Below are 57,071 nucleotides of genomic sequence, written 5' to 3'. Positions count from 1 at the left end.
ATCTCGTAAACCTGCGGTCATTGCTGATTTAGCGTTCAATGGTCGGAGTTTAGCCGCTGCTTACCTAGGAGAGGGGGCTGTGCAAACGGTGAAGGTTGATCCTCGCTTTCCCAATCGCCAAACGACGGTGCTCGATCAGGGGCGACAGTTAGTGTCGACCATTAGCGATCGCACCACTGAATTCGATGCTAAGAACGACACCTGGGTTGCTAGCGAACTTTTTCAGCAAGAGTTTCGCAGCAGCTCCCAAATTTATCTCAACCAAGTCGAAAATACGACTTCCTATCGCTACATCAACACGAGTCCGGCCCAAATTGATGCGGATCAAGTCACGGCTATCTACTTATCCCCTCAGGATCCAAACTATTTTCAAGCTTTGAATCAACCGGTTGCTCTCTATCGCTATCATCTAGTGCTGGTAGCCGAGTAATCCAGCCCCATTGTGAGGGTCTAATCGACGCTGATAAAAGAGTGGTGGCGGAGATAGTGAGTGGATCCAGTCATGTTCTGTAAAGCAATGCTAGGATCTAAGCTAATGTAGGGAAATCTATGTCTAGTGCATAGTGCAGTAACGCCGCTCAGGCCGTGAACATGACTGGCTCAATTAAGTCGTAAACTACCGCAATGTGGCCATGACAATTTCTGAAGAAAAAACAACGACAGCGCTGGCAACGTCTTCTTCTGAAGATCAGGCGACAATAGAACAGCCTGTGAATACGGATGCGTTAGTCGCTGCCTCTGCGAATGAAGCAGTCGATTTCGACACTCTGAACAAGATCAGAGATTTGCTGTTCGGTCAGCAGGTGCAAAGACAAGAACAGCGCTTGCAACAGCTAGAAAATCAGCTCAATCGCGAATGCGCAGATATTCGCGAGCAGTTCCATCAGAATCTTCAATCTTTAGAAACGTCTATCCGCCAAGATTTACAGGCTCTAACCCAAACGCTGCAAGACAATCATGATTCCCAAACTGCAGCGGTATCTGACCTTAATAAAAAGTATCAACAAGGGATATCTGCTGTCGAAGCTCAGCTTGAGCAGCTAGGGGAAGATGTAGAGCAGGGACACTCCACAATGATTGCTACCCTAGAAGAAAAACTGACATCCTTAAGCGGCAACTTTGATGATAAGCATGCCGAGCTTAGAGCCTTGTTGGAACGTGAAGTGCAAGCACTCAATTCGGCTGATGATAGTGATCGAGCTAACTTAGCTAATCTCTTTAGCGAGCTAGCGCTGAATATTCGCGCTAACTCCTAGGCTTCAATGCATACCAGTGTTCACTCGTGGCAAAATTTGCATCATTAGCGAGTCACATTGGATTGGGCTATGCGCAATAAAACTTCAAGCCGATTACCATCATGACCTTTACTATGGCAATATCTACAGCGATAGTAGATTGCTTGAGATATTGCCGGATCAAATCATTGCAGCCTGATGTTTCATGAGTGACTTATCTTCTAACGTAAATCGTGGGAACTCTCACCCTAAAGAGATATCCCAGGCTAGTGAGTTGAATGAGCTCAGAAACTTACTGATTGGCCCTGATCTAAAAGATCAGTTTGAGAACACCAAACTCCGCTCGGAAGATGTCAGTCGAGTGTTGCCCCAAGCGATTCAACTGACCCTAGAGACAGGGGACAAAACGGTCTCTAAAGCGGTGGTGCCTACGGTAGAACAGGCGATTAAATCTTCGGTTAATACCGATCAAAATATTTTGTCTGAGGCCCTTTTTCCCATCATGGGTCCGGCGATACGAAAAGCGATCGCAGTGGCCATACAGAATTTAACCGACTCCCTGAACCAGGGGCTCGAACATAGCCTTTCTCCCCAAAGCTTAGGTTGGCGGTTTGAGGCCTGGCGTACAGGCAAATCTTTTGCGGAAGTGCTATTGTTGCGCACCCTGGTCTATCAGGTCGAACAGGTTTTTCTGATTCACAAAAACTCGGGCTTGGTGCTGCAGCATCTGGCAGCACCAACGGCTGCAGCTCAAGATGCAGACTTGGTCTCTGCTATGTTTACGGCGATTCAAGACTTTGTTCGTGACTCTTTTAGTGTGAGTGACGATACCTTAGGCAGTCTGCAGGTAGGAGAGTTAACGATTTGGGTCAATGAAGGTCCCCAAGCTATTATTGCCTGCGTTATTCGGGGAAATCCTCCTGGAAAACTGCGGCAAACGATGGAAAATGCCTTAGAACGAATTCATCTAGTCCAAGAAAGCCAGCTGCACGAGTTTCAAGGAGATAGCAGTGCCTTTGAACCCAGCCAGCCTTATCTAGAAGAATGTTTGCAGTCCCAATATCAAACGAAACAGAAAAAATCGTCTCCCTTGAAGTGGATTGGTGGAGCAGCAGGGATTCTCATTCTGGGATTAGGGGCATGGGGCATGTGGTCTAACCATGAGCGTAATCAAGTACGGAGCTTTGTCGATCAACTGAATCAAGAGTCTGGCATCGTCGTGATGCAAACTGCCAAAAAAGACGGCAAATATGTGATATCCGGCTTGAAAGATCCTCTAGCATCTGAGCCAACCGACCTGATCTCAACCACCGAACTCGATCCAGACAAGATTGATTTTCATTGGGAGCCCTATCTATCCTTCGATACTGCATTTGTGAAATCCAGAGTGAAATCGCTGCTGCAGCCTCCTGAAACAGTTGCCCTAGACGTCGATGCCAATGGCGCTGTTGAAGCGACGGGGACAGCCCCTCAAGCCTGGATAACCCAGGCGAATCAGTTAGCCGTGCGACTGCCTAATGTCACCCGCTTCAATACCCAAGAGGTCATTCCAGTTGAAGCGGGAGTACTGACCAGTATTAAGACCAAAATTGAGGCTCAAACCCTCTTATTTACCCAAAATGCTCAGTTGGTGCCTAAGCAAGATGCCAAATTGAAAATTCTGGTGGCAGAAATTAAAAAATTGACTAAAACAGCAAAAACCATTAACCAAACCGTTGCTGTTTTGGTTGAAGGACATACCGATACCAGTGGGTCTGAATTGATTAATCTTTATGTACGGGAGACCCGTGCTAAAGCCATCATTTCTTTGCTATCCAAGCAGGGAATTGAGAAAAGTCAGTTACAGGCAGTGAGTATTGAGCCTCCTGAAGTCGCAAATTCAGAATCGGCTAAGATCTCTAAATCCAATCGCAAGGTCACGTTTAAAGTTATTTTTGTTAATCCATCGGACGCTGATTAATAGCTTATGCTCCAAAAAAAGATTTGTATGGTCGGTGCGTTTGCGACTGGGAAAACGAGCCTTGTCGCTCGATATGTTCAAGGCATTTATTCTGATAAATATCAAACGACTGTTGGCGTCAAAATCGATAAAAAAAGCGTAACCGTTGCGGATCAAGACTTAAATTTAATCCTATGGGACATTCATGGTGAAGATGAATTCCAAAAAATTAGAATGTCTTACTTGCGAGGATCCGCCGCCTATATTTTGGTGGTGGATGGTACTCGGCGAGATACATTAGGAACAGTCTTCCAATTACAAACCAAAGTGGAAGACACCATTGGCAAAGTGCCATTTATTACGATTTTCAATAAGTATGATCTAAGCCAAGACTGGGAAATCGGAGAGGAAGATCTCGAAGAATTATCCCAGCGGCAATGGACATACTGTTTGGGGAGTGCAAGGACTGGATTGGGGGTAGAAGAGTGCTTTATAAAATTGGCGCAAATGATGATTTAGTTACCCATGTTAAATCTCCCACAACCGATTGTGACATTTCTTTGTTCTACAGTCGTTCGAGATCGCTTTCCAGCTTATCTACAAGTCACTAAAACTGGCAAATTACTGGCTTTTGGTGGTGCTTGCGAGCGGTATGGTTTGGCTCTTTTAGAGCTAAACCAGTCTATTGATGATCAAATTTTCTTTTTGGCAGGCTTATTGCCGTTGCAAGAAGCGGCCATGCATATTCCATTTATGCAGCTAGACGAAGATGTTATTGCTGAAGTGCATCTCTTTGTCGACAACCAGCATGATTGGGTCATCCTATTTGATGCGACTTCTGAAAATGAAGAGCATGTTCTCATTCAACAAAAAGTCAATGACCTTAGTCTATTGAGGCGAAAACATGCTCGCTCTCTAGGCCACTTAATACAGTCAGAGATCGTGGCCGAAAACTTCCTTGATATTCGGCCTGCAGGGGAGCAAAAATCTCTCAGTATTCTAGTTGTGAAATGTTGTAATATTGAGGGTCTTGATGATAATATTGCTGCTTCGAACCCGCTGAAAATATTGGATGCATACTTGTCAGCAATTTCACCCTCCATTCTGGATGAAGGCGGTTTGATTCATCAAAGTATTGGTAATTCTATTGTGGCTGTGTTTGGAGTGTTGCCGTCTACCCGTAGCTCCTCGATGCAGGCGATAGACGCGAGTGTGCGTATCCTCCAATTATTTGAAGATCGTCAACCCCCCATTGGCCCATCGGCCCAATGTGCCCTAGTGGTGACGACAGGGATTGTCACGATCGGCCTGCTGCAAGTCGGATTTGGCAAAACCTTAACGGTGATGGGACAGCCTATGGATGTTGCTGTGAATTTAAATGAAAATTCTGAAAGTAAGACCTTGATCATCGACAAACTGACCTTTGATGGGCTAGATAAAAGGCAGAAGTCTTTTCGACCGGCATCTCTTGCTGGGAATTCTATGACTGACGCCCCTAGCTTATATTCTTATCACCCAATGCAATGACGGCATCGCTTCCTGCAAATGTACTCTCTGCTTTAGATATTTTGATTTTAGAGCGGGTTGATGAGCATTCCTTAACAATTGTAGGAACGGCGCCTTCTTGGTTTACCCAGCTCTATCCTCAAGTTCAACTCACCGTAGATATGGCTTGGATTGAAAAGACCTTGCCTTTTCTAGCTAATTTTCTAGTAGATGCGGTGGAGTTTTGGCATGACAATCAGCCAGGGCAGTATAAGTCGGGCATGTGGTGTGAAGCCGATCGCCAAGATCAGGAGATTCATTTGGAGGCGGCAGCCCTAAATTTGGGATCTCAGAAAATTCTCCTCGTTAAGGCTGCAGAGGGAGAATATATTGAACTCCTATCCTTTATTCAAAAAGCACGGGAAAGCACTTTAGATTTTATTGAAGAGCGCAAACAAACCAGCGAAAGCATTCTCAAAACGACGTTTTATGATGCCTTGACGGGACTGCCGAATCAAACCTATTTTCTGATTCAGTTGGCCCATGCTTTTGAACGATCTAAGCGCAAAAAAAGCTATCATTTTGCGCTCTTAATCGTCAATATTGACCGTTTTCAAAGTATTAATGACAGTTTTGGCCGTTTGGCCGGTGATCAGCTCCTTATTTCCATTGCTTGGCGCCTGAAAAATTGCTTGGGTGAATTTGATGTCTTTGCCCGGTTGAGTGGCGATGAATTCATTATTCTGTTGGATGAAATTGATGCGACGAGCACAGCAATATTGGCTGCCAACCAAATTTCGGCAGAGTTTCAAACCCCTTTTCGGTTGAGTGGGCAAGAGTTATTTATTACGGCCAGTGTCGGGATTGCCTTAACTCTGATGGAGTATGACCGGGCTGAAGATTTACTGCGCGATGCTAATACAGCGGTCAGTTCTGCCAAAGGGCTGGGGCGAGCTAATTATGTGGTGTTTGATCCCACCATGCATGCGCGAGCGGTTCGACTGTTGCAGCTGGAAAATGATCTGAAGCGGGCACTGCGTGAGCAAGAACTGAACTTGTTTTTTCAGCCGATTGTGTGTTTAGCCGATCAAAGAATTATTGGATTTGAGGCCTTAGTCCGATGGATGCATCCCAAGATGGGCATGGTTCCTCCTTTAGAGTTTATTCCGATTGCCGAAGAAACGGGCCTGATTTTTGAGATCGATCAGTGGATGTTAAAAGAGGCCTGTTTCCGCATTCAGCAGTGGCGCAGATTTACCGAAGAACCTCTATCGATTAGTGTCAATTTTTCGGCTAAGCAATTCGATCAGCCGGATTTAGCATCTCAAGTCAGGCAAGTGTTGCTGGAAACTCGTATTTCTCCGCAACAACTCATGATTGAAATTACTGAGAGTGTGCTGTTTAGTCGGGACCAAGCGGCGATCGATACCCTCCATCAGCTTAAAAATATGGGCGTCAGCCTCTGTATTGATGATTTTGGAACAGGCTATGCGTCGCTGCAGTATTTGCAGCGATTGCCGGTGGATACTTTGAAGATTGATCGGTCCTTTATTAAACGGATGGATGTGGATAATCTCGATCTGGTGCGCTCCATTATTGAGTTAGCCCATGACCTGGGGTTAAATGTGACGGCTGAAGGAGTTGAAACCCCTGTACAGCGACGCTTTTTACTGGATATGGGATGCCAAGAAGCTCAGGGGCATTTATTCTCTAAACCGGTCGATGGTCAAGTGGCAGTGGAGCTGCTGCAAGAAAAGATGACTAACGGTCTGAAAGATTGGTGAAAGAGTTGGCAAAGGGGATAGATCTCGCTACTCTCTTAGACAGCGGTTGATCGCCCCTATAACGTTTGAGTGACCTGTTATGAAACCAGTTGATGGGCTCTATCAGCACTCTGCTGCCTTGCCTTACCTCATTCAGCCGGATGGTTTGAAGGTGGTCTTAATTACATCCCGTAAGCGAGGTCGATGGATTATTCCTAAAGGAGAAATTGAACCGGATCTAACGGCCTGGGATTCGGCAGCAAAAGAGGCATGGGAAGAAGCGGGGATTGAAGGTTTGATTGCCACAGAACCGCTCGGCACCTATGCTCATCAAAAATGGGGAAGTACCTGTACTGTGCAGGTGTTTCCTTTGGTGGTGACCCAGCTTCATGGCCGATGGCAAGAAGACCATGAGCGGGAAAGGCGGGTGGTCTCTGTCGCTAAAGCGTATAAATTGGTTGAGATGAAGTCATTGCGGAAGATGTTGGGAAAGTTTGAAAAATGGCTCAATCTATAGCCTTTCACCTTCTTCCACCGAGACAATTTTCCATTGGCCATTGATACGCTCCCAAGAGGTGGTTTCACGGCGGCGGAATACCCCTCGTAGTAAGCCTGGCCAATTGGACCATTTTACCGTTTCGATGTGAGAGACAATGGCTTGATCCGCCGTGGGCATTTGTAAATCAGTAATTTCGTAAGAGAGTTTCCATTTTTGTCTGGCTGGTTTTTTGGAGAAAAACGCTGAAGCTCCAGCAACCCGATCGTTGTAGTTTTGGACCAATCCAGTATGCTGCCTGTAGCGAAAGCGTTCCTTATCGATCGGCATATAGTTAAATAGCCGAGCGGCATCCCGCGTTTCGATTAAAGGGGCCATCGCTGCATAATGCTGATCTAGAAAAGCGCGAAAGGTTTGTTCTGCTCCACTTGCGGAGGCTACAGGGGCTGAAGATGGGGGAGATGAAGCCGCCAGAGGAGTTGGTTTAAGGGCCAGGGGTGTAAGGTCCAGAATCGTATTGATGGGTACGCCTAAGTTCAAGCCTGCCTTGACAGCTACTCCTTGCACGCGTTCACCCTCTGCTAAGCCGTGAATGCCAATCACTTGTCCAGTTTCACTAAGAATAGGGCCACCACTCATGCCCGGTTGGGTGACGTTGTCGTAAATTAGACCGTATCCCCGTTGGTATTGACCCTTGCCAGTGATTGCCCCCTTAGTAATGGTGAAAGTAGGTGAAGTAATGGCTTGGCCGGGTAATGGGAATCCAGCGATGTAAATCGTATCCGTTTCGGTGATGGATTCCGAGTTACCCAGGGTGGCGACCGGATAGTTGCGATCACTATCGAATCGAATCAGGGCTAAATCGACCCCTGATAGGTACAAGATAGCCTGAGTATTAACGGCATGAGATTGGCCATCGGCAGTGATCACATCCGCCTCTTCCCCCGCACCAGTAGACTCTATGACATGCTTAGCCGTGAGTACGTAGTAGCTGCTGCCTTCCTGCTTGATCAAGACCCCTGACCCGGAACTGCTTTGGGGGGAAACCAAGACCGTTACGGCTTTGGCAATATCTCGTACCTGTCGTCCAGTTTGGCCATAGGCCTGGTGCGGCCACAGTAGTGTCAATGCTATGCCACCTGCCATTTGTAACAGGCGGCGACGGGGTAATTTCAGGTGGGTCATCATCAAACGTTATCGAGGGAGGTGAAGAGAGACAGGCTGGGGGGATGGCGTCTGGGGCTTGGATTTAAACTGATGCATCACGGTCATGATTAAGGGAATCGTGAACAGCACAAATAAGCCAATCGCAGCCCATTGGAAAATAGCAGGACGACGACGACCTTTGGTTGGAAATTCGCAACTGAGGCAAATTTCTGCTTCAGTACTATTTAAAGCACCACAAACTTGACAGGGTTCTAAGGCCATGGCGAAACACCCATAGATGTTTTTCTCATCTTAGTCTAGACAGATTTGCGGGTTGAATAGACTGGAACGATGAGATCTCTAGATCAAATCTTGCCTCTAAACAAGCTATGCCTTAAGAAATATGGGCCACGATCTCTTCTTGCTTGTACCTGACTTTAGGGAGAGCGGTATATTTATCTTCAGCATGACGATATCCCACAGGACAGGCTAGGACTGTGCGGTATTCAGTCTCAGTAAGGCCTAGGGCTTCATCATATTTGGCAGGAATAATGCCTTCCATGGGGCAAGTATCAATACCCAGTACTGCGGCGCTGGTCATTAATTGGCCTAAAGCAATATAGACTTGCCGGGTTGCCCAATTATCCGCATCGAAGTCAGGGTTATTGGGATTGGCTAAAAAGTTTTTGATGACGTTGGCAAATCCTGTTAAGGTTTCCGCCTCAACTTGGCGAACTTCCGCTGTTCTGTGGATGTAGCGATCCACATCGTCTGCATTGGCTGATTTTTTAATGGCGAGCACAACTAGGTGGGACGCATCAACCACTTGAGTCTGGCCAAAAGAATATTCCACTAGCTGCTGGCGGATTTGCGGGTTGTGGACCACAAAAAATTTCCAGGGTTGTAGTCCAAATGAAGAAGGGGTGAGGACCAAACTTTGCTCGAGGGCATCCCAAGTGGCTGCGGGTATTTGTTGGGCTGGGTCAAATTGTTTGGTGGCGTAGCGCCATTTCAGTTGGTGAAGGAGCTGTTCTGGGGTAAGGATGGAATCACTCATAAAAAAATAGGTTAGAGATGGGTAGACGCCAAGAGCATTACATAGTTGTACGCTGTGAAAAGTTTGCTCATCATTCAGAGCGCGCTGAGAGCCTTTACAGGCGAGAAATATCTAGGCTATGTTTGAATGTATCTCATGTCAACACTCCTTCTATACAGGGCGTTATGGCGCCTGACAGGCACAAGCTGTATCGTGATTTTTACGCTGGACAGGTTGCATTCGCTAACCCTCATCAGTCGATATTTTAGATCTAGGATGCGTCAGCTGATGAAACCTGTCCAGGATGCTGCTTCAGGCGGGTATTGATGTTGCCTTAGTAGGCATCAATCCATAGGACAATCCACTGATTACCCCATTACCCAATTGACCAGGGTTCGCACGGCAAAACCCGTAGCACCCACATTGAGATAGCCATTTTCTTTCTCAGTCCAGACTGGGCCTGCTACATCTAAGTGCGCCCAAGGGGTGTTCTCAATATATTGTTTGAGGAATAGAGCCGCTGTAATTGAGCCACCGGGACGAGGACCCGTGTTTTTCATATCGGCGATGGGAGATTTTAGTCCCTCAAAGTACTTTTCCTCTAGGGGCATTCGCCAAAACTTCTCTCCTGCCTGGTCAGATGCTTGGGTCAGCTCTTCTGCCAAGCTGTCTTCTGGGGTCCACATGCCGGCAATGTCATGGCCTAAGGCGACGATACAGGCTCCGGTCAAGGTGGCCAAGTCAACGATGGCATCGACGCCTTGTTTTTCGGCAAAGACCAAGGCATCGGCTAGGGTGAGCCGTCCTTCAGCATCTGTATTGTTGATCTCGATGGTTTTGCCATTGGATGCCGTCAAAATATCGCCGGGACGGAGGGCATGACCACTAATCATGTTTTCGGCAGCTGCGACGATGAAATGAACTTCAACATCGGGTTTTAGTTGGCCAATCGCTTTGGCAGCTCCCAACGTAGCACCAGAACCCGCCATATCCATTTTCATAGTTTCAATGCCGCTGCCCCCGACCTTGAGATTGAGGCCGCCGGAGTCAAAGGTGACGCCTTTACCCACAATTGCCAGCTTGCGGCGAGGGGTACCACTGGGCTTGTAGGTCAGGTGGATGAATTTGGGCGGCAAGTCAGAAGCGAGAGAAACACCCAGAAAAGCTCCCATGCCCTGAGCTTCGCATTCTTCTCGTTCTAAAACCTCTAGGGTCAGGCCGTGGTCGGCGGCGATTTGGGCTGCGGTTTCTGCTAAAGCACTGGGGGTGACGACATTGGCTGGGGCTGCCACGAGTTCACGGGTCAGCAGGACCCCTGTACAAATCTGCTGGGCTGTCTCAATGGCGGCAGCTTGATTGGCCAAACCTAACAGGTTGATGTCGTGAGGGTATTCCCCAGACTTTTGGGCTTCTGGATCAGACTTAAAGCGAATATCTTGATGCAACGCAAGTTCAATGCCTTCTGCCGTGGCTTGGGTCGAGGCTGCAGCATCGTCGTTCCAAAGGGGTAACTGCAAGCCTGCAGAGGCCGCTTTTTGCTTTTGGGCTGCTTTGGCAAAGGTGGCGGCGGCTTGGCGAAGACTATCTAATGTGAACGTTTCTTGGGAGCCAAGGCCAATGAGCATGACTTTGCGGATAGAGCCTTTTCCTGCAATTCGGGTCCAGGGCTGTTCCCCAGCCTTGCCTTGAAATTCAGTTTCACTCACTAGATCTTGTAGGACGTCCCTGAGGGGTTGGTTTAGCTGAGTTAAATAAGCCTCTATTGTTGTGGAATCTTCAAAAAAACCAATGCCTAAATAATCGCCTGACCAGTCTGCAGCTACTGTATCAATTGCCTGAATCTTCATCCTCAACCCATATCCTTCAACGCTGAATGTTCAAACCGTAAGTGGTTGACTTTGCGAGATTTTCCTCCCAAAAGCCAAGCCGTAGTTCTGATCATAGCAATCAGTTCCGTCGAGAACACATGTCTGTCTGGCTAGATAGATAAGCAGCTCGGAAGGATGTTGCATCACCCGTCTGAATTGATTGGAGTTTTGGGTTCCCCCAAGCCTGACTGGGCTGAGAAGACTGCCCTAAGATTTTTTGAGGGCAGTCATTTTAGGGAATTCTCCTGGCAGACTTCTAGTCGCCGAGATACAGGCCATTGCTATAGATCGCTTTAAGAATGGGAAGGAGCGACGAGGGATGCAGCAGGTCGTTCCACAGCATTTTCTTCAGAATCTGCAGGTAAAGCGCTAGCGGGGATAAGCTGAACGGCACAGGCCTTCAGCTCTGGTTCTAGAGAGATGGGACAGGCTTCAGGATGGGTTAAGGCATTCACCTCAGCATGTTTGGCCCATAAAGCTCCCCAATGCATGGGAATGAAGACGGTGCCAGGGGCAATGGCTTTGGTAATTTTGGTGGGAACGCGAGCAAAGCCACGACGCGATCGCACTTCCAATACTTCCCCCTCCTGAATGCCAATACGGGCGGCATCCCGAGGATGGATCTCAACGAAGGGATTGGGATACATCCCCGCCACCTTCTCAATCCGTCCCGTGCGGCTTTGGGTATGCCAATGACCGTAGAGGCGGCCCGTCGTTAGTACAAAAGGATAATCAGGGTCGGGGGGTTCAGCCAATCCTTTGGCATGAAAGGATGAGAACCGGGCCCGGCCATCTTCTGTGGGAAATCGATGATTGGTATAGAGTCGTTTGCCGGTTGCGGTGGCATCGATGGTATCGCCTAGGGCACAGGCGGGAAAGGGCCATTGAATGGGGCCATTTTTCAGGAGATCATGGCTGAGGCCGCTCATATCGCAGATGCGATCGCGGGTTAGTTTCACAAACTCGGTATACACCTCTGCAGAATTGGCAAAGGCAAACTCCCGCTCAAACCCTAAGCGACGTCCGACTTCAGCAAAAATGTCCCAATCAGCTCGGGCTTCTCCTACGGGCTCTCGAAAAGTAGGACAATAGGTGACTACGCGTTCGGAATTCGTCATGATGCCCGTTTTCTCGCTCCACTGGGCTGCCGGTAGCAACACATGGGCATAATCGGCCATTTCTGTGGGATAGTAAGCATCCTGACAGATCGTAAACCGAGATTTCAATAACGCCGCTTTGGTGCGTTTAATATCTGGCATACTAACAGCGGGATTGGTTGCAGCTACCCAGAAAAAACCGACGCTTTGGTTTTCTAGACCTAGAATCATATCCCAAGCTGTTAAACCGGGCTGAGGAGAAATACTACCTTCTGGTAGTTGCCAGGCTTTTTCTACATCCTGACGATGCTGAGGATTCTTGACGACCCGGTACCCGGGCAGAATATGAGATAATCCACCGGCTTCACGGCCTCCCATGGCATTCGGCTGCCCGGTTAAAGAAAAAGGGCCTGAACCAGGTTTACCGATGGTGCCCGTCATCAAATGCAAATTAATGATGGTGCGGCACTTGGCCGTTCCTTCCGTTGATTGATTGACTCCCATGGACCACAGGGATAGTACCCGCTGGGATTCGCTCCAGTATTGGGCTGCTTTTTCGAGTTCATCAACACGAATGCCACAGTCTCGGGCAACTAATTCCGGTGGATATTGACTGATAACACTAGCAAAACTGGCGAAACCAGAAGTACATTCATCAATAAATAGGGAGTCAAACTTCCCCCAACGCATCAGCAAGTGGGCAATGCCGTTGAGCAAATTAATATCTGTGCCAGGCTTAATGGCCAGATGCAGATCGGCTTTCTCTGCTGTTTTGGTACGTCTAGGGTCAACCACAATCATTTTGACGTGGCGGTTTTTCTTGTGATGCTTGAGCAACCGATTAAAAACGATAGGATGACATTCTGCTGTATTAGTCCCGATTAAAAAAGCACAGTCCGTCAGCTCCAAGTCGTCATAGCAAGGAGGTGGGCCATCAGAGCCAAAACTTTGGATATACCCTGCCACTGCAGAAGACATGCAAAGACGAGAATTGGCATCAAAATTATTAGTGCCTAGACAACCTTTCAATAACTTTTGAGCGATGTAATAATCTTCAGTTTGAAACTGCCCGGAGCCGTACATGCAGATGGCGTCTGGACCTTGGTTGGTATGAACGGTTTTCAGTTCACTCACCACCCGCTCTAAAGCTTCGTCCCATGTGACCTGCCGAAACGGTTGGTCTAGAGAATCCCGCATCATCGGGTAGCGCAGCCGATCTTTATCTAATGCGCCGGCAACCGTTGCTCCTTTGACACAAACTTGGCCCTTGCTGGAAGGGTGGGCTTGATCGCCTCGCACTCGCCAGATGGGGGTTCCCGCGCTATCTCGATTGACAGGCTTACCTGGCAAAGCCGGAGGCAGTACTTCTAATCCACAGCCGACACCACAGTAAGGACATAAAGTTTTGACAGGTTCAGTCATAACTGTTTTGTATTAATCAAGGATCAGAGAAAAAAATCGAAATAGCAATCCAACATCATTATCATCAACATTTCAGGCAAAAATTGTAAGATTAGCTACGGTTCCTGATCTGAGTAATGCGTTCTCAACATTGTTTGTATGCACTTTAATCATGCCCCTGTAAATGCACTAATTTTGCAATAAAGCCCATGTGATCGGTCTTCAAGCCTGGAGACCGTGTTGTGGAGTTAGAAAAACTATCCCAAAGATTAGAGCAGGTAAAAAAATTAGGGAACGAAAATTTTTCGTTCCCTAGGTCATCAACTTCTATCTATTCTGAGGAGGCGTTTAGAACTTAAATGTCGTCCGAATAACACCGACTAAGATGTCACTGTTGGCGGAGTTACCTTCAGGATTAATGAGATAAATCACGCCAGGCGTAATGGTGATGAAGTCATTAACAGGGAAGGAATATAAAGCTTCCAAATGGAAGGTTTGATCGGGGTTCTCCCTAGCAGCGACATCATTATTAATTACTGTTGGCGGTACTCCAACAATTAAGCCACCGGTGGCTCCTTCCATCCCGAGATCAGGAAAGGCAAAGTTAATGGCAGCATTGATAATGTCTGCTTTATTGGTGGTATTGTCTTCGCGGGCAATCGTATAGCCAAACCAACCGCCGACAGCGACCCAATCTGCTAATTTGAGGGTTCCTTCAAAGCCGAAGGAATCACCAGTAATATTATTAGCACCGCCAAAAGGATTATTGGAAAAGACGGTTCCTGTGCCAAACCTCATTAAGCCATCAGGGGCTTCATTACGGACATAGGTTAAGCCAACCTGAGATCCTTCTGTGGGTTTAATGCTGAGTTGAGCTAAAGCGCTATAGGTCCCACCAAATAACCCACCTTCATTTTCGCCATTGGCCAAGGCCGTGGTTGTTGCTTGGTTAGCACGACCCGCTAAGTAGCCTAAGTCAAGGCGAAAATCATTTTCCTTGTTGAACATGTAAGAGGTGCCGACGCCCGCAACATTGGGAATAGCAACCGTACCAATTCGATAGATGGGGTTGCGCTCACCAAAGAATGAGAGGGCACCTTTACCGCCACCAAATCCTTCAAAGTAAGGGTTGACGGTGGTGGCGTAGTAATGGTGGAAGGCCGCATTGGCAAAGACCGTAACATTGAGTTTGTCACCAATGGGGAATTTGTAGTCTAAGCGATCGAGGATAACGCTGTTGTTGGTGTTGCCGGTGTCAAAGGCAACCCGAGTTTGCAGAGTCCCTGTATTGTCAATAATTCCAGGGATAGCACCGTCGCTAAAGTTGACAGGACGATTAGAAGTTTGTAGTCGGGTATATAACCGATCTTTACCGGTAAAGCTGGTGATGAAATTTAAACGGGTTCTCTGGTTTAGAGAGACTCGCCCACTAATATCAGCACCAGTAGTGGCGTTATCGCCAGCAACACCACTGAAAGCAAAAATAGCTTCCCCGTTTAATTTAGTGGTGGTAGAGAATTGTTGGGATTCTACGGTTGCGACTCTCGCTTCTAAACCATCGACGCGGCCTCTAAGGGTAGCGAGTTCAGCGGCAAATTCATCTTGCAACGCTTTGAGGGCATCCAAATCTTCTTTCGTGGCAAACCGATTGCTCAAGTTATCTAAGCAAGCATTGACCAACGCCGCAGCTTCACGTCGCGACATGGCTCGACTGGGACGAAATGTACCGTTGGGGTAACCAGCCACACATCCATAGCGTTCCACCAAAGACTGAATGGCTTGGAAAGCCCAGTCATCAGGCTGTACATCAGACAGTTGGGAGACAGACGTTACCTGACCAAGAGAGGCGTCAGAGGCATGCAAACTCGGATCCGAAGGAAAATACGGATCGTTTTGATTGCCAGCGATGTCTGCAATAGAAGTAGGGGGACTGGCTAGAGTGGGTGTTTCCACTGCTTGCGCGAGTTCCAGGGCCTCATCTACAGACGGTAGTGCTGTAGGGATGACCTCCTCACTGGGAGTGATGTCCAATTGTTTAGCCGTAACATCAAGATTAGATGTCTCGGGTGCTGCTTGGGCAGGAATGCAATTGACCATTGCAATTCCTAAAACGCTGGTATTAAAAAGTAGCCGATACCAGGACAAACGTTTTGACATGTTGTTTCAGTAACCTCACACCGAATTATTGAGCGGAACTTGAAGAATATTAATTAAGTTCAGCGTCCGCTAAGTGTAATGAATACCTCTATCCCGATTTGTATCTCTTCGAACAAATAAGGATAAAGATATGAATAATTCGCACAAATTATATGCATTTTTCGCATATAAAAAATGGACATATTTATAAATCTTGAGGTAAAGATAACAATCTTTCTCTAAAAATAATTGATGTCTAAATTATGAGTCTATTGAGTTACTATCAGCCTTTAGTTCAATGAATGAACATGATTTTTGCCAACAAAAAACGAGAGATTTGTAGATTGTACAAATCTCTCGTTTTTGCCAAGAGTAACCTAAATTTTGATATCCGTTAAAGATGGATATCTATCTATGGAGTAGTTGGATATTTGATCCCTACAGGGCTATTAGTTGATGTTTCTTCCCCTTCATGACTTTCAGCAAAAGAGCCTTGAGGCTCTTCTAGGAAAAAGATACAGAGGAAAGCGACAATCAAACCGGTAGTTCCTAGAACCTGGAAAAAGCTAGAGTTCACAGCAGCCATATTGGGAGTTGCACCAGCTCCATCTACGAACAGCAGGCGAGTGGTGAGGTAGGCAACAGCGCCAACATTACCGTAAGCGCCGACGTTGCCAGCGATTTGACCCGTGACTCTGCGCTTAACTAAAGGCACAATCGCGAAGGTAGATCCTTCGGAGGCTTGGACGAAGAAGGAACAGGCCATTGTCAATAGTACGGCTGCGGGTAGCCACCAATTGCTGGTGACTTGGCTCATGAGTAGATAACCAATGCCCATGCCGCCCGTGAGAATAACCATCGTCCACTTTCGGCTACCCATTTTGTCAGAGATAATACCGCCACCAGGTCGGGAAACCAAGTTCATAAAGGCATAGCTAGAAGCAATAATACCGGCCATGGCTTTGTCGAGGCCAAAGGTTCCTTCAAAGAAAGCAGGGAGCATAGTTACAACAGCTAGTTCAGAACCAAAATTAACAATGTAAGTCAGTTCTAAGATGGCAACTTGCTTAAACTTATAGCGGTCTTCAGGAGCATAGCGCTTCCGGCCTGAGAGCAAGTCTTTATTGGCACTCCAGCAGTTGTAAGACTGGAAAGCATAGAGACCAAAGAGAGCTACCCAGGTAATGTACATGGCGGATGGGGTCAAGAAATTGACTTTATTTAATCGCCAAGCCAGCACCATCAAAATGGCAGTTAAAGGAATGTTCATCACCATCAGGAAGTAGAAGTCTCTGACAGAAGTGACTTCTAGACCTCGAGCACTTTTAGGACGTTGATAAACTTTTCCAGGAGGGGTATTTTGGACATTGGCATAGTAGATGAAGCCATAAATCGCAGCGATGATACCCGAGCCGCCAATGGCTGCTCTCCAGTTCAACACTGAGCTAGAGAAAGATAAACCCAAAACAGTAAAGGTTTGAGCTTCGCCAAAGTTGAAAGCACCTGGAATGAAGCTTAAGGCAGTTGCAACCAGAACCATGGTAAAGGCGGAGAAGGCAGAACCAAAGTTACCCCATCCTCCATAAATGCCTTCTGCTGTTCCCACTTCTTTGGGGGGAAACCACTCGGCAGTCATGCGGATGCCAATCACAAATCCTGCCCCCACAATACCCATGAGCAATCGGCCAATCACCAATTGAGTAAAGCCTTGGGCGGTAGCAAAAATTAAACAAGGAATGGCTGCATACATTAACAGCAGAGAGTAGGTCAAACGCGGTCCATAACGGTCTAACACCATGCCAATGATGATGCGGGCAGGGACCGTGAGGGCAACATTACATAGACCAATGGTTCCAAGCTGTGGCTTTGTGAGCCCAAATTCTTGGCCAATCGTGGTAGCAAAAGGTGGGAAGTTAAACCAGACCACGAAGGACAGGAAAAACGCAAACCAAGTCATGTGTAGGATTTTGTAGCGGCCCTTAAACGACCACATTTCTGTCAACATGCATTCTTCTCCAAAACAGGAATGAAAAAACTAAATCAGCTAAAAACGACGCGATAAGCCAAAAACAAACTTAAACTAGGCATCCAAGACTACTTTGCCGACTGGGTAGGCAATACAGGTCAAGATATGCCCTGATGCGGCATCATCTTCTCCTAAGCCGTCTGGATCGGCTTCGTATCGGAATTCACCCTCAACGAGCTTGGCGACGCAGGTGCCACAACTGCCAGACTGGCAACTGCTTTCAATCTCAACGCCGGCAGCCTCCGCAATTTCTAATATGGATTGGCTGTCATCACAGTTGACCTCCTTGCCAGATGCTGCAAACTGAACCACAGCGGGCTGGGCCGCCGGAGCGGGTGTAGCCACTGGTGCAGGAGGCGCTACTGCCGGAACGACAGCAGCAGGGGGCGCAGAACCGTTTTGGCTCACCGTGCCGTGCAAACTGCGTTGACGTGAAAGTCCGGCCGTCCCTTGGGATGGGCGGGGAGTGGATCGGGGTTGAGCGTCAAACTGTTGAATGAGAATATCTTTTAAGACGCCTCTGAGTTCGTCACAGGGAATGGCTTTCTGGACTTTTTCGCCGAGTACGGCATCTTTACCGACTTTGCCTCCCATGAATAAGTCCACGGCTTCGACGGTCTTGCCATCCTTGCGGGTTTTGGTGCCCATTAAGCCAATATCTGCGACTTGGGGTTGACCACAGGAATTCGGGCATCCAGTCCAGTGAAAACGCACGGGTTTAGGGACTTCTAGCTCATCTGCTAGATCATTAATCACCGCTACGGCTTGGTTTTTGGTTTCTATCAGAGCAAACTTACAAAACTGGCTGCCGGTACAGGACACCAAGGCCCGTGTGAGGGGATCGGGGTTGATGGAGAAGACCTCTAACAAAGGCTCTTGTAAAAAGGAGTCAAGACGAGAATCGGGAATATTGGGAATGAGGACATTTTGCTCAACGGTGAGCCGAATTTCACCACTGCCGTAGACTTCGGCCATCCGGGCAAACTCGAACATATCGTTGGCATAGAGACGACCCACGGGGACGTGCATGCCCACAAAGTTCAAGCCAGGTTGTTGCTGGACATGGACGCCAATATGGTCCCGTTTGTCCCAGTCAAATTCATCTTTGTCGGCTTCGGATTGGAGGGTGACACCCATCTGGGTTTCTACAGCCGCTCGAAAGCGTTCGACGCCCCATTCTTCGATGAGCCACATCATCCGAGATTGGTGGCGATTGGCCCGTGAACCATTGTCGCGGTAAACAATCAGAATGGCTTCGCTGATATCGACCACTTGGGTGTGATCGACCCAAACATTCATTGAGATAGCGGGGGCACAGCGCTTAGCCGAAAAGAAGCCACCGACGACGACATTAAAGCCTAGTTTTTCGTCTTTATAAGCCGGAACAAAGGCAATATCATTGATTTCGGCATGGACGGAGTTGTCGCGACCACCTGCGATCGCAATGTTGAATTTCCGAGGCAGATTGGTGAAGGCGGGGTTGCCCTGACTGTTATTGGTGATCATGTCCTGGACTTTGCGGACCAGACCGCGGGTATCAATCAGTTCATTGGCATCCAGGCCAGCGACGGGGGATCCGGTAATGTTGCGGACGTTGTCCATTCCCGATTGCATGCTGGTCAAACCCGCCTGCTGGAATCGATTAAAAATATCGGGGATATCTTCGATGTGAATACCGCGCAACTGGATATTTTGGCGAGTGGTAATATCGGCATAGCCATCTTCGCCATACTGCTGAATCACTTCAGCCAAGACGCGCATTTGGCCGCCGCTGAGAATACCGTTGGGCATCCGCATCCGCAGCATGAACTTGCCAGGGGTGACGGGGCGGAAGAATAATCCAACCCATTTGAGGCGTTGGGTGAGGTCGGTGTCATCCATGGCTTCCCAACCGATCTGGGCAAAGTGGGACAGTTCAGGCAGAATTGCCAAACCATCTTTTTCCGCTTTGAAGCGCTCAAATTTATTCATTTTGGGCGCGGCTGGGGCGGTATTACTCACGTTTGATCCTTTTGAACTCGCGTCATTACCAATCAAAAATTGAACATCATCAATTTCTGCGATTGGGATACTAACTTAGCGACTCCAATGGCGATCGTTCGTATCCGTCGTTACGAAAGTGATAGCCTATATGTAGTTTCTGCAAATCAGATATGCTGAAATTGCATATCTATCGACAAATTGTTTAATCAGTTTGGAGAGAATAGCAGTGGCATGCAATCACCAACCGCTGTGAGTGAACTCATATCCGTTTTAACGAAGCTAGAACAAGGAGATTTCGCATCTCGTTGGGAAACGGCTAAGCAAATTCCTGACTTTGGAGAACCAGCAATCACGTTTTTGGTTGATCTTCTCCAGAACAACGCCGATGATCCTGAGCTGCAATGGTTTGTGGCCCGAATCTTAGGCGAGTTTAATCATGCGGATGCCGTGATGGCATTAACGCAGCTATTGCAAGAAGCGGATGATGATGATGTTGCTGAAATCGCCGCCCAAATGCTGGCCCAAATTGGCCCACAATCTATAGATGCATTAGCCACATTACTGGAATCATCCCCTGCTCGGGGGCTGGTGGTCTCTGCGTTGTCGCAAATGCAAGATGCAGTGATTGTGCCGATCTTAATCAAGGCGGTTGCTGACGAAGATGCATCGGTTCGCCTGCAGGTGATCGAAACGCTTGGCCGATTTCATGATCCACAAATTATCCCAGTCTTACTCCAGGGATTAGCTGATTTAAGTGCCCAGGTTCGCCAAGTTGCGATCGCAAGTATTAGTTATCGTGCTCACCTCTTCTATGAGCATGATCATGATCCGGTGGCGTTGATTCAGCCGTTTCTCACTGATGTGGATGTCCAAGTCTGCCAAGGGGCGGCATTGGCCCTGGGACGGTTGGGTACTGATACGGCTGCTCAGGCGTTACGGATGACGGCTAGTGCTGACAATATCCCTGCCCCCTTCAAGCTAACGATTATTCAGGCCCTGGGCCAGATTGGTAATGACCAGTCTGTGCGGTTTTTACAGAAGCTTTGGCCCCATACAACGTCTGCCCTGCAGGTGATTGATGATGAGGACTTAAACCTAGCAGAAGCGATTATTAAAGCGTTAACCCTCCATCGCCAACCAGAATTGCAAGGGGTGTCTACTCAGGCGTTGATTTATTGCCTGCATCATCACCCCGGTGTGGATCTGACCTTAAATAAAACGATTGCCAGTGCCCTGGGACAATTAGGTGATACGACAGCGATACCAGAATTGATACGGCTATTAGGGATTGCGGATATGGGGGTGAGACTCCATGCGATCGCAGCCCTCAAACAAATCTCGTCAGAGCTTGCCTACACTAAGCTCCAGGCTTTAGCAGAAGACGATACGGTGGAAAAAGATGTGCGAGACGGAGTTGCGATCGCACTCCAAGAATGGTGAGTCAAAATAGCTAGCAGCACTGAACCGATACCCAGTGGCACCATAGAAATATTCAACCCCAGCGGCTTTCTGATCGATGCGTGATTCTAGCAAGGGAATGATTGAATTTATTGATGCCCTTGAAACAGATGAGGGCTACTTCGCAATTATTGCTGTGCCTAAAAATGACCTAATCAAAAATTATCGTTTTGCAGTTACGCATACCGCTTACAAAGCCATTCGAAAAATTCTGGGATCTCGTCCACTAGATACCATGCCAGGGCTGAAATATCGATATTTCTGGAAGGGTTCAATGGGGGGTAAAACTGAGCAGAAAATATTCTTAGGAATTAGATGTGAGGTGGGTAAAGATAGCAAAAGTATCGATATTGAAGTTCCTCATCACTTGGCCGCAAATTTGAAGTGGTTCAATGAAATGAAAACCTTGGATGAAGCAGAATCTCTGGAGTGTTGAGTGTCGATGGATGTGTGGAATGATTTTAGCCAATGTCTCACACAGTTTAAGTTTTTAAACCATTGATGACGGAGTAATGATACAGCTGCCTATCGTTTTAGCCCGTTTTTCACTGCACTTGACACCAAAATTCTTGGTAGCTACAGTGTAATTACATTGACGCTTGTAAGCATTCTAAGATGAATACAGCTATTAGGACCCGCATCGTTAAAATTGGCAACTCCCAGGGTATTCGCATTCCCAAGCTTTTATTAGAGCAAAGTGGTCTCAATGGAGAGGTTGAGATTACCGTGCAAGGAGACTGCTTAACCATTCGTACTGCTGAATGTTCTCGTGCTGGGTGGGATGCAGCTTTTGCTTCCATGGCCCAACATCATGACGATGTGTTTTTAGATGAAGTCAACACTACCGACTGGGATGATACTGAATGGGAGTGGTAGTCAAGCGTTTTGATGTGTTTCTAGTTAACCTCGATCCGACAGTAGAGAGTGAAATTCAGAAGACGCGACCGTGTATTGTGATCTCTCCTAACGAGATGAACCAATACATTGCCACAGGGATCATCGCTCCCATGACCACAAAAGGAAGGCAATATCCAACGCGTGTTGCTTGCCAATTTCAGGGAAAGGATGGACAAATTGTTTTGGATCAAATTCGCACAGTTGATAAAAAACGATTAGTCAAAAAGCTAGGTCAGATCAATCAAGATGAGCAGCAAATGCTCTTATCGATCTTGGCTGAGATGTTTGCTGAATAGACTGGATATAGCCAGTACAGCTTGAATTTGACATCACTCATCAGAAACATGAAAACTAAGAATATTCTATTTTTCAGTTATCTAAAGTGACAAAAGAAGGATAAAACCGAGAAGAAAATCTTTTTGGGGAATTAGATGTGAAATTGGCCAGGACAGTAAAAGTATCGATATTGAAGTTCCTCATAGTTTGGCCGCAAATTTGAAGTGGTTCAATGAACTGCCAATTTTTGATGAAGCAAGACATCTATTTGATTAGAGTGTTCTTTCTACCCAGGTTTAGTTGGGCTTTTCAGTAGGTCGTCAAGATTACAGAACGAACATGAATCAGTTAACCATCACTCGTTTTAACGGTACTGAAGTATTTCCGATTGAATCTGCCCATTTATTCACGGTTAGAGAAAGTGACAATCTCACACTCTGGTTTGAAATTGAAGCGACAGAAGAGGGGGCTCACTTCAATGCAGATACATCGGTATACCCGGCCCGGCCCAGTGCTGAGCTTGGCATCAAATTGGCCCAATTTGATGCCTCAAAGCTTGTAGGACAAAAGTTCAAGCATCCTGGAACATCAAACGATGACGAAGATGCATGCTCTGCGCTGTTCTACTATTACGAACATCAACCTTTGCGTGATAATCTCGTGTCGATATTGTCTCAATCCAGCAATATCTTCAAAATTTGTTGGATGGCCCGTACACAAGATGTCAATTTCTATGACGGCAGTAAACCAGATGCCAAACTTGAGATCAATGCTGACTTCATGTTGAAATCTACCTTCTAAGTTGGCACAGAACTCATACCCACACCTGTATTGGTAACCGTTCTACCCGATTCTTCAACCGGCAAGCGTTTCCACAATAGATGGCAGGCTTCTTAGATCTGAACAAATCCCATGGGCACTTCTACACTCAGGGTATAAGTCGGTTGTCACAAAAATGGTATGCAAGCCCGCGTTGATTGCACCGTTGATATCCGAGATCGGATTGTCTCCAACGTAAATCGTTCTTTGCGGAGATACCCCGAGTTCTTGGCACCCAAGCAGAAAGATTTTAGGGTCTGGCTTGCGGAGGCCAACTGCTTGGGAAATGATGACGCTCTTGAATAATGATGCTATTCCCAACGCTGTGAAATTGCGTTCCTGAAAGGGTGACATCCCATTGGAGATTACACCAAGTTTGTATTTCTTCGAGAGTTGTTGAATAGCCTCAATTCCCCCCTCTCTTGGAACAGCAAAAGCACAAAAACAGGTTTCATAGACGCCCAGCAACTCATTAACAGACCACTCTGTCAAAGTGAACTCATCAATGAGAGCAGCGTAGACTTTATCTTTCCAAAGGGTGCCATTTGCATCTAGCTCGATAAAGCGAGCAATGAAATCCAATTTATTCTCAAGGTATGGACTCAGCATGCCGTGACATTGCCAACTGATGAAGTCTCGTAAAGACCGTTCACGATCCAGCAGCGTTTGATCGAGGTCAAAGATCACAGCATCTATATGACGTTTCATGAGTAACACCAAGGTCATGCCTTCAGGAAGAATGCTACTTTCTAGCCACTTTTGGCTAATACTACTGCCCCAAAGCTGAGGGCAATCAGAAATACTAAAACAATGGGCAGGAAGACGAGTATGCCATCCCGGTTAAAGCGGAGAGGTTGGTTTTGAGACTTCATCAGCAAAACCATACCTCCCACACCCATCATGATCCAGATAAATCCAAATCCCAGAAACAGCGCAAAAATGGAATCCGACATTATGTGTCTAATGGTTAGTTGTAAACCACTTGAGAGAATACAACCATTATGACCAAGCTTGACTGAGTCGTTCAGAAATGGATATTGCTTAACGCAATGGTTGGAACTCCCAAATTTTGTCAGATCGATAGGACGGCAGGCTTGAGCAGCCCTACTCGATTGCTAGAGATGCGGGACTAGACGCCAAGCTAGGAGTCGGTTCAGAGGTTAAGAGAGCAGGATTTGGAAATCCTTCTAACTCTCGGGACCGCTGGGTTTTGATCATGGCAATTTGACTCGTTAGCAAAAAGCTTACAAAGCTCGAAATTACAATGACAGGCAGCATCGCTGTTCCAGACAACACACTCAAAATAATGCTGGTGCTGACGGGAGTTTTCGTCACCGCCACATTCACGGCAGCCATTAAGCAGACCATACCTAAGGTGGGATGAACCTGAGGCACCATCAGGGAAATCGCCAGACCAACATTTGCGCCAATAAAGAAGAGCGGAAAAATAAATCCCCCTAAAAAGCCAGAATGAAGCGTCACGCTAATGGCAAACATCTTGGCCACCGCGATCATCAGCAAAAAGCTAATCCCCAGGGTTGCGCCCGTTTCGATTACTGTATGAATCTGCTCTTCGCTGAAAAATAGTGTTTGGGGAAAGGCCAAGGCAATTAAACCAATGGTTAGCCCCCCCAGGGTGGCTAAGAGAATTCGAGAATGTTCTAGGGGAGCGAGCAAATGGCCCACCAAGCGAAATATGCCGATAAACATCACTGCAACCCCAGCACCAATCACTCCCAGCACTAATCCTTCCAGTAAGTTGATGGGGGTTAAAGGCGGCACTGTTTCGAAATGATAGAAACCGCCAATGGTCATGCCCGTATTGATGCGAAAGACAGCAAAGGAAAAAATCGCGGAAACGACGGCTGGGGCAATCGCTTCGTAATATTCCAGACCCTTGCGATGGGGAATTTCTAAAGCGAATAGGGCTGCACCAATGGGCGCTCCAAAAAAAGCACCCAAGGCTGCACTCATGCCACAAAAAGTCAGCACACGCACTGATGTGGTGGTGAGCTGCAATTTCTCTCCCAACCAGCTGCCAAAGCTGCCATTCACCTGAACCAAAGGTGCTTCTGGCCCGGCACTACCCCCTGAGGTAATCGCCACCAAAGACGCAATAATCATGGCTGGGGTTTTGCGGATATCAATTTTGCCAGGACTATGGATTTTATCGACGACCTGGGCCATCTCTCCTGGCAGGCCCATAAAGAACAGAACAAGCCCGACGCAGAAGCCACCGATGGTAGAGGCAATCCAAACGTAGTGTTTTTGAGGGAGCCAACTGGGAAAATAGGGCACTACCCGATCGGGTATGGTATGCCAAACGCCATGCATCAGGGTTTCTAAAACAAAGTAATACGCTGTGGCAACCAGTCCCCCAAATACACCAATGAGAGCGGCACACATGACCAATTGAGAGTAGGTCAGTTCGCGTTTTTCTACCGCTTCAGGGGATGTGGACGGGACCGAAAGTGGATGTTGTTCGTCTGGGCCACTGGCTAGGGTCTGTGTCATCAATGCTCAATCTCCATCTACCGATTGGCGGTCATCGACTGCCAAAACAATTGCCTTGCATTTGAAGGGTATTTAGGCAGATTACGGAGAATTTCCCTTGACTTTCGTATCTATACACACCAAGACGGCGGCGTGCTAGCAAGCGCTACATGCATTTCATGCAGAATCTACATGTACAAGACAGGTGGTCATACCCTCATAAGGCAGTACACCTGAGCATGGCTAGAGAAAACTGAGCTGTATAAAAATGCTGTCACAAAAAATTCTTTTGCACTCTGTAGTGACGAATACTGAATTTTTTGGGCTTAATTATAGGATGAAGAGTGGCAATATTTCCTGTGGCAACAAACGAACGTGATGATAGCGATTAGTCAGTCACGCTATTCTCCGAGCAAAACGCTTCAGGCCAATACCAAGCCTCATTATTTATTCTCAATTTTCACAGAAGTAACCATTGTTGCTCTGTGACCAGGAGCCTACAGTCGTGATCAAATTCAATATCCACCTTCTAGATGGCATACGCCACTGGCTGGAAACGATTCATGTTGATGATCGTCGCCAAGCCAATTGGCTTTGTCGATTTATACCTGCCCAGTGCCCGTTTGCGCGAACCATTGCAGTGTTTGGACATCCGGTGATGCGCATTCCGCCCCTGTGTAAGCTGAATCCGTTCTATGAGCAGCTCACATTTTTAAGATTTCAAGCCTTATGCTTCCTGGCGGAGCAAAACACTGAATCACTCGCATAATATCCAGCCCAAACCCTCTGGGGGTATCTTCTGTAGATCATTTCCCCTAGGGGGGTGCTGGATTGAAACGCTTTGGCAAAGACGTTGAAATTTTAGTCTCGAACAATATCGGTTGCGTTAGGGACGGTGATGATGAAATGGGCAACCCCAATATCGAGTAGGGAAATCGTTTCTATTTCCTTCACCATAAATTCGTGAATGTTGAGATGCTGACAGTCTACGTAGAGTGTTTTGGAGCCAGGATCGTATACTAATCGACACCCTTGCAAGCAGGGGAACTGGCCGATTAAATACTCTAGTAGAACATGGATATAGCTCATGAGTTGTCCTAGAATCCTCTAGATGGAATGAACTCGACGCTCTAGTGCGGTAAGAAAAATTGCGTCAGAGTCATGAGCAATAGATATGACGTTGGGCAGGAGTTTTGAACCGAAAGTGCTGTGCGATACCTATTGCAGGGGTTAAAATCCCATGCCGAGCCTTACTGTAGCTGTTCTATGTGAACATTCTGCTCATTAATATCCGATTTTGGCATCGATACGACGCAGATTTTGCATATTATTTAGCTTTCACTGCTAGAGAAGATTTTATAGGTCTAGAGCGGACTGAAGAGACTTCCGCACATAACTCAGGATCTAGGGTGAGCCCATCTACGGGGCAGGCTGTGAAGTTTCAGCTCAGTCTGAGTTGATTTGATATCGTATTTGAGCGGCGTTTCATCTGTTTTATGCCTTTTCTCACCCAACTGTTCAACGGTAAGACGGTCAAAAATACTCTGCTGATTGGTGTGGGCTATATGCTCTCGCCTCTGTCTTGGTGGAACGATCTATTTTTCAATTTGCCCATTGCGTATGTCTTGGGTTATGCCGTGGGCTGGGCTTATCCTGACGCCTTTTTGCCAGCAACCATTGCAGGATATTGGCTCTCTAATGTTTTGGGGATATTGATGATGCAATCCGGCGCTTTGGATATGGTGATGGCTGAACAACCCCGATCCTGGCAACGAGAACTCTGGATAGGACTGGGCAGTTCAACCCTCTATACCATCGTCATTGTTGGCCTGGTCTATTGGCATGTTTTGGAGATTCCTGAGTTTCTTTTACCCTAGCGACTGAAATCTGACTCTAATTTATAGAGAAGTGCTGCCTGAAGAGTTGAGTGAGTCAAAGATACTCTGTTACCGTTGGTCACCCCCTTCTTTCAAGAGTTAGCCCTGTTCGATAATGAGCTAACTCTTGAGAAGTTATTCTGCGGCATAGTGTTCTCCTTAACGGAGGGTGTAACAGCCACGGTTGGGGAGGACGATATTGGCAACCCACTTGTAAACTCGTTCCCCAATCCCCAAGGTGCGGCTGAGGTTCACATCAGTCACGCGGGCACTGTCATAACAGATTTTCCGTTGGGCCAAGTCTAAAGAAGTCACTTTCGCCTGCATTTTAACGGTGCCATGGGCATCCCGGCGAATCTTGCGTTTGAGGGTGACATTGGCTCTGACTTTCATGCGACAGCCATTAAACTGCACAGCATCTACTCGATTAATCCGCAGCTTTTTGCGTCTATTAATGCGATGGGTTTTACCGGCCACTTTGCCATTGACGGCATTCAGTAACTGATCGTTGTAGCGAGTGCCTAGATTCTGAACTTGAGCACAATTGAGGGATTGGGCTTTGGCGGGTGCTTGCAGGGTGGTGATGGCTCCGGTCACAGTACCGCTAAGGGCTAAGGCTAGTAGAAGTTGCTTTTTCATGATGTTTCTCCTAAGGATTGCTAGGTTGTTGGAGGGTCTGTTGAACCCCCTCACTGAATCAATAGGGTTGGGTTGAAACGTTTATGCACTTTGATGCCTTCGTGACTTATCCAGAATGGGCACTACATGTTCGCATTTTGGGCGGTTTTATAAGCGTGCTCTGGGTTCTAGAGATTGCAGATACTTTGATATTTAAAGGCTGGCTGAATCGATTTGGCATTTTGCCTCGCCGATGGCTGGGCTTGCGAGGAATTTTGCTGGCCCCGCTGCTCCATGGCAATCTTCGTCATCTGTCAATGAATACCGTGCCCCTCGTGGTGCTGGGCTGGCTGATCTTGGTGCGCTCGACCCAAGTGTTTGTGATAGTCACCGCTGCAGTGTGGCTAATCGGAGGGCTAGGCGTCTGGCTGTTTGCGGGGGCTAAATCGAATCACATTGGGGCGAGTGGATTGGTGTTTGGCTATCTGGGGTTCTTGCTGATGAATGGTTATGTGGAGCAAAGCTTGGTTGCGATCGCAACCACAATCCTAGTTGGCTTACTGTACGGCAGCACCCTCTGGGGTGTGTTGCCATTACAACGAGGTGTCTCTTGGCAGGGCCATTTATTTGGTGTCCTTACCGGTGGCCTCTGTGCCTATTACCTGCCCCAAATTCAGAACTGGTTGCCAATGAATGTCCTTGCATGGGTTTAGGCCGGAGTAAACCCGCCATCCACAACTGGCAAGACTTTAATCCGATAGAGTATCCGCGACAGGAAGCTCTGGCATCGCCTCAATATCCGCTAATGACTCCTGCAACGCAATAGCTGCCTCTTCTGCCAGTCGTCTTTGGCATCGCTCTGCAAACTCGCATTGGTGCTTAGGGGAAACGCATTTGCCATCGTTTAAAGCGACTTGTGGCATCGCCTCACCCGTTTCGTAATCCGTCAATTCCTGCCGTAACTTAGCCAGTAGATCAGTCAAAGATTGCTGGGTTTTTTGATGCTGGGCTTCTGAGTAGGGGAAGGTTAGAAAATTGGTTTTGCCATCGGATTGCGCCGAGGCTTCAGCAAACCAGTAGGTCATAGAAAGTTGGTCAGGCTGATATTCACTGGTTTCTGCCAATACATAAAGATAAAGCTGGGTTTGCCAATGGTTGCGCAGGCGATCGGCCTGTTTGGGGAGGGCGTAGGTTTTCCAATCTACGATTTGAGCCTGATTAGGATTTTGGATCAGTAAATCGTAAATAGCTACCAGCACAAACCCATCTAGCCAGTAGAAGCGCTGATGCTCACTGTCTTGTGCTCCCTCGATCATCTGGGGTGGATGCTGTAGAAAAGCCTCGAACCAAGCCTGCAAGCGATCATCTGTGGCTAGCAAGGGTTCAATGGGGAGCCCCAAGGACTGCTGTTGCATCAGTTGGTGAAATTGGGAGCCGAGCTGTTGGTGGGGATGGGCATCGATGCCCACGGACGTGTCAAGCCGATCCAGATAGCGATGCTGAAACTTACGGGGACAAGATTCCAACAGATTGAGATGACCTTGAGAAAGTTGCCAGATGGGCTGATGGGTATTTTGCATAATCTGGGAACGAAAGAATATTGCCTGGGTCACACTGAGGAGTGTCAGGGAATGCAAACGGGCGATAAGCTAGTTTGGTGGGGGAATTTCGATTATCGTAACTCAGTGCAAAAACGCCATGATTGAGGTTGAACACCTCAGTAAAGTGTACGGCTCAACAACAGCCCTGCAAGATGTCAGCTTCGTCGCCCAGCCTGGAGAGATTCTAGGGCTACTGGGACCCAATGGTGCAGGGAAAACCACCACCATGCGTATTCTGGCAGGTTATTTACCCGCAACCAAAGGCACAGCTTCTGTTGCGGGGTTTGAAGTTCATGAGCATCCCATGGCCGTCCGCCAGCGGATTGGCTACTTGCCAGAAGTGCCACCCCTCTATCCCAATATGACAGTGGAGGGCTATCTACATTTTGTGGGACGTCTGAAAGGACTATCTGCAGGCGATCGCCCCCAGCGGGTGCAGTGGGCCATTGAACAGTGCAATCTGCAAGAAGTACAAAAGACCCTCATTCATAAACTCTCCAAGGGCTTTCGTCAGCGGGTGGGGATTGCCCAAGCGATTGTCCATAATCCTCCAGCCATTATTTTGGATGAGCCTACCATTGGTCTGGATCCTCGCCAAATTATTGACGTGCGTAATTTGATTAAATCCTTGGCCGCCGATAAAACCGTCATTTTATCGACCCATATTTTGCCAGAAGTCAATATGACCTGCCAGCGAGTGGCAATCATCAACAACGGTAAAGTAGTGGCGACGAGTACCCTGGCTGATCTGAAGGCTCAACAAACAGACCAGTTAATCTACGAATTGGATGTACAGGGGACCATAGATAGTGTTGAGCACTGTTTACAGTCCTTAGAGGGGGCACTGACTTGGCGATGGTTACCGCCAGTTCAGTCCTCAGAACGTCGTAAAGTCCGAGTTACCTGTAACCCGGATCCCCAAGTGGGACAGCAACTGACCCATAACCTAGTGCATGCCGGGGTGGCCATGTATGAGATGCGACGGTTAGGAACTAGTTTGGAAGAAATTTATTTAGAGCTCACGACACAGGAAGAATTAGATACTTCTGTTGAAACTGAGGTAGATGTGTCTGAACCGCCTCTGCCTGAGGCTGATGTTAGTGAGAATAGCCCTGATTCATCTGATCAAGAGACCGATCCATCTAATGCTGAGGACAAGCCATGATTTTGATTTTTAACAATGTCATGGCTATCTTTCGCAAGGAACTGCAGGGGTACTTTAAATCCTCCTTGGCCTATGTGATTGCTGGAGTCTTTTGGCTGTTGGCCTGTAGTTTATTTGTGAGTGAAGTCCAGCTATGGACCGCCCAAAAAACAGCTGGCCAGGTGGTGGATGTGCCCCAAGAAAGCCTTAAATCCTTTTTGTCCGGCATGTGGTGGTTGGTGATGTTCCTGATGCCCAGTTTATCCATGGGCCTCTATGCCGAAGAACGTCGTCATCGGACGTTAGAGCTGTTGGCTACCTCTCCTATTACGAATTGGGCTGTGGCGTTGGGAAAACTCCTAGCCGTGTGGACCCTATTTGTGACCTTGATGCTGCCGGTGGGGGTGCTGGAGATTTTGTTTTTGAGCCATGCTGATCCGCCCATTACCGCAGGAGTTTTTGTTGTGGGCCATCTGGGACTCTTTTTGTTGGCGGCGGCCATTTTGTCCCTGGGACTGTTTATTTCGTCCCTGGCTGATAGCTCTATTTTGGCCATTATCCTCACCTATGCCCTGATTTTGATCTTATCGCTGCTGTTTTTGCTGGGAGAGCGCTGGGGAGAACCTTGGGTGGCTATTTTTGATCAGTTGTCTTTGGTGAAACACTACGTCACCTTAACCCAAGGGGTTTTGGATATGAGCAGTGTGATTCTGTTTGTCAGTTACATTGTCTTGGGCTTATTTCTCACGGCCCAGTCAATTGATTTATTACGTTTCCAGCGACGCTAGATCGCGGCTAATGGGAGTTGAAGTTTGAGAATGGAAGGGCAGACGTGACAAGGGTGGGTTCTAAAGTCATCAATTTCCTGAGCTGGTTTAGTGTGGCCTTAATGGTTGCTGGCTTCTCGGCTGGGTTTGTATCTGGTCAGTGGTTTTCGCTACCCCTGGGCGTGATGCTGAGTGGGGTGGTGCTGTTGGGTATCTCTTTGGTGTGGCGGTGGCAAAGACTATCGCCCTCCAACCCATGGTGGCAGTGGCGATCGACCCAATCTGGTACCAATGCCTTAGTGGCAACCCTAGCGGTGCTGGTGATTTTGGGTTTGGTGAACTTTATTGTCGTGCGGTACCCCTATCGGGCAGATTTCACGGAACAGAAAACCTACTCCCTCGCTCCCCAAACTCTGAATGTGTTGTCGGCCCTCCCCAACCCCGTGGAAGTGTTGGTTTTTATTGGCAATGATCCGTCTGCTTCGGATTCTCAAAGTCAGATTGTGTTGCAGAATCAGTTATTGCTGAAGGAATACCAACGACAGCAGCCCAATAAATTCAAATTCCGCTTTATCGATCCCCAGGCGGAACCCGGCTTAGCCCGCAAGCATAACATTCGTAATTTGGGTGATATTAGCTTGGTATATGACCAGCGCATGAAGCTGCTGTCTTCGGGGTTATCAGAAGTAACGTTAACCCCTGCGATCGCACTATTGACGAATGAGCGAAAAGCCACGGCTTACATGATTCAAGGCCATAATGAAGTACCCTTATCGGGGTTTACAGAGAGTTTGGCGGGGGCGGTTAATCAGCTGAAAATGGAAGGAATTACCGTTGAACCCTTGAATCTATCTCTACAGCAACAGATTCCAGATGATGCGGATGTGTTGGTGATTGCTGGGCCAAAGTTACCGTTGCTAGAAGCTGAAGTGACCTTAATTCGTGATTTCCTCAAAAAGGGCGGCAATTTATTCTTGATGCTGGATCCTGAGGTGGATGTAGGCTTAAAGCCCATTCTGGAAGCCATGAGTGCCAAATTGGATGGTCGGCTGATTGTGGATCCAAAACATGCCCGCTTGGCTTGGCCCGCTGCCTTGACCTATGGTGAGCATCCCATTACCGAGAGCTTTAGCCAAAAGCTGTCCTTCTTTCCCTTTGCCCAAGCGGTGGATGTACAAGAACAGCCCGGTCAACAAGTGACGCCACTCTTGCAAACGAGTGAAGCGTCATGGGCGGAAACGGATCTGACGGGCCAGCAAATTCAGCTGGATCAAGGACGCGATCGCAAAGGTCCATTAACCATTGGGGGTGGCGATTAAACGGTCTATTTCTGCCCCTCCACCCGCTCCCAAAGCAAAGCCTTCGCCTCCACCAAAACCCGCCCTTTCTCCGTCTAGTCCGAACTCTTCCCCTAGCCCGACAGCATCTCCTACTGGTGAGGCTGTTCCTAGCGCTTCTCCAACTGTGCCTAATTCTGAATCTGTTCCTAGTCCGTCCTTAGCACCGACCCCTCCCCTATCGACGGAATCGGTACCCCCCCCAACGGGTGAATCTCTTCAACCTGAAATTCAAGGTGAGGCTGCTCGGGTTGTGATTATCGGAGACTCTGATTTTGCCAAAGATGACCCCTACTTTGAGCAGACTGTGAATCGCGATATTTTCGTGAATGCGGTGTCCTGGCTGATTATGGATGGCGATGATCCGACATTGTCTATTCGTCCTAAGCGCGTGATTCAAAGAACCCTAGACATTTCTGACCAAATGAGGATGTTGCTGAGTGTGTTTGGGATTGTGCTATTGCCATTGACTGCCTTGGCGACAGCGGCAGCTCTATGGTGGCAACGAAGATAAGAAAAAGAGGAAAACGAACCAATTTTGACTGTGAATAAAGGGATGAAGCTTAAATCTACAACGATGATTTTGCTCAGTACTGCTATTGTCGGCGGAGCGGGTGTATTTCTGTGGATCAGCTCTCAAGATACCCCAGAAGAAATTACAGAGCAGCAAGAGCAGGTCCTCAAACTATTTCAGTTCAATGAAGATCAGGTTGCCGCTTTAACGGTCAAGACGCCTAAACTAACGCTGGTGTTTGAGCGGTCGAAACAGAGTTTCCCCCATACGTGGCGAATGAAGAAGCCCCAAGATAAGCCGGCTGATGAAGCAGCGATTGCCTTTTTGCTCAACCTCCTGGCCACGGCCAAGAGTCCTAGAACCTTATCTGTAGAACCTACGCGCCAGAAAGAATTTGGTTTTGAGAAATCTCCAGGTAATGTCAAGGTCGTTCTCAAAAATGAGCAAACTCACACTCTAGTTTTGGGTGGTCAAGATCCAACGGAAAGTTTTATTTATGCTCAGGTAGATCCTGAAGTAGACTCGGGTAAGAATTTACAAGTTATTCTTGTCCCGACTGCTTTTGTGGGTGCGATCGATCGACCATTAACGGAATGGCAGGCCCAAACTAAACCTAAGCAACCTACAGCTCCAGCTTCGCCTCCTCCACCTTCTATTGATCCTGGACCCTCGATTCCTCTATCACCCCCACAAGTGCCTCAGTAAGATCTGTGGCTAAAGATCTATGGAGCAGCACTAAGACCATCAAACTTAAACAGTGTGCTACTGCAGATAATTTGGGCTGATTTGAGGTGTGTGGTCATTTTTGCTTGGAGGCAGTGGCTGTCATTTCTGGACCACCAAAAGAGGGTTGTCGGTCGGCATATGAATGCAGCTAACTGCTCCAAAAGACTGTACCTTGATCATCTTGCCTGATTAGTGTTGCAAGGCACGCAGCAATATTGGCCGTCCAATGGCCTTTTGATTGTTGTTCAGATGACATGCACTGAGCAAAAGACCTGATATTATAAAAGTACATTTGTACTATAAAATATTCACCTTTGTGCTGGAGAAATGTCTCATGGATTACAAGCCTGCTGGTTTTCATACGATGACGCCTAACGCTACGTATCGCGATACCAAAGCAGCCATTGAATTGTATAAACAGGCCTTTGGATTAGCAGTGGATGCTTTGCTGGAAACGCCGGATGGCACAGTGATGCATGTATCCGCAACCATTGGAGATTCCCATTTGTTTATGAGTGATGAATTTGAAGGCTCGCCCCGACAAGCCCCTGATCCTCAGTCACCCGTAGCCTTTTACCTCTACTTACCCGATGTAGATGCTAGCTATCAGCAGGCGATAGATGCTGGACTGACGAGTGTTAGTGAGCCAGAAGATATGTTCTGGGGGGATCGCACGGCAACTGTCGCAGACCCCTTTGGCTATGCTTGGACCCTTGCCACTCAAGTGAAAGAAGTTCCGCCCCAGGATGCGATCGCAATCTTCAATCAAATGATGGCTAAAGCAGCTTGAATCGCCTAAAGTTCTCGGCAAAGCTGTGTAGCCACATGATGCCCAATCAAATAGGCCGTCATTTGTGGACTGACCCTCGGGAGGGGGGCCGCAGACAGATCGGCCACATAGATATTCTGACTCCCCAGGACTTTACCTGTATCTTGGGGAGATTCTAGTCCCATATCAATTGCCTTGCCGAAAATACAGCCTCCTGACAAATGCTGCTCTGTCAATAGATCATTACGACTGTAATGGCGAATATATTGCTCCACTTGGTCTTTGTTGTAAGGCATACGAGTTAATAACCGAATGAGAAATTGGAAGATCGGGTGAGGTGGTGTCCCCAATCTCTCCATCAGACAGAGTTGGTCTGTAATAGCCTTCTCTGCAACTTTAAAGTCTCGATCCTTCTCTGGAGTGCTCTGTTCAAAACATCGAAGAATGATGTCATAGGATGAATGGTTTGTCTGTGTAGACAACAGTGGGCTAGCAGAAGGCGTGTAGTATCCTTCCCGCGCAATATTGAACTTCACGATTGCAGAAATCAACTTCCACTCATTTTTTCCCATATTTTTGGGATTGAGAATGGACCACAGCACATCATCCACCGCGTTCCAGATACTGACTAGCAATCGGCTGAACCACTTGAGAAAACTAAACACATTTGGACTCTGAATCATCCAGCGCTTGATGCCATTGGGCACCCAAAATGCCAAAAATAAATGAGAGATTAAATACAGCAGTACCTCTAACTTCCCTGCAAAGAAATCAAAGGTACAAACCGTTGCTTCCCCTTTTGTATCAGGGTTGATTTTTGTCGTTGCAAATAGCGAGATATATTGATCTTTCAGGGTGGGTTGCAAGGATTGATGCAGTAAATAAATACCAAACGGCAGCAGAATGTGATCGTTGACGTGCTGGCCAATCTCCATATTCTGGAGCTTGGCCCGATGTTCGTATAGCAATTGGGGTGTGGCTGCTCCAGCACAGAGGATGATCTTCGTTTGTGCTCCGACACCATGGGTTATAGCTTCTTTAGTTTCTAAATTCAGCACTGTAATTGCATGACATCGTTGTTTCTCTCCATCACCATCAGTCAAGTGGAGTTTGAGCACCCGATGTCGAGACATGAAATCTAGATGATCATGGGTATGCCAATCCAGCAAGGACACGCCACTGGCTATTCTCTGGCCAAATTCGTTGAACTGTGTGGGAAAAATATGAATTTGGTTGGATTGGGTATCTGAATAGACGGGAATATTACCTTCCGTCTTTTCGTTGACGACAAACCCTCGTCTTTCTAAAGCTGTTCGCACATGGATAGCAACTGGAGTGAGGCTTTGCTTTGGATCACTGCGCTGAAATGAGACTGCGAGTTTTTCTTTTTGGGTATCCCAGTAACCTTGATCATGGCCGAAGTGCTGCACCAACCAAGCTGAAGACTCAAAGATCATGGAGTAGTTGATGGAGCTGCCTCCACCCATCGTGCAGGCTCTGCCCGATAAAATAGGTCGATTGTCTGGCGTGTGAGCATTGTGCAGCTTAAAGATATTCCCTTCCGCAAAGGATTGAGTCCAGTTCCGCTGGTGGGTAATATCGCTGGTTTCGAAGAAGTTGTCTCCCTCCTCCAGCACCAAAATTTTTTCGGTCGTTGAAGCAGCGAGATATTGCCTCAGGAAAGCACAAGCTCCATTCCCTGAACCCACTACAATTACGTCATAGTTCTGAGAACTGTCATACTGAGTGAGCTGGGGCATATTCGCCTCCCAATGAGTGGATTCAATGGCTCATCTGTTGGATGTGCAATAGGGTGAAATTTGCGAGGGTCTCCGACCGGCCTATGTCCTATGGACAGCAAGCAACGGCCATCGCATCTCCGTAATCTAGACCTATGACCCCTGCCAACTTAGAAGAATTTGAGCAGTTCCTACAGCGGTATAACCAGTGCTTTTGCGATCGCAACCTGGTAGCACTGAGAAATCTGTATGTTGATGACGGCAAAATCACCTATTTCGATAACCATGCAGGTTGTGACTCAACGGATTTAGACCATCACCTCCAGCAGGTTCACCAATTTTTTGCAACGGGTACTCTTGTCGAGTTATTGATAGAAGGAATTCACGTTTTTCAAACCCAGGATGCGGCTTGTGTCATTGCCAAAGTCAGATATAGCAATCAGCCGCAACCCGGAGTGCGATCGACTTTTTTCCTAGAGCGAGATCAACAGGACTGGAAAATTCGACATATTCATTTTTCGACGGACCCCAATGAACTAGATGGCCCAGAGACGGTTTAGGTTGCCGCCTGATAGCGAGCGTCTACTTCTGCCCAATTAACGACATTCCACCAAGCATCTAGATAGTCACCACGGCGGTTTTGATATTTCAGATAGTAGGCATGTTCCCAGACATCATTGCCGAGCAGAGGGATATTGCCTTCTAACAGAGGGCTGTCTTGGTTGGGAGTACTAGTGACGGCTAACTTGCCATCTTTTGTTAGCACCAGCCAAGCCCAGCCGCTACCAAATCGAGTTAAGCCCGCTTTTTTGAATTCAGATTGGAAGGCTACAAAACTGCCGAAGCTGTCTTCAATGGCGTCTGCGAGCTGGCCTGTTGGTTTGCCTTCAGCATTCGGGGTCATGCTGGCCCAAAATAGGGTGTGATTAGCATGGCCACCACCATTATTGCGGACCGCAGTGCGAATATCTTCGGGCACGGCATTGAGATTGTTTAATAGATCTTCTACAGATTTACCCGCTAAGTTGGGGTGCTTGGCGATGGCAGCATTCAAATTGTTTACATACCCAGCATGATGCTTATCATGATGGATTTTCATGGTTTTGGTGTCGATGTACTTTTCCAGTGCAAAGTAGCTATAGGGGAGCGGTGGCACTGTAAATCCTTCACCGGCATCAGCTTGGGCAATGAGAGTGCTAGGTGGAATGTCTGTAACCGCTTGGGCGGGTTGAATGACATTCCATGTCACCACGCTGACAAACATGGCAATAACCAGAAGCGTATTGGAGAATCGAAACCGCATAAACGTTCACCCAAAAAAGTCCTCAATTCTTGCATTAAATCAGATAGCGGTAGCCGGGGACTACTCCTTTTTTTAGCAGTATCTCAGCGGAAATTACGATCAGATTTTCTTATGTAAAATGAAAAAAATATTGCCGTCATTGGAGGCTGCGAATCTTTTAAGTCCATTACCCTTTGACGGCTCCGGCTGTGAGCCCTTGAATAATCTTGCGTTGGAAAAATAGAACCAGCAGTACTAAGGGAATGGTTCCTAACACGGTGGCGGCAGCAATAGGACCATAGGGGATCTCAAAGATAGATGATCCGCCAATTTGAGCTGCCGCTACAGGAATGGTTTTCATACTTTCCCGGGTAATAAAGGTCAGGGCGAAAATGAACTCATTCCAGGCAAAAATAAAGGTCAGAATGCCAGTCGTCACGAGGGCTGGCAATGTAGTAGGGAGAACAATTTGCCAGAGCATTTGCACCGTATTGTAGCCATCGACTTTGGCGGCATCTTCTAGGTCCCTGGGCAACTGTTGGAAGAAGCTACGCATCACCAGAATCGTCAAGGGTAAATTGATGGCGGTGTAAGGAATAATCAGGGCTAAATAGTTATTCGCCAAGTGCAAGACTTGGACAATCTCTAAGAGCCCGAGAAACAGCAGAATGTAGGGAAATAGGGTGACAATTAAGACGGCGGAGAGGAGGATCTGCTCTCCGGGCAATCGCAAGCGGGCTAGGGCATAGGCGGCGGGAGAGCCAATGCCTAAACATAAAAAGGTTGAGGTAATCGCAACTAAACTGCTGTTAAACAGATAGCTGGCAAAGGGGCGACGACTAAGCAGTTCTATATAGTGCTCCAAGGTATACCGCAGAGGGATATAGATATTGGGAACTTGTGAAATATCCTCATTCACCTTTATTGAGGTCAAGAGCTGCCACAGCACTGGGGCCAAACTAAACAGGACCACCAAAATAACGGAGCCCGTTAACAGTAGCCCTTTGAGAGAGCCGGATGGCTTGGAAGGTGAGTCGGTCGTCATGGGTTATTGGGCTCCCGAGATACTGGTGCGGAGTTTGGAGAGGATAAAGGTGGAGATGGCAACGGCCACAATCAAGACTAAAAAGGTGACGACTACGAGCGCCGCTCCATAGCCAAAGTCGAGGTAGCGCATCACCGTGGCATAGATGTAAATAGACACCATTTCCGTAGCCCCAGCGGGTCCCCCTTCCGTCATTACCTTAATCAGGTCAAAGACCCCAAAGGACTGGGCAAACCGGAACAAGACGGCAATCAAGATTTGCGGCATCAACAGGGGCAGGGTGATTTGACGAAAGCTCTGCCAAGGCGATGCCCCATCAATGGCATGGGCTTCGTACAGATCTTCAGAAATGGACTGTAATCCCGCCAGCAGCAAAATGGCAACGAAAGAGGTGGTTTTCCAAATGTCGGCGGCGATGGTGGCAAACAGGGCTAGGGTTGGATCCCCTAACCAGTTAATGGCCTCTGGGATGAGATGTAGCCGCAGCAATATATCGTTCAACACCCCGTACTGGTCGTTAAAAATCCAGGTCCAGGTCAAACCAATTAGGGCAGTGGGTAAGGCCCAGGGCAAGATAGCAATGGTTCTGGCCAGTCCCCGACCGCGAAAGCTCTGGTTGAGGACCAGGGCAACCCCCATGCCCAGAATCAGTTCGATACTGACTGCGATCGCAGTAAAGATCGTGGTATTGCCAATACTTTGCCAAAAGCGTCCGTCGCCCATCATGCGGCTATAGTTGCCGATGCCCGTAAATACAGGCTGTAAGTTTGTGCCTAGGTTTTTGGTAAATAAACTCAACCAAAAAGCCCGACCAATTGGATAGGCAAAGACCAGCAGCAATAGGAGCAAAGCGGGGGTAATCAGCAACCAACCCGTCAGTTTCTCCCGATCTCGAACCGTTTTGAGGTTGGACATAGGCATACTCGGCAATCAGTTTAGTGGGTCAGACTTCCCTCTAGAATAGTAGACATTGCCCCACCCACTACGAGTCAGCATTGTCTGCGCCCGTGATGCCCCCTCGTCATTTGTTTTTGTCGTCAGATAAAAAACATTAAGACCCTCCTCTCAATTTTTATGATTCAAGGCTAAAGTGGGCTAGAGAAGGCTTTTTCTCCTTCCTTGCTGATCCCATAATGCTCTGCTGCCTCAATCCAGATTGTGAAAAGCCGCTAAACCCTGACACGCATAAGCATTGTCAGCAGTGTGGTCTGCGCTTAGTTTCATTATTAAGCGATCGATTTAAGATCCTTCATCCCTTGGACCGGGGCGGATTTGGCAAAATCTATTTGGCAGAAGATACCCACAACCACCATCAGCCCTGTGTGGTCAAGCAGCTGGCTTATCAGTCCCAAGGTACCTGGGCCGTTCAGCGTGCAGAGGAGCTATTTGCTCAAGAAGCCCAACAACTGCAGCAACTAGGCCAAAATCCTCAGATTCCAACCTTATATGCCTACTTTACAGAAGGAGTCAATCTCTACCTGGCTCAGGAATTTGTCAAAGGCCATACGCTGCTCAAAGAACTCCAAACCACTGGCGTGTTTGGCGAACCTAAAATTCGTGAATTGCTCCTGAATATTTTGCCCGTCTTGCGAGATATTCATGTTCAGGGGGTGATTCACCGAGATCTGAAGCCCGAAAACATCATGCGACGGGATGATGATGGCAAACTCGTCCTAATCGATTTTGGGGTTTCTCGACGCTTTACAGAGTCGATGCTGATGAAAACGGGCACGACTTTGGGTTCCCAAGGTTATGCAGCCTTAGAACAAATGCAGGAAGGGAAGTCCATCCCCGCCAGCGATCTGTTTAGTCTGGGGGTGTCTTGCTTTCAGTTGATGACCAATAAGGTTCCCTATACCTTTTTCTTGCAGTACGGCTATAGCTGGATCAGTCAGTGGCAGCAGTATGTGCAGATTCCTCTGAGTTCGCGATTTCGGACGATTTTGGATAAACTTTTGCAAAATGATTTGCGCCAGCGCTACGGTTCTGCCGCCGCTGTCCTCGCGGACCTGCAAGCGCAACATGTGATCCAAGTGCCATCGTCAGCCCCCACTAAGACTTTCTCCCAGCTGTCCGTCGCTCCCACTAAGCTGGTGACTAGCCAGCCCCATAACAAGCCAGTCCCAATTCCCCCCCAAACGATCCTCTCAGCAGAGCATCCATTGCTGAAAACGTTTCAGTTTGAAGTGGTGACCGTTAACACTAAGGGCGAAGTCGCCCAACGTCGGCAGCGAGATGCAGAGTTTTTTCAAGAAACTCTGGGTAATGGCGTCAAGCTGGAAATGGTGGCACTTCCAGGGGGACAGTTTATGATGGGCTCCCCGAACCATGAACTGAAGCGGGATACCCATGAAGGGCCGTACCATTCCGTCAAGATTGCCCCGTTTTTTATGGGTAAGTTTGTAATTACCCAACTGCAGTGGCGGGCGATTGCAGCTTTACCGAAAGTGTCCCAAGATATCCATTACGACCCCTCCAAATTTAAGGGAGCCACCTACCCCGTCGAGCAAATCTCCTGGCGAGAAGCCATCGAGTTTTGTGCTCGCCTGTCTCAAAAAGCCGGTCGTGAGTATCGATTACCCAGCGAAGCTGAATGGGAATATGCCTGTCGGGCAGGTACAGCGACCCCGTTTTCCTATGGCCCTACTCTCTCTTCTCAGCAGGCCAACTATCAGGGGCAATTTGTGTATGGCCAGGGCCCCAAAGGCGTCTATCGAGAATCGACAACGCCTGTAGGACGGTTCTCTCCCAATAACTTTGGGTTGTATGACATGCATGGCAATGTCTATGAATGGTGCTTAGACTGCTGGCATAAAAACTATGATGGGGCCCCTATCGACGGCAGCCCCTGGATAACCACTAAAGAAAACGATCCAAGGGTTCTCCGGGGCGGATCTTGGTATAACAAACCCCGGTATTGTCGCGCCGCCAATCGCAGCCGCTATACTCCCAACAATCGCGTCAATGATATTGGGTTTCGCGTTGCCTTGACCCTGTAGTAGGCGGGAATCAGGTTTTCAAAAGCTGTCGGGTTTCTTGGGCAGCAGCTTGCATGGCTTCGCTCGGTGTTTGTCGCCCGGTTAAGGCGGCACTGAGATATCGCTGCAAAATATCCGATGCCTGAGCATATTGGGCAATCGGAGGACGCAACACAGAGCTTTCAATCACTTTTTGCAAATCCGGTAAGTACTCATACTCTTTGACTAGAGTGGGGTCGGTAAAGAGCGCTTTACGGCTCGGCACAAACCCAGAAGCCAAAATAAACTTGCGCTGGGCTTCCGTGCTGCTGAAGTATTCGACGGCTCGCCAGGCTTCATCGGCATGACGTGTCGTTTTCGAGATACCAACGCCCCAGCCCCCCTGACAAGCGCCACTTCCGAGGCCTGCTGCATGGACCATGGGCTTAATGCCAAACTTGCCTTGAATTTTGGAGCTGGGTTCGGTGTTGCCCAGCTTCCAAGCATAGGGCCAGTTGCGCATAAACACTGCGTTGCCACTTTGGAACTGCAGGCGAGCCACTTCTTCGTCGGTGGCGGTCGTCCCTGGAGGAGAAATCTTGTCGGCAACGGTGGTTTGCAGAAATTTCAGGGATTCAATGGCTTCTGGACTATCGAGTCCCACCTCTTTGGTTTCGGGATTGACCCAATAGCCGCCAAAGCCTTCTAACATTTCCACAAACATAGCGGCAGCCCCTTCATACTGCTTGCCCTGCCAGACATAGCCCCATTGGGCTTTGCCCTGGGATTGCAGTTCTTTGGAGATTTTAATCAGTTCGGCGGTGGAGTTGGGTGGATCAAAGCCCGCTGCATCGAGTAAATCCTGGCGATAGTAGAGCATGCCGCCATCGGAGCGGAAAGGCATGCGATAGAGGCCCTCTTCATAGCGTCCCCCGTCTACGTCTCCCTGCATAAACTCAGCCAGTTCTGCATCGGTAATCCGATCAGAGAGGTCGAGCAGCCATCCTGCCGCCGCAAATTTGGGTGCCCAGACGATATCCATGTAGATCAAGTCGTAGGGGGAATCGCCCAGCAGAAAAGATGTGGTGTAGAGGTCCTCTCGTAGATTAGTGGCGTTAGGGCCTTCAATCAGGTCAATTTTGATATCGGGGTTTTGGGCCTCGAAATCATCAACAATCAGCTGCCAGTTAGGAATTTCTTGCCCTTGTAGCATCATCGATAAACGGACGGGCTGTTGTGCCCAGACTACATAGCCACCGATGATGCTTAAGCAGACCAGCAGACTCAGCACTATAAAGCGCAGTCGTTTCGATAGGCGATGGAACGGATTTTGGGCGTGCCAGAGTTGCGATCGCATTATCCACTTCATGTTGATGAGTCCCTCAGCAGGCGTTCTCAACACTCTAGATCCCCTGTGGGTAAAAATCAAAATCCTCTGGTAGGCAAGCTGTCTAGGAGCGATTAAGGTAAAGAAGGGTAAATCCGATGCCAACACCATGATTGATGCGACGCTGCCAACTGATACGCCTGCAAATGAGCGGGTACAACCCACAATCAAATTTCTGCAGCAACCAACGTGCCCAGAATGGATTGACCAGGCTCTCCAAAATCTAGACACGATTTTGCTGGATCACTCCCACTGCGAGCGCAAGGCGGCGGGAGTGGCGGTCAATATGATGTTTCGCTATCCGTCCTATACCAAGCTAGTGCGAACGCTGACAGCGATTGCCAGGGAAGAGTTGGAGCATTTTGAGCTGGTGAATCAATGGTTGGATCGGCGAGACATTCCGATGGCTCCTTTGCCTGCCCCTCCCTATGGTTCAAAGCTCAGTGCCCAAGTCCGCCGAGATGAACCGGAGCGATTGCTGGATATGCTGCTGGTATCGGGATTGATTGAAGCCCGCAGTCATGAGCGGTTGGGATTGCTGGCCCAGCATCTTCCAGACCCGGAGTTGGCCAAGTTTTATCGCAGTTTAATGGCCTCAGAAGCCCGTCACTATGGGGCTTATTGGGTCTTGGCAACGACTTATTTTGAGGTGGATGAGGTGACGGCTCGCCTGCAGGAGTTGGCCACGGTGGAAAGTGAGCTGCTAGCGAGTCTCCACCCTCACCCCCGGATTCACAGCTAATGCAGGACCAATTTCGTGATTTTGTGATTCGCGCCTGGCAGCCCACAGATCGGCAGGTGGCGGCGGAGGTGATTCGGTCGGTGCTGGCGGAGTATGGAATTGGCTGGGAGCCAGACGGGGCAGATCGTGATGTTTATGAAGTGGAGACGGCCTATTTGCAGGTCAGGGGTGCCTTCTGGGTGGTGGAGCAGCAGGGGCAGGTGGTGGGAACAGCAGCATTTTATCCGGTGAATCGCGGGGTAGGCACGGTAGAGATTCGCAAGATGTATTTGTTGCCCCAGGTGCGAGGGAAGGGGTTAGGACGCTGGCTTTTGCAGCGGTTGGAGCAGGAGATTGCAGCTCAAGGATTTCGAGAAGTTTGGATTGAGACAGCCTCGGTGTTGAAGGAGGCGGTGAAGCTGTATGAGAGCAGTGGGTATTTGCCTGCGACGGGTATTGAGACAGAACGCTGCGATTTGATTTACTCGAAGGTTTTGCAACCAGAGCAGTGAGGCGAGTAACTGAGTAACGGGTGCTATTTACCCCTCTTGGGGGGTAAGGCTGGTTTTGCTGGGGTCAGTCAAGACTTTGCGGAGCCAAAGGTGATGCCTTCGTAGAGGCTGGCAACTGTGAGTTCGACGTCAATGGAAGTGAGGGCGATGGTATCGGCAGCGGTTTCATAGGCGCGAAACATCCAGAAATCACTGTCGGTTTTGGTATATTGCTGGACGTCTAGTTCGTATTGATTAATCAGCAGATATTCCTGTAGGTCTGGGATTGAGCGATAGTACTTGAATTTATCGCCTTGGTCATAGTCTTGGGTTGATTTGGACAGAACTTCAATGATGAGTTTGGGGTTGGTGAGGGTGTCGGTGCGATCTTGATAGGGTTGGGGTTGGCCCTCAATTACCATCAGGTCGGGATAGGTAAATTTGCGATATTTGGCGATCCATAGCCGCACATCGCTACTGAAGGGTTCGTAGTTTTTGCCTTGGAGGGCTTGCAGCAGGTAGGCACATAGGCGGGTGATGATCCGATTGTGGTTGAAGGATGCTCCCGTCATGGGAATAATCTCGCCATTGTGATATTCGCTTTTGAACTCAGCTTGGTCTTCTAAAGCCAGGTATTCTTCTGAGGTATATCGGGTTTTGGCTGCTGCGGTTTGCATGGTAGCCCTGATGAATGACCTGTTTCAATCATAGACGAGAGTCTAGATTGGGCTGAGGGGGTACTTGGGGTTAGAACGTTAATAGGGCTTGAAAGGCTTCGTTGTGCCGAATAGAGTCAAAATCGGAGTCTGTTTTTGCCATTTCTCGATATTTATCTGGTGCTAAAGAAAGGGCAATCTTTAAGTTTTCTATTGCGGCTTCAGGTTTGGCTTGTAGAGCATAGCAACAGGCTTTGTTATAAAAGGCTTGATCGTCCTCCGGCTTAAATTGTAGGGCCTTGTCATAGCTAGAGATCGCATCTTCGTATCGGCCTAATTTCTCCAGCGCAAATCCTCGGTTATGAAAGGCTTGATCGTCCTCCGGCTTAAATTGTAGGGCTTTGTCATAGCTAGCGATCGCATCATTGAAACGTCCTAAATTCCCTAGAGCAACGCCTCGGTTGGTCCAGGCTTGATCTTTATCCGGCTTAAATTGTAGGGCCTTGTCATAGCTAGAGATCGCATCTTCGTATCGGCCTAATTTCTCCAGCGCAAATCCTCGGTTATGAAAGGCTTGATCGTCCTCCGGCTTAAATTGTAGGGCCTTGTCATAGCTAGCGATCGCATCATCGTATCGGCCTAACTCATCTAGCGCCCAACCCCGGTTGTTCCAGGCTTCATCTTTATCCGGCTTAAATTGGAGGGCTTTGTCATAGCTAGCGATCGCATCCTCGAAACGTCCTAAATTCCTGAGTGCAATGCCTCGGTTGTACCAGGCTTCATCTTTATCCGGCTTAAATTGTAGGGCTTTGTCATAGCTAGCGATCGCATCCTCGAAACGTCCTAAATTCCCTAGAGCAACGCCTCGGTTGTTCCAGGCTTGATCGTCATCCGGCTTAAATTCGAGGGCTTTGTCATAGCTTGCGATCGCATCCTCGAAACGTCCTAAATTCCCTAGAGCAACGCCTCGGTTGTTCCAGGCTTGATCGTCATCCGGCTTAAATTCGAGAGCTTTGTCATAGCTAGCGATCGCATCCTCGAAACGCCCTAAATTCCCTAGAGCAACGCCTCGGTTGTACCAGGCTTCATCTTTATCCGGCTTAAATTGGAGGGCTTTGTCATAGCTTGAGATCGCATCTTCGAAACGCCCTAAATTCCCCAGAGCAACGCCTCGGTTGGTCCAGGCTTGATCGCCATCCGGCTTAAATTCGAGAGCTTTGTCATAGCTTGAGATCGCATCTTCGAAACGCCCTAAATTCCCCAGAGCAACGCCTCGGTTGGTCCAGGCTTCATCTTTATCCGGCTTAAATTCGAGAGCTTTGTCATAGCTTGAGATCGCATCTTCGTATCGACCTAATTGACGTAGAGCAACGCCTCGGTTGTACCAGGCTTCATCTTTATCCGGCTTAAATTCGAGAGCTTTGTCATAGCTTGAGATCGCATCTTCGTATCGACCTAATTGACGTAGAGCAACGCCTCGGTTGTACCAGGCTTCATCTTTATCCAGCTTAAATTCGAGGGCTTTGTCATAGCTTGCGATCGCATCCTCGAAACGCCCTAATTGACGTAGAGCAATGCCTCGGTTGTACCAGGCTTGATCTAAATCCGGCTTGAATTGGAGGGCTTTGTCATAGCTTGCGATCTCATCTTCATATCGACCTAAATTCCCTAGAGCAACGCCTCGGTTGTACCAGGCTTCATCTTTATCCGGCTTAAATTCGAGAGCTTTGTCATAGCTAGCGATCGCATCCTCGAAACGCCCTAAATTCCCTAGAGCAACGCCTCGGTTGTACCAGGCTTCATCTTTATCCGGCTTGAATTGGAGGGCTTTGTCATAGCTTGCGATCTCATCTTCGTATCGACCTAAATTCCCTAGAGCAACGCCTCGGTTGTACCAGGCTTGATCTTTATCCGGCTTAAATTCGAGGGCTTTGTCATAGCTTGCGATCGCCTCTTCAAAGAGTTCGAGTTCAAAGTAGTCTTTCCCTAAATCCCAAAGAAATAAACTACTACTAAAATCTGTAGTGGCATCATCCGCAAGCTTATTCGCCTCAACTTCAGCTTTCTTTAACCAACTCCGTTGTGTTGGCATCGAACACATCTTAGATTGGTACAACAAGAAAACATATTTCCCGACCCCTTCCAATGGTTCTACATATTGCCGACAATGATCGAATGCATCGCTTAAGCCTGATTGTAGTTGAGTTCCTAGGGCCTCGATAGCTGATTCAATCTCCTCAGTATGTGCTTGATCTTCTGTCTGTAAGTTTTCTTTTTCTCTTAACCAAGACAAAACTTGAGAAACTCTCACGCCCAAAATTCCACTTGAAAGAATATTGATCTCTTGGATCCATTGTTGAGTTGCGTCTGACAGCAATACTTGGTCGGATGTTAAGGCAACAAAGACATTTGTCACAACATCAAAAGCATTCAGATAATGCGATGCAAACAAATGGTTTAAAAATTGGACATGGCGATCATTTTGTTCAGATAGAAGCAAATGATATAGATATTCAGTTATTGCCTGGCACCAGTCGGGGTTATCGTATCGGGCAGGCTCAGAACAATCCGGTGCCATAATCTGGTCAGCTCGATTTTGATAATGCTGTGCTAGGACTAAATGAACGTTGCGAAAACGGCTCCTATCCTCTTGTCGCAATAGTTTTTGGAATACATCACGAGCAACGTCATCAAACTGAGATTTCCCTGGTGCAACATAATGTTGTGATTTGAGCCAATCAAACCAATCGAAATCTTGAGCAATATCCGTTCCAGAGGACAGTTCCCCTTGCCTTAATAACTCTTGAACAAGAGTACGATCAAACCAGCGGCAACAAGCAACGATTTGTACAACCATACGTTGCTCTTGGGTTTTTCCTTGCAACAATAGATCTGAAACCGCCTTATTGCCCTGAGATAATTCGATTTTCTCTCCTTTTTGGACTTTTTTTCTAATCCAGTTGAGATAGTAAGGTAATCCCCCAGTAATTTGGAGAATCTTCTGGATATCATCAGTTTCAGTCCAGTGAATCTCTTGAAGATAAGCTTGAGTTTCTTTATCACTAAACCTCTCAAGCGTTTTCTCAAAAATAAGATCGCAATCTTGTTCTAATTTTCGCCACTCTTCTTTCTGAGTTAAGCATTGCTGTCCTGCTACGACAATGCGAATACGGTGTTTTCGCAGTTGTGATTGGCCCAAAAGATATTGACACAACCATCGATTAATTTCTAGAGGTGCCTTTTCAAACGTATCGAAACAAATGATGATTGGCTTATCAGAAGCTTGAGCAATTAAATCTTCTACAAAAGCTTTTGTCAGTCTCTGTGCGGGTGCTCGCATCAACTGCTGCAAAGATTGATCTTTTTTAGTCACGTGGTGTTGTTGCAGCAACGGCTGTAGCCGCTCCTTTGATGCGGCAACAGCATCAACAGCGACATCAATATTTTTATCAGTTGCCACCGCACCTACTCCGGTCGCGATAGTACCTATCCCAGGCAAAGGACCCGCCATTGGTAACAACCTTGCAGCGACTTTTAGAAGCTGTTTAGGCTCTTGTCCTCTTTTGGTGATGCTGAAATAAGAGTTAGAGAATAGAGAGATCAACCCTTGCCAGGTAAGGTTATGGAACTCCTCCGACAATTCCTTCCGTGCCAAAGCACCCTCCATTTGGAAAGTTGGGATCTTGATGCTATGAACCATCAGATGACCTTCCATGTTTCTTCAACCCAAGTTGTGACCTGTTGCCCAGTCTGTAATCAGACAGCACATCGTGTCCACAGTCGTTATGAGCGAACCCTAAGAGACTTACCCTGTGTGGATTTCTGCTTAACCATCTTGCTTCAAGTTTGCAAGTTTTTCTGCCTTAATGAGGCCTGTAAGCGTCGGATCTTCACTGAGCGATTACCTCAGGTGGCTGTCCCTTGGGCTCGACGGACAGTTCGTTTTGCTGAGCACCTAGGTGAGATTGGCTTAGCTCTTGGGGGTGCAGCTGCAGCTCGTTTGAGTTATCGGATCAATTATGGCAGTAGTCGCAATACCTTATTACGAGCTGTCTTTAAGCTACCCCTTCCGCCAATTTCAACTCCTAAAATATTAGGGGTGGATGATTTTGCATTCCGTAGAGGCCATCAATACGGCACCATTCTGGTGGACCTCGAGAAACATCAACCCCTTGTCCTATTACCAGATCGCGAGGCAGACACTTTAGCAGGTTGGTTACGCGATCACCCCGGTATCGAGGTCGTTTCTCGTGATCGTTCGAAGACATATAAATCAGCCATAACAGCAGGTGCACCCGATGCGATTCAGGTCGCAGATCGCTTTCACCTACTCAAAAATTTAGAAGAAACGTTAGAAAAAGTTTTCAGCTCTGATTCACAAGCTATCAAGACCGCAGAGTACACGCTTTTTAGATCCAAAATGGCTGAGCATCAGGAAACAGAGTCGATATCGCTACCTTCAGATCCACCCGTTGATCCGAATTCACGCAAGGCCCAAAATCGGGCTCGGCGATTGGCAAATTATGAACAGACCCATGCTTTAAGGCAGCAAGGATACAAGATTAAAGATATTGCCCATCACCTTGGCATGGGGAAGCGCACAGTTCAGACCTATTTAGCGGCTGATACGTTTCCCGAATATAAGAGTCATTCACGATGTAGACGAAGTGGCCTAGATCTATACACACCCTATCTTCTTGAGCAATGGAACAACGGACATCAAAATACCAAACAACTGTTTGAAGCGATTCAACAGCAGGGTTACAAGGGTAGTTATGCTACTGTTGCCCGCTATACTCACCAATTTCGTGAGTCTCTACCACCACGGCCAAAACGAGACTCACTCAATGAACTACCTGGGCTTGGACCTGCTCCTCCGCCCGAATTGAAGCCCCAAAAGCCTTTGACGGTCAGCAGTGCTGCTTGGTTAGTGATGCGTAAGATAGAGCGGCTCACTGAAGAGGATGAAGAGATGCTCGATCAATTGAGTCAACAATCTGAGCTATCAGAAGCGATTGGCCTAGCTCAAAGTTTTCTCTTCATCGTCAGGAAGCGTTTACCCCAACATCTAGACTTTTGGTTGGACAGAGCTAAAAATAGCACACTGAGACCTTTTAAGAGTTTTGCAAAAGGATTGGCAGATGACTACGAAGCGGTCAAAGCTGCCCTGAAACTAGAGGTGAGCAATGGCCAGGTTGAGGGACAAAATAACCGATTGAAAATGGTCAAGCGCCAAATGTATGGGAGAGCTGGCCTAGATCTCTTGAATAAACGCTTAGTGCTAACAAGCTAAAACATCTTCTAGTCATGCTTTTAAGCCTTATTTTCCTTGCATCACCAAAAGAGGACAAGAGCCGCTGTTTAGCCTCTTTCGCATTTGCTTCAGAAGTTTGTGTTTTATTGTCAGGTGATTGATTTATCAGTTTTTGGGCAGTTGAGCAATATTGGTCATATAACCGCATAAATGAATTGGGCTGGCGATCCGTTTTCTTGCGCAACGAATCAGGAATTTGTTCATATAGATGGTGCATCAAATCTAGATAAACTTCCGTGGTTAAGCCCTGAATCGTTTCACGGAATGAAAAATCTATAATTTCCGCTTGGCCACCGAATTTTTTGATTAGATGCTTCAGTAAAGTGGTTTTTCCCGTGCCCGCCATCCCTGAAATGTTAAATACCAAAGGATGGTCTTGCGGTTGAGTTAAAGCAACACCAAAGAAATCTACTAACTTCTCCGCTTGCGGTCGAGAAATGTAGGGTTTAGAGGCATAAGGATAGGGCATCAATCATGAGAAAAATGATTCAATGCATTCCATTCTAAGACATAGAATATTTGTCCAGAGAAATTCCTTCAAATCATCTTAGATGATTTATTGATCTCATGAAATAACATTATTAGCTATCTTTTCTATGCCAATCTTGGAGCAGAGTTTGACTTAGTTTAGGACAAGATTTTATTGAACCTGAGTGCGAATTGCTACCAAAAAATCTTTCATGGCTTGTGGTTGGTCTTGGGGGCGCACAAACTGGGCCAACAACGCAAAATCCAGCTCAGGAAAAAACTGACTGTGAGTCACGACTTCCATCCCTTCACGTAAATCAAAAAGCTGAAGTCGATCATTCTGCCAAATCAAAACTTCTGGTATTCCCAACCCCTGATAAATCGCTAGCTTATCTACTCCTCCACTGGTCAAATTCACCTCAATCGCCAAATCAGGCAAATCCTTCAACGTTTGCACGCAATAACTCTAGCCCTCTTGCCTTCGCCTCCAGCCGAAACGTCGTCGATCCATACCCATGTAGCGGAATATCCACCTCCTCTGCATACCGTTCTAGCAATCGTGCAATCACCTTTTTCAGCATTTCATGTTCTAGTGAAGGCAAAAAAATTTCTAAATTGCCTTGAAAATACAGTAAACGTAGCCCAGGATAATCTCCCAACGTTGATAACAACCCTTCATACTGCTGCCAAGACACACTTGGCAAAATCACGCGCTGATCTTCCGTGACAGCTGGCGATGGTATGAAAGTGGTCATGGTCAACAATCTCCCAAGAGCGGTCTTGATCTTTGACAGCTAATTATTGATTCAGCTCGGTATCGAGCCTAGTTCGTAATACTGCCAGTGCCTCAGTTGCAGGCTGTCCCTGGCCTTGGTCAAATTCTTTCAGCCCTTCTAGAATTCCTTGCACTGTCTTCAAATACTCCAAATACTCAATAGAATTCAGCATTGCCAATTTTCTATGTCTATAATTTATCAATCAAGAGGTGAGAGCTGAACGTTACCTAAGCCCAACTCCGATCATTCTAAGCCTCACCAGTTCTTCCAGTTCAAATTAAAAATCGACATATCTGGAAACGCCGTTGGATTTTGATGCCGATTCAAAATCGCCTGCAGCTTCTCCAACTGCGGACTCCGTCGCGGCAAATTCTCCACCAATTGATAGGGCAATATCCCCTGATCCAGCACAAACGCCGCCGTCGTTCCCGCCGCCGCCCCCCGACGACCATTCAAAACTATGGACCCGATAGGTCGCTGCACTGATGTGGCTGGTGGCAATACTCTTCCCCGTCACCAGCAAATTATTGATCCGAGGTGGAATCATGGCCCGCAGGGGAATTTGGTAGGGGTAGGTTTGCGTCGCTCCCTGACGTTCCCCTGCCCGTTCTTGGTTCCCTGGAGTTTGGGGAGGACTGAGCTGCATACAGGGATGAAAATCAATGGGATAGTGACCGATGCCCACACTGTCTGGGTAAATGCGGGATCTGGTTCGCAGTTCCACTTCTGCCAGTGGCACCCGATCCAAAATTACGTCCAGGGTTTTTAACCCCGCCATCCGAGTGATTAAATTCCGATAGTCCGGTCCCGATAGGGTGTCGCGGTAATAGGGCAGTCGAAAATCCTGCTTAGAGACATCTGTTTCCGTAATCACAAAGCCTTGAGGATAGCCATAGCTATAGCGGCCAATTAAGCGCCGACTCTCCCGCATATAGGGAAACTTGGACAAACCGTGGGCGGTGCCCATGGGTGAATCTAGCCCCTGGAGATATTTCAGATTGGGCCAAGGCTGCTTGGGATGGTCTGCCACTTTAGAATCTGTTGTTCCCGCTACCAGCCAATGGAAATAGCCCTGAGCGAGTTCTTCGCCCCCCTGCAAACTGTCAATCCGTAAGCCCCCTTGCCAATCTTGTAGCTGCCCTTCTGCCAGAAGTTGGTCTCGGGTCAAAATTAGGTTGTCTTGGGCGGTGCCGGGTCCGTAGTCATTCCCTCCACCCCAGTTCTGCATGGAGATATCGCCTATATTCACCACTTCATCTGCAGTGCCGGGTTTGACGCTGAAAATGCGGCGATAGCTAAAGACTAGATTTGGGGTTTTGGCAAAGCGAGGCTTATCAAAACTGTAGAAGGGTTCATATTCGGGGTAAAACGCCGGTAGCTGATGGGCAGGCGGGGTTGCGGTGGCCTGTATAGCAAAGGTATAGGTGCTGGCCTGGGTGCAGTAAGGATTGGCTTGGTCACTGGAAGACGACGGTTCTAGATGGGACCGTGGATCGATGCCTAGGCGATAGGGAAGGTCGGCTAATGCCAGCAGTTCTCCCGTTTCTGTGGCTTCCACTACGACCCAGTTCCCTGTATCGGGTGGCTGGAATTGGAGAATCGTTTTGGTGAAGCGGTCCGAATCTGCCTCCGTGTATCTGTCGGCCAGGGTTTGAGAAAGGGGATAGGTATTAAGAGGGGGTGCCTCTGGTGCAGGCTGATGCTGAATGCCTCGGACTGAGGTAATTAAACGACCGTCAGGATTTGTTGCTAGGGACTTGACCACTGTATTGGGAAACAGATGGAGCTTGCCTTTGCCTTCTGACTCTGCGTCCTTCAGCATGTCCAGCAGGAGGGTATGTCCCTGCTGGGGTAAAAAGCAGACGAGGCTGACCCAGCAATCACCGGGGCGATCGCGTCCTGATACCTGAATCAGTTTTTCGCGAAACTGGGCATAACCCCTGGGAAAAATCCCGCGAGTTCGCTGGCCTACAGTTTCATCTAAGGCCGAAGTACCCTGAGAAGAAATTTGACCGCCCCACCAGTCTGTCAGCTCCGTCATGCACACCTGACGCCCTGCCAGTAAGGCTTCATAGGTGGTCGCCACCCCTGCTAGACCACCTCCCACGACTAAAATGTCGCAGTTCACCGTGCGATCAACCGGGCGGGGTGCGGCTGCAACAGAGAGACCCCCCATACTCCACAGAGCCGTAACGATTGCCCAGACAGATCGATTCATGACGCTCGCGAATTTTTAGGTGCAATTTGAATTAATAGGTAGGAAAAGAAGTTAAGGGGATACTTCTGGCTCTGGAGAAGCGCCTGGACTCGGCGATTCCTCCGTACTTTCTGGGTTAGGAGATTCACCAGGAGATTCTCCTGGAGAGGGCGAGACCTGGATGGGCGGGACGCCAGGAAGAGTGCCTGGAGCCGGAGTTTCCGTGCTGGTGGGTTCGGCTTTGGGGAGATCCTTCGGCGGAGCGCTGGCTTGGGGGACCGGCAGGAGATAGAAGATCGAAGCTGCGATCGCAACACTCGCTGCGCCCACAACGGCAGATGCTGATTTTTGCAGACCTTGGCCTGAAGCCGCTTCTGCGCGAGACAAAGGCCGCACGGCCAGGGATAGATTGGGCAGGGTTTGCTGATCAGCTAAGAGTTGATCTAAGGCTTCCACTAGATCAAAAAGCTGTAGCGTGGTTAAGCCGACTCGAACGGGACCGTCGGTATCGCTCGGCGTTTCGTTCAGTAACTCAGTGGGAATCGTCAGTTCAAACCCATCTTCTTCCTTGGGTAACAGGTGAACTGCAGACTCATCTTGGTTGAGCTGGGTGAGGCGACGGTGGGGGATGCCACTCATCCAGGACTGAGTACATTGATTCGTTGCTTGAATCAGACTATTGAGCAGATCCAGGCCGCCGATCAGGGGTTTTTTTAGATCCCCAAACTGGCACTCCAGCCGCAGGAGCACATCTAAAGATTCTCCTAAAGCAGCATCCGAGATTGAGTTACTGATACCTTCGAGGTTGAGGGTACAGTTGGGCAGAATAAATGGGCGTTGGATGGTCATTGGGGTTAAGCCACTTCTCCATCAAACAGACTAGACCAAAATCGTTCCATTCCGGCTGTCCCGGTACAAAACAGCACCTGTTCCAGCAGGCTCAGGGCTAGCTCATCCAATCGCTCATTTTCTTTGTAAGCCGCAATAGCCGTACGATTGGGGTTCATGCGACTGCGAAAATGACGGCGAAATCGCTCTAAATAATTGGCTAAGGGTACGCTGTGGTCAGGAGTGAGCTGTTTGGCTGCCAGCTGTCGCTGTACATTGAGGAGCTGTCGCACCTGGGCGGTTTGGCGACGAGCGATGTGACACCCCACGGCTACTAAGGCTTTGGCCTTATCTAAGCTGAGGGAGTCTCGCTGATGAGATCGCCGCAAGGGATTGGTATTTCGAGACTGCCAAAAGTCCACCCGATTTTCGATCACATCTTGGAGTTGAAGTTCTTCCAAGCTCATCAACATCAATTCCGAGGCATATAAGTCCAATGCTTCGATGGCCAGCAATACAAAATCGAGCTGAATCCGGGTTCGTCGCGGACAGACCTGGGCAGGCACATCTGGGTCTGGCAACGTCTTCAGAATAGGGGAAGTGAATTGTTCAGTGGGGCTATCGGCTTGCATTACGATTCCATTACGACAAGAATACGGAAGAGATTTTTAATCAACGGCTGAAGAAACCTTAGCATTGGCATCCAGATCTAGACTGCCCGAAAAAGCCCCTCGACGATGCGTTTCTCGAAAAGTTCACACCCAACCCAGCCTAATTTGCCAGGGTATTGGGGGAATAAGCGGGAGCCATCCAGATTGTCAACCACATTAGTGTACGATTTCTGACGTACCGTCCCCTGTCCTTTAATCAGGATAAAAGGTCGTCCTCCCTGTTCACCTTGCGCAAAATCACAACCCCTATGGATCTCAAATCACTGATTCGCGATATTCCCGATTTTCCCAAGCCTGGCATTTTGTTTCGGGACATTACGACCTTATTGCAAAATCCCGAGGGCCTTCGTTATGTCATCGATCGGCTGACGGAGGATTTTAAGGATCAATCCATTGATTATGTGGTGGGGATTGAGTCCCGAGGCTTTATTTTCGGTGCGCCCTTGGCCTATCAGTTGGGGGCTGGCTTTGTGCCTGTGCGCAAGCCCGGAAAACTCCCTGCGGCCATCCATGCCCAGGAATATGAGTTGGAGTACGGCACCGATCGCCTCGAAATTCACCAAGATGCCTGTCCCCAAGGCAGTCGAGTATTAGTGGTGGATGACTTACTCGCAACCGGCGGCACGGCTGCAGCAACCGCTCAACTCCTGGAGCCCCTGAACTGCACCCTCGTCGGATTTGGGTTTATTATCGAGCTGACGGGCTTGGCAGGGCGACAGAAGCTCCCTGACTGTCTGATCAATGTTTTAGTGGAGTACTAATTATCGGTAGCGAACTCCTCGGGTACACCATCAAGCGGGTGTTTCAAGGTCTGATCACCCTGCTTTTGGCATCGCTATTGACCTTTTATATTGTCGATCTAGCCCCTGGCGACTACCTCGATCAGTTCAAAAATAATCCCCAAATGTCCCAAGAGCGCCTAGAAGAACTGCGCCAAGAATTTGGGTTAGGCAATACCTGGGGCGATCGCAGTGCCGTAACCACATTTGCGACAAAAGATATTACAGCCCTAGCCATCCAGCCTGATGGTAGCCAGATCATTACAGGCGGAGCCAATACCGTTACCCTTTGGGATGACCAGGGCACAGTCCTCCAAACGCTGCAGGGGCATCAAGGAGCCATTACCGCCTTAGCCTTTAGCGCCGATGGCGAGATGATTGCTTCTGGCAGTGCTGACCAAACCATTAAGCTTTGGAACACCGATGGCACCCTGGTGAAGACCCTAAAAGGTCATAAAGATGCGGTGACCAGCTTAGCCTTTAGTAGCGATGGGAAAACCTTCGCTTCCGGCAGTGGGGATAAAACGGTACGCCTGTGGAAAACGGAGGGGGATTTACTCCAGACCCTAGCAGGCCATAAAGGCTCAATCTCACTGCTTGCTTATAGTCCAGACGGCAGTCTTTTGGCGAGCGGCAGTGGGGATAAAACGGCGCGCCTGTGGAAAACTAATGGCACTCTCCAGCAAACCCTGACCCATAAAGGGGCCATTACGGCCCTACAATTTAATCAAAATCCAGAGGGTCCGGTACTCAATACCATCGTTAATCATCAGACCTGGCAACAATGGAATCTAGACGGCAAATCTCTGAACACTCAAGATTTAAATAAACTGAGCTCCCAATCCATCACTGC

54 protein-coding genes and 2 pseudogenes (1 of these 56 running past the window's edge) are annotated in these 57,071 nt (G+C 48.1%); 28 read left to right on the top strand and 28 right to left on the bottom strand.

Annotated elements, in window-relative coordinates; translation table 11 throughout:
• The 7 genes from HRE53_RS12365 to HRE53_RS12335 form a co-directional block, all read left to right on the top strand.
• On the top strand, positions 1-430 hold the 3' portion of the coding sequence (locus HRE53_RS12365) for a DUF6816 family protein (protein WP_212663697.1). It extends 380 nt beyond the left edge of the window; 430 of the gene's 810 nt are visible here — the last part of the coding sequence; the start codon falls outside the window, past its left edge; its stop codon occupies positions 428-430.
• 202 nt (positions 431-632) lie between these two features.
• Positions 633-1,256, top strand: coding sequence for a hypothetical protein (locus HRE53_RS12360; RefSeq protein ID WP_212663696.1), 624 nt, complete (start codon positions 633-635; stop codon positions 1,254-1,256).
• 253 nt (positions 1,257-1,509) lie between these two features.
• Positions 1,510-3,195, top strand: coding sequence for an OmpA family protein (locus tag HRE53_RS12355; RefSeq protein WP_235110763.1), 1,686 nt, complete (start codon positions 1,510-1,512; stop codon positions 3,193-3,195).
• Positions 3,196-3,201: 6 nt separating this feature from the next.
• A complete protein-coding gene (locus HRE53_RS12350; RefSeq protein ID WP_212663694.1) occupies positions 3,202-3,693 on the top strand; it encodes a Rab family GTPase in 492 nt (163 codons plus the stop codon).
• Positions 3,694-3,699: 6 nt separating this feature from the next.
• Positions 3,700-4,701 (top strand): hypothetical protein, encoded by a 1,002-nt coding sequence (locus HRE53_RS12345; protein ID WP_212663693.1) that lies wholly within the window; start codon positions 3,700-3,702, stop codon positions 4,699-4,701.
• Positions 4,698-6,443, top strand: a complete 1,746-nt coding sequence (locus HRE53_RS12340) for a bifunctional diguanylate cyclase/phosphodiesterase (RefSeq protein WP_212663692.1) — start codon at positions 4,698-4,700, stop codon at positions 6,441-6,443. The genes HRE53_RS12345 and HRE53_RS12340 overlap by 4 nt, the downstream gene beginning before the upstream one ends.
• Positions 6,444-6,522: 79 nt before the next feature.
• Positions 6,523-6,939, top strand: a complete 417-nt coding sequence (locus tag HRE53_RS12335; protein ID WP_212663691.1) for an NUDIX hydrolase — start codon at positions 6,523-6,525, stop codon at positions 6,937-6,939.
• Here the strand turns inward: HRE53_RS12335 and HRE53_RS12330 are convergent.
• From HRE53_RS12330 to HRE53_RS12290, 8 genes are all read right to left on the bottom strand, one after another.
• Positions 6,934-8,106, bottom strand: a complete 1,173-nt coding sequence (locus HRE53_RS12330; RefSeq protein ID WP_235110762.1) for a trypsin-like peptidase domain-containing protein — start codon at positions 8,104-8,106, stop codon at positions 6,934-6,936. The two genes, HRE53_RS12335 and HRE53_RS12330, sit on opposite strands and share 6 nt — an antisense overlap.
• Positions 8,107-8,112: 6 nt before the next feature.
• A complete protein-coding gene (locus tag HRE53_RS12325; protein ID WP_212663689.1) occupies positions 8,113-8,346 on the bottom strand; it encodes a hypothetical protein in 234 nt (77 codons plus the stop codon).
• Between the two features lie 112 nt (positions 8,347-8,458).
• Positions 8,459-9,121 carry an NAD(P)H-dependent oxidoreductase gene (locus HRE53_RS12320; protein WP_235110761.1) on the bottom strand — a complete coding sequence of 221 codons (663 nt, stop codon included), beginning with the start codon at positions 9,119-9,121 and terminating at the stop codon, positions 8,459-8,461.
• 347 nt (positions 9,122-9,468) lie between these two features.
• Positions 9,469-10,947, bottom strand: coding sequence for a leucyl aminopeptidase (locus tag HRE53_RS12315; RefSeq protein WP_235110760.1), 1,479 nt, complete (start codon positions 10,945-10,947; stop codon positions 9,469-9,471).
• 314 nt (positions 10,948-11,261) lie between these two features.
• Positions 11,262-13,487 carry a molybdopterin oxidoreductase family protein gene (locus tag HRE53_RS12310; RefSeq protein ID WP_235110759.1) on the bottom strand — a complete coding sequence of 742 codons (2,226 nt, stop codon included), beginning with the start codon at positions 13,485-13,487 and terminating at the stop codon, positions 11,262-11,264.
• A gap of 327 nt (positions 13,488-13,814) precedes the next feature.
• Positions 13,815-15,623, bottom strand: a complete 1,809-nt coding sequence (locus HRE53_RS12305) for an iron uptake porin (protein ID WP_235110758.1) — start codon at positions 15,621-15,623, stop codon at positions 13,815-13,817.
• Between the two features lie 391 nt (positions 15,624-16,014).
• Positions 16,015-17,607: an MFS transporter gene (locus HRE53_RS12300; RefSeq protein WP_212663684.1), complete on the bottom strand. Its 1,593-nt coding sequence runs from the start codon at positions 17,605-17,607 to the stop codon at positions 16,015-16,017.
• Positions 17,608-17,682: 75 nt separating this feature from the next.
• Entirely contained in the window at positions 17,683-19,599 is a 1,917-nt protein-coding gene (locus HRE53_RS12290; protein ID WP_315876474.1) for a ferredoxin--nitrite reductase, read from the bottom strand.
• A 243-nt stretch (positions 19,600-19,842) separates the two neighbouring features.
• Between HRE53_RS12290 and HRE53_RS12285 the strand changes: the two genes are divergently transcribed.
• From HRE53_RS12285 to HRE53_RS12265, 5 genes are all read left to right on the top strand, one after another.
• Positions 19,843-21,051 carry a HEAT repeat domain-containing protein gene (locus tag HRE53_RS12285; RefSeq protein WP_235110757.1) on the top strand — a complete coding sequence of 403 codons (1,209 nt, stop codon included), beginning with the start codon at positions 19,843-19,845 and terminating at the stop codon, positions 21,049-21,051.
• 76 nt (positions 21,052-21,127) lie between these two features.
• Positions 21,128-21,505: a hypothetical protein gene (locus HRE53_RS12280; RefSeq protein WP_235110756.1), complete on the top strand. Its 378-nt coding sequence runs from the start codon at positions 21,128-21,130 to the stop codon at positions 21,503-21,505.
• 179 nt (positions 21,506-21,684) lie between these two features.
• Positions 21,685-21,945 carry an AbrB/MazE/SpoVT family DNA-binding domain-containing protein gene (locus HRE53_RS12275; RefSeq protein WP_235110754.1) on the top strand — a complete coding sequence of 87 codons (261 nt, stop codon included), beginning with the start codon at positions 21,685-21,687 and terminating at the stop codon, positions 21,943-21,945.
• On the top strand, positions 21,933-22,262 hold the full coding sequence (locus HRE53_RS12270) for a type II toxin-antitoxin system PemK/MazF family toxin (RefSeq protein ID WP_235110752.1): 330 nt from the start codon (positions 21,933-21,935) through the stop codon (positions 22,260-22,262). The genes HRE53_RS12275 and HRE53_RS12270 overlap by 13 nt, the downstream gene beginning before the upstream one ends.
• Before the next feature lie 319 nt (positions 22,263-22,581).
• Positions 22,582-23,043, top strand: a complete 462-nt coding sequence (locus HRE53_RS12265; protein WP_212663680.1) for a hypothetical protein — start codon at positions 22,582-22,584, stop codon at positions 23,041-23,043.
• A 54-nt stretch (positions 23,044-23,097) separates the two neighbouring features.
• Here the strand turns inward: HRE53_RS12265 and HRE53_RS12260 are convergent, their stop codons facing one another.
• From HRE53_RS12260 to HRE53_RS12250, 3 genes are all read right to left on the bottom strand, one after another.
• Entirely contained in the window at positions 23,098-23,769 is a 672-nt protein-coding gene (locus HRE53_RS12260; RefSeq protein ID WP_235110751.1) for an HAD family hydrolase, read from the bottom strand.
• 41 nt (positions 23,770-23,810) lie between these two features.
• Entirely contained in the window at positions 23,811-24,014 is a 204-nt protein-coding gene (locus HRE53_RS12255; protein ID WP_212663679.1) for a hypothetical protein, read from the bottom strand.
• A 151-nt stretch (positions 24,015-24,165) separates the two neighbouring features.
• Positions 24,166-25,575 carry a chloride channel protein gene (locus tag HRE53_RS12250; RefSeq protein ID WP_235110750.1) on the bottom strand — a complete coding sequence of 470 codons (1,410 nt, stop codon included), beginning with the start codon at positions 25,573-25,575 and terminating at the stop codon, positions 24,166-24,168.
• Between the two features lie 484 nt (positions 25,576-26,059).
• Between HRE53_RS12250 and HRE53_RS12245 the strand changes: the two genes are divergently transcribed.
• Positions 26,060-26,323, top strand: a complete 264-nt coding sequence (locus HRE53_RS12245; RefSeq protein ID WP_212663677.1) for a Mo-dependent nitrogenase C-terminal domain-containing protein — start codon at positions 26,060-26,062, stop codon at positions 26,321-26,323.
• Positions 26,324-26,415: 92 nt separating this feature from the next.
• Here HRE53_RS12245 and HRE53_RS12240 read toward each other — a convergent pair whose 3' ends face one another.
• Complete coding sequence (locus HRE53_RS12240) at positions 26,416-26,643, bottom strand: hypothetical protein (RefSeq protein ID WP_212663676.1); 228 nt, start codon at positions 26,641-26,643, stop codon at positions 26,416-26,418.
• Positions 26,644-27,050: 407 nt separating this feature from the next.
• On the opposite strand from HRE53_RS12240, the gene HRE53_RS12235 reads away from it, so the two are divergent.
• Positions 27,051-27,431 carry a hypothetical protein gene (locus tag HRE53_RS12235; protein ID WP_212663675.1) on the top strand — a complete coding sequence of 127 codons (381 nt, stop codon included), beginning with the start codon at positions 27,051-27,053 and terminating at the stop codon, positions 27,429-27,431.
• Positions 27,432-27,590: 159 nt separating this feature from the next.
• Here the strand turns inward: HRE53_RS12235 and HRE53_RS12230 are convergent, their stop codons facing one another.
• On the bottom strand, positions 27,591-28,070 hold the full coding sequence (locus HRE53_RS12230) for a hypothetical protein (RefSeq protein ID WP_235110749.1): 480 nt from the start codon (positions 28,068-28,070) through the stop codon (positions 27,591-27,593).
• Positions 28,071-28,153: 83 nt separating this feature from the next.
• Here HRE53_RS12230 and HRE53_RS12225 point away from each other — a divergent pair, with 83 nt between their 5' ends.
• On the top strand, positions 28,154-28,762 hold the full coding sequence (locus HRE53_RS12225) for a rhomboid family intramembrane serine protease (RefSeq protein ID WP_235110748.1): 609 nt from the start codon (positions 28,154-28,156) through the stop codon (positions 28,760-28,762).
• A gap of 36 nt (positions 28,763-28,798) precedes the next feature.
• On the opposite strand, the gene HRE53_RS12220 is transcribed toward HRE53_RS12225, so the two are convergent.
• Entirely contained in the window at positions 28,799-29,629 is an 831-nt protein-coding gene (locus HRE53_RS12220; RefSeq protein ID WP_235110747.1) for a PD-(D/E)XK nuclease family protein, read from the bottom strand.
• A gap of 118 nt (positions 29,630-29,747) precedes the next feature.
• Between HRE53_RS12220 and HRE53_RS12215 the strand changes: the two genes are divergently transcribed.
• The 6 genes from HRE53_RS12215 to HRE53_RS12190 all read left to right on the top strand — a co-directional run bounded on the left by HRE53_RS12215 (position 29,748) and on the right by HRE53_RS12190 (position 34,928).
• The gene (locus HRE53_RS12215; protein WP_235110746.1) at positions 29,748-30,815 is read left to right on the top strand and encodes an ABC transporter ATP-binding protein; all 1,068 of its coding nucleotides are present in this window, start codon (positions 29,748-29,750) and stop codon (positions 30,813-30,815) included.
• Positions 30,812-31,582, top strand: coding sequence for an ABC transporter permease (locus HRE53_RS12210; protein WP_212663670.1), 771 nt, complete (start codon positions 30,812-30,814; stop codon positions 31,580-31,582). Before HRE53_RS12215 ends, HRE53_RS12210 begins: the two co-directional genes overlap by 4 nt.
• Positions 31,583-31,635: 53 nt before the next feature.
• On the top strand, positions 31,636-32,880 hold the full coding sequence (locus HRE53_RS12205; protein ID WP_235110745.1) for a Gldg family protein: 1,245 nt from the start codon (positions 31,636-31,638) through the stop codon (positions 32,878-32,880).
• Positions 32,870-33,412, top strand: coding sequence for a hypothetical protein (locus HRE53_RS12200; protein WP_235110743.1), 543 nt, complete (start codon positions 32,870-32,872; stop codon positions 33,410-33,412). Before HRE53_RS12205 ends, HRE53_RS12200 begins: the two co-directional genes overlap by 11 nt.
• 42 nt (positions 33,413-33,454) lie before the next feature.
• A complete protein-coding gene (locus HRE53_RS12195; RefSeq protein ID WP_212663668.1) occupies positions 33,455-34,117 on the top strand; it encodes a DUF4340 domain-containing protein in 663 nt (220 codons plus the stop codon).
• Between the two features lie 355 nt (positions 34,118-34,472).
• Complete coding sequence (locus HRE53_RS12190; RefSeq protein WP_235110741.1) at positions 34,473-34,928, top strand: glyoxalase/bleomycin resistance/extradiol dioxygenase family protein; 456 nt, start codon at positions 34,473-34,475, stop codon at positions 34,926-34,928.
• 5 nt (positions 34,929-34,933) lie between these two features.
• Here HRE53_RS12190 and HRE53_RS12185 read toward each other — a convergent pair whose 3' ends face one another.
• Complete coding sequence (locus HRE53_RS12185) at positions 34,934-36,667, bottom strand: GMC family oxidoreductase N-terminal domain-containing protein (RefSeq protein ID WP_235110740.1); 1,734 nt, start codon at positions 36,665-36,667, stop codon at positions 34,934-34,936.
• 134 nt (positions 36,668-36,801) lie between these two features.
• Between HRE53_RS12185 and HRE53_RS12180 the strand changes: the two genes are divergently transcribed.
• Positions 36,802-37,206 carry a nuclear transport factor 2 family protein gene (locus tag HRE53_RS12180; RefSeq protein ID WP_235110739.1) on the top strand — a complete coding sequence of 135 codons (405 nt, stop codon included), beginning with the start codon at positions 36,802-36,804 and terminating at the stop codon, positions 37,204-37,206.
• Here HRE53_RS12180 and HRE53_RS12175 read toward each other — a convergent pair.
• From HRE53_RS12175 to HRE53_RS12165, 3 genes are all read right to left on the bottom strand, one after another.
• The gene (locus HRE53_RS12175) at positions 37,203-37,949 is read right to left on the bottom strand and encodes a superoxide dismutase (RefSeq protein WP_235110738.1); all 747 of its coding nucleotides are present in this window, start codon (positions 37,947-37,949) and stop codon (positions 37,203-37,205) included. The two genes, HRE53_RS12180 and HRE53_RS12175, sit on opposite strands and share 4 nt — an antisense overlap.
• A 166-nt stretch (positions 37,950-38,115) precedes the next feature.
• Positions 38,116-38,973, bottom strand: a complete 858-nt coding sequence (locus tag HRE53_RS12170; RefSeq protein WP_212663664.1) for a carbohydrate ABC transporter permease — start codon at positions 38,971-38,973, stop codon at positions 38,116-38,118.
• A 3-nt stretch (positions 38,974-38,976) separates the two neighbouring features.
• Positions 38,977-39,888, bottom strand: coding sequence for a carbohydrate ABC transporter permease (locus HRE53_RS12165; protein WP_235110737.1), 912 nt, complete (start codon positions 39,886-39,888; stop codon positions 38,977-38,979).
• A gap of 218 nt (positions 39,889-40,106) precedes the next feature.
• Here HRE53_RS12165 and HRE53_RS12160 point away from each other — a divergent pair, with 218 nt between their 5' ends.
• Entirely contained in the window at positions 40,107-41,972 is a 1,866-nt protein-coding gene (locus HRE53_RS12160; RefSeq protein ID WP_255801407.1) for a bifunctional serine/threonine-protein kinase/formylglycine-generating enzyme family protein, read from the top strand.
• A 10-nt stretch (positions 41,973-41,982) separates the two neighbouring features.
• Here HRE53_RS12160 and HRE53_RS12155 read toward each other — a convergent pair whose 3' ends face one another.
• Positions 41,983-43,287, bottom strand: coding sequence for an ABC transporter substrate-binding protein (locus HRE53_RS12155; RefSeq protein ID WP_396133452.1), 1,305 nt, complete (start codon positions 43,285-43,287; stop codon positions 41,983-41,985).
• 139 nt (positions 43,288-43,426) lie between these two features.
• Here HRE53_RS12155 and HRE53_RS12150 point away from each other — a divergent pair, with 139 nt between their 5' ends.
• Positions 43,427-44,059 (top strand): tRNA-(ms[2]io[6]A)-hydroxylase, encoded by a 633-nt coding sequence (locus tag HRE53_RS12150; RefSeq protein WP_235110734.1) that lies wholly within the window; start codon positions 43,427-43,429, stop codon positions 44,057-44,059.
• A complete protein-coding gene (locus tag HRE53_RS12145; RefSeq protein ID WP_235110733.1) occupies positions 44,059-44,550 on the top strand; it encodes a GNAT family N-acetyltransferase in 492 nt (163 codons plus the stop codon). The genes HRE53_RS12150 and HRE53_RS12145 overlap by 1 nt, the downstream gene beginning before the upstream one ends.
• Before the next feature lie 68 nt (positions 44,551-44,618).
• On the opposite strand, the gene HRE53_RS12140 is transcribed toward HRE53_RS12145, so the two are convergent.
• The gene (locus HRE53_RS12140; protein WP_235110731.1) at positions 44,619-45,206 is read right to left on the bottom strand and encodes a Uma2 family endonuclease; all 588 of its coding nucleotides are present in this window, start codon (positions 45,204-45,206) and stop codon (positions 44,619-44,621) included.
• A 70-nt stretch (positions 45,207-45,276) separates the two neighbouring features.
• Positions 45,277-48,885, bottom strand: a complete 3,609-nt coding sequence (locus HRE53_RS12135; protein ID WP_235110729.1) for a tetratricopeptide repeat protein — start codon at positions 48,883-48,885, stop codon at positions 45,277-45,279.
• On the opposite strand from HRE53_RS12135, the gene HRE53_RS12130 reads away from it, so the two are divergent.
• A complete protein-coding gene (locus HRE53_RS12130; protein ID WP_235110727.1) occupies positions 48,808-50,478 on the top strand; it encodes an ISL3 family transposase in 1,671 nt (556 codons plus the stop codon). The genes HRE53_RS12135 and HRE53_RS12130 overlap by 78 nt on opposite strands.
• Here the strand turns inward: HRE53_RS12130 and HRE53_RS12125 are convergent.
• The 7 genes and pseudogenes from HRE53_RS12125 to HRE53_RS12095 all read right to left on the bottom strand — a co-directional run bounded on the left by HRE53_RS12125 (position 50,411) and on the right by HRE53_RS12095 (position 55,400).
• Complete coding sequence (locus HRE53_RS12125; RefSeq protein ID WP_235110725.1) at positions 50,411-50,968, bottom strand: DUF2075 domain-containing protein; 558 nt, start codon at positions 50,966-50,968, stop codon at positions 50,411-50,413. The two genes, HRE53_RS12130 and HRE53_RS12125, sit on opposite strands and share 68 nt — an antisense overlap.
• Before the next feature lie 171 nt (positions 50,969-51,139).
• On the bottom strand, positions 51,140-51,424 hold the full coding sequence (locus tag HRE53_RS12120; RefSeq protein WP_235110723.1) for a Uma2 family endonuclease: 285 nt from the start codon (positions 51,422-51,424) through the stop codon (positions 51,140-51,142).
• Positions 51,399-51,722 (bottom strand): hypothetical protein, encoded by a 324-nt coding sequence (locus HRE53_RS12115; RefSeq protein WP_235110721.1) that lies wholly within the window; start codon positions 51,720-51,722, stop codon positions 51,399-51,401. Before HRE53_RS12115 ends, HRE53_RS12120 begins: the two co-directional genes overlap by 26 nt.
• Before the next feature lie 43 nt (positions 51,723-51,765).
• Entirely contained in the window at positions 51,766-51,915 is a 150-nt protein-coding gene (locus HRE53_RS12110) for a hypothetical protein (RefSeq protein ID WP_235110720.1), read from the bottom strand.
• Positions 51,916-51,998: 83 nt separating this feature from the next.
• Positions 51,999-53,961 (bottom strand): annotated as a pseudogene (locus HRE53_RS12105) (FAD-dependent oxidoreductase).
• Positions 53,962-54,012: 51 nt separating this feature from the next.
• Positions 54,013-54,789 carry a DUF4335 domain-containing protein gene (locus HRE53_RS12100; protein WP_235110718.1) on the bottom strand — a complete coding sequence of 259 codons (777 nt, stop codon included), beginning with the start codon at positions 54,787-54,789 and terminating at the stop codon, positions 54,013-54,015.
• Positions 54,790-54,794: 5 nt separating this feature from the next.
• Positions 54,795-55,400 carry a DUF3038 domain-containing protein gene (locus HRE53_RS12095; RefSeq protein WP_212663653.1) on the bottom strand — a complete coding sequence of 202 codons (606 nt, stop codon included), beginning with the start codon at positions 55,398-55,400 and terminating at the stop codon, positions 54,795-54,797.
• Positions 55,401-55,687: 287 nt separating this feature from the next.
• Between HRE53_RS12095 and HRE53_RS12090 the strand changes: the two genes are divergently transcribed.
• Positions 55,688-56,200, top strand: coding sequence for an adenine phosphoribosyltransferase (locus tag HRE53_RS12090; protein ID WP_235110716.1), 513 nt, complete (start codon positions 55,688-55,690; stop codon positions 56,198-56,200).
• A 143-nt stretch (positions 56,201-56,343) separates the two neighbouring features.
• A pseudogene (locus HRE53_RS12085) lies at positions 56,344-56,868 on the top strand (WD40 repeat domain-containing protein); the annotation flags it as partial.
• Positions 56,869-57,071: the final 203 nt, after the last annotated feature.

This window comes from Acaryochloris sp. 'Moss Beach', from assembly GCF_021497025.1.
Taxonomy (GTDB): Bacteria; Cyanobacteriota; Cyanobacteriia; order Thermosynechococcales; family Thermosynechococcaceae; genus Acaryochloris; species Acaryochloris marina_A.
Note: the sequence above shows the minus strand (reverse complement) of the source record. Positions and strands in the feature narration are given on the sequence as shown.

What these genes read in the sequence shown, in the direction of transcription:
- HRE53_RS12360 (WP_212663696.1), top strand. Translation starts at nt 633, where the DNA reads ATGACAATTTCTGAAGAAAAAACAACGACAGCGCTGGCAACGTCTTCT.
- HRE53_RS12350 (WP_212663694.1), top strand. Translation starts at nt 3,202, where the DNA reads ATGCTCCAAAAAAAGATTTGTATGGTCGGTGCGTTTGCGACTGGGAAA.
- HRE53_RS12345 (WP_212663693.1), top strand. Translation starts at nt 3,700, where the DNA reads ATGTTAAATCTCCCACAACCGATTGTGACATTTCTTTGTTCTACAGTC.
- HRE53_RS12340 (WP_212663692.1), top strand. Translation starts at nt 4,698, where the DNA reads ATGACGGCATCGCTTCCTGCAAATGTACTCTCTGCTTTAGATATTTTG.
- HRE53_RS12335 (WP_212663691.1), top strand. Translation starts at nt 6,523, where the DNA reads ATGAAACCAGTTGATGGGCTCTATCAGCACTCTGCTGCCTTGCCTTAC.
- HRE53_RS12330 (WP_235110762.1), bottom strand. Translation starts at nt 8,106, where the DNA reads ATGATGACCCACCTGAAATTACCCCGTCGCCGCCTGTTACAAATGGCA.
- HRE53_RS12325 (WP_212663689.1), bottom strand. Translation starts at nt 8,346, where the DNA reads ATGGCCTTAGAACCCTGTCAAGTTTGTGGTGCTTTAAATAGTACTGAA.
- HRE53_RS12320 (WP_235110761.1), bottom strand. Translation starts at nt 9,121, where the DNA reads ATGAGTGATTCCATCCTTACCCCAGAACAGCTCCTTCACCAACTGAAA.
- HRE53_RS12315 (WP_235110760.1), bottom strand. Translation starts at nt 10,947, where the DNA reads ATGAAGATTCAGGCAATTGATACAGTAGCTGCAGACTGGTCAGGCGAT.
- HRE53_RS12310 (WP_235110759.1), bottom strand. Translation starts at nt 13,487, where the DNA reads ATGACTGAACCTGTCAAAACTTTATGTCCTTACTGTGGTGTCGGCTGT.
- HRE53_RS12305 (WP_235110758.1), bottom strand. Translation starts at nt 15,623, where the DNA reads ATGTCAAAACGTTTGTCCTGGTATCGGCTACTTTTTAATACCAGCGTT.
- HRE53_RS12300 (WP_212663684.1), bottom strand. Translation starts at nt 17,607, where the DNA reads ATGTTGACAGAAATGTGGTCGTTTAAGGGCCGCTACAAAATCCTACAC.
- HRE53_RS12290 (WP_315876474.1), bottom strand. Translation starts at nt 19,599, where the DNA reads ATGAATAAATTTGAGCGCTTCAAAGCGGAAAAAGATGGTTTGGCAATT.
- HRE53_RS12285 (WP_235110757.1), top strand. Translation starts at nt 19,843, where the DNA reads ATGCAATCACCAACCGCTGTGAGTGAACTCATATCCGTTTTAACGAAG.
- HRE53_RS12280 (WP_235110756.1), top strand. Translation starts at nt 21,128, where the DNA reads ATGCGTGATTCTAGCAAGGGAATGATTGAATTTATTGATGCCCTTGAA.
- HRE53_RS12275 (WP_235110754.1), top strand. Translation starts at nt 21,685, where the DNA reads ATGAATACAGCTATTAGGACCCGCATCGTTAAAATTGGCAACTCCCAG.
- HRE53_RS12270 (WP_235110752.1), top strand. Translation starts at nt 21,933, where the DNA reads ATGGGAGTGGTAGTCAAGCGTTTTGATGTGTTTCTAGTTAACCTCGAT.
- HRE53_RS12265 (WP_212663680.1), top strand. Translation starts at nt 22,582, where the DNA reads ATGAATCAGTTAACCATCACTCGTTTTAACGGTACTGAAGTATTTCCG.
- HRE53_RS12260 (WP_235110751.1), bottom strand. Translation starts at nt 23,769, where the DNA reads ATGAAACGTCATATAGATGCTGTGATCTTTGACCTCGATCAAACGCTG.
- HRE53_RS12255 (WP_212663679.1), bottom strand. Translation starts at nt 24,014, where the DNA reads ATGTCGGATTCCATTTTTGCGCTGTTTCTGGGATTTGGATTTATCTGG.
- HRE53_RS12250 (WP_235110750.1), bottom strand. Translation starts at nt 25,575, where the DNA reads ATGACACAGACCCTAGCCAGTGGCCCAGACGAACAACATCCACTTTCG.
- HRE53_RS12240 (WP_212663676.1), bottom strand. Translation starts at nt 26,643, where the DNA reads ATGAGCTATATCCATGTTCTACTAGAGTATTTAATCGGCCAGTTCCCC.
- HRE53_RS12235 (WP_212663675.1), top strand. Translation starts at nt 27,051, where the DNA reads ATGCCTTTTCTCACCCAACTGTTCAACGGTAAGACGGTCAAAAATACT.
- HRE53_RS12230 (WP_235110749.1), bottom strand. Translation starts at nt 28,070, where the DNA reads ATGAAAAAGCAACTTCTACTAGCCTTAGCCCTTAGCGGTACTGTGACC.
- HRE53_RS12225 (WP_235110748.1), top strand. Translation starts at nt 28,154, where the DNA reads ATGCACTTTGATGCCTTCGTGACTTATCCAGAATGGGCACTACATGTT.
- HRE53_RS12220 (WP_235110747.1), bottom strand. Translation starts at nt 29,629, where the DNA reads ATGCAAAATACCCATCAGCCCATCTGGCAACTTTCTCAAGGTCATCTC.
- HRE53_RS12215 (WP_235110746.1), top strand. Translation starts at nt 29,748, where the DNA reads ATGATTGAGGTTGAACACCTCAGTAAAGTGTACGGCTCAACAACAGCC.
- HRE53_RS12210 (WP_212663670.1), top strand. Translation starts at nt 30,812, where the DNA reads ATGATTTTGATTTTTAACAATGTCATGGCTATCTTTCGCAAGGAACTG.
- HRE53_RS12195 (WP_212663668.1), top strand. Translation starts at nt 33,455, where the DNA reads ATGAAGCTTAAATCTACAACGATGATTTTGCTCAGTACTGCTATTGTC.
- HRE53_RS12190 (WP_235110741.1), top strand. Translation starts at nt 34,473, where the DNA reads ATGGATTACAAGCCTGCTGGTTTTCATACGATGACGCCTAACGCTACG.
- HRE53_RS12185 (WP_235110740.1), bottom strand. Translation starts at nt 36,667, where the DNA reads ATGCCCCAGCTCACTCAGTATGACAGTTCTCAGAACTATGACGTAATT.
- HRE53_RS12180 (WP_235110739.1), top strand. Translation starts at nt 36,802, where the DNA reads ATGACCCCTGCCAACTTAGAAGAATTTGAGCAGTTCCTACAGCGGTAT.
- HRE53_RS12175 (WP_235110738.1), bottom strand. Translation starts at nt 37,949, where the DNA reads ATGCGGTTTCGATTCTCCAATACGCTTCTGGTTATTGCCATGTTTGTC.
- HRE53_RS12170 (WP_212663664.1), bottom strand. Translation starts at nt 38,973, where the DNA reads ATGACGACCGACTCACCTTCCAAGCCATCCGGCTCTCTCAAAGGGCTA.
- HRE53_RS12165 (WP_235110737.1), bottom strand. Translation starts at nt 39,888, where the DNA reads ATGTCCAACCTCAAAACGGTTCGAGATCGGGAGAAACTGACGGGTTGG.
- HRE53_RS12160 (WP_255801407.1), top strand. Translation starts at nt 40,107, where the DNA reads ATGCTCTGCTGCCTCAATCCAGATTGTGAAAAGCCGCTAAACCCTGAC.
- HRE53_RS12155 (WP_396133452.1), bottom strand. Translation starts at nt 43,287, where the DNA reads ATGCGATCGCAACTCTGGCACGCCCAAAATCCGTTCCATCGCCTATCG.
- HRE53_RS12150 (WP_235110734.1), top strand. Translation starts at nt 43,427, where the DNA reads ATGATTGATGCGACGCTGCCAACTGATACGCCTGCAAATGAGCGGGTA.
- HRE53_RS12145 (WP_235110733.1), top strand. Translation starts at nt 44,059, where the DNA reads ATGCAGGACCAATTTCGTGATTTTGTGATTCGCGCCTGGCAGCCCACA.
- HRE53_RS12140 (WP_235110731.1), bottom strand. Translation starts at nt 45,206, where the DNA reads ATGCAAACCGCAGCAGCCAAAACCCGATATACCTCAGAAGAATACCTG.
- HRE53_RS12130 (WP_235110727.1), top strand. Translation starts at nt 48,808, where the DNA reads ATGGAACTCCTCCGACAATTCCTTCCGTGCCAAAGCACCCTCCATTTG.
- HRE53_RS12135 (WP_235110729.1), bottom strand. Translation starts at nt 48,885, where the DNA reads ATGGTTCATAGCATCAAGATCCCAACTTTCCAAATGGAGGGTGCTTTG.
- HRE53_RS12125 (WP_235110725.1), bottom strand. Translation starts at nt 50,968, where the DNA reads ATGCCCTATCCTTATGCCTCTAAACCCTACATTTCTCGACCGCAAGCG.
- HRE53_RS12115 (WP_235110721.1), bottom strand. Translation starts at nt 51,722, where the DNA reads ATGACCACTTTCATACCATCGCCAGCTGTCACGGAAGATCAGCGCGTG.
- HRE53_RS12110 (WP_235110720.1), bottom strand. Translation starts at nt 51,915, where the DNA reads ATGCTGAATTCTATTGAGTATTTGGAGTATTTGAAGACAGTGCAAGGA.
- HRE53_RS12100 (WP_235110718.1), bottom strand. Translation starts at nt 54,789, where the DNA reads ATGACCATCCAACGCCCATTTATTCTGCCCAACTGTACCCTCAACCTC.
- HRE53_RS12095 (WP_212663653.1), bottom strand. Translation starts at nt 55,400, where the DNA reads ATGCAAGCCGATAGCCCCACTGAACAATTCACTTCCCCTATTCTGAAG.
- HRE53_RS12090 (WP_235110716.1), top strand. Translation starts at nt 55,688, where the DNA reads ATGGATCTCAAATCACTGATTCGCGATATTCCCGATTTTCCCAAGCCT.